Raw genomic sequence first — 57,671 nt, forward strand, 5'->3', positions numbered from 1 at the left:
CGTGAAACTTTCAATTAGAGATTGACTTCGTCGAACCGCTTCGCTGAGATTCTTCACTCCTCTCCTAAACTTCGTTCGCAGACCTTCAGTCTGTGTTCTGAAACCGAAGGTTCGGCGTAGCCAATGACAAAACTCCGTTATATTAGGAAGCATATGTGAACTAACAAAAATTCGGTTGTCAGCCCGACCAGGAAGGATATTTTGCTTGAGTGGCGGAGAGTTTGGGTGCGGCCTGGATTTGCCGATCAATGGATTTCAGCGTGTTCAATTATTAAACACGGCATTCTTTCCCTTTTTTATGCTGCGTATGAATACGGTCAGGGCCGCGCATGCCGTTACCCTGAGCAGTTTAAACATCGCCTGAAAATCCGTCCAATCCGCGAAAACAAATGAGAAACGGTCTAAAATGATTACCTTTGCAAAAATTTATTTCTACTCCCGATGAACAGACTCTTTCTTATTATATACGTCCTCTTTCTGCTCCTGGCCACTGCAGCCTGTAAACCCAAAGAGAACATGGTGTATATGGAATCCGACCGGTCGGCGGCGGAAGCAGAGGTAAAACAGGCTGTTTACGAAGGTACTCACCTGCAGCCCGGCGATTTTCTCGATATCAAAGTGACCGCCTATGATGAATTTGCCGTAAGGCCGTTTAACCTCCACTCAATGAACCAGCTCACCAACCCGGGCGAAGTTCAGGCGGGGCAGGCGGCGCAGACATCGCCTCAAGGCTATCTTGTCGATAATGAAGGTTATATCATTTTTCCGGTACTTGGGAAGATTTTCGTGAAAGGCATGACGATGGCTCAGCTGCGCGCTGACCTTGAAAGCAAACTGCTCGAATACCTGTCGGATCCGCTGGTCTCGATCCGTCAGCTCAATTTTAACATCACCGTCCTGGGTGAGGTGAAGGCACCGGGCCGGTACACCAGTACCTCGGATAAAATCACCCTGCTGCAGGCACTGGGTATGGCGGGGGATATGACCGACTATGGCGACAGGACCCGCGTAAAACTTGTGCGCAACGAGAACGGTATCGACCAGACGCATATTATCGATTTCACAGACCGGAATATCACCGCGTCACCTTATTACTACATGCAGCAGAACGATGTGCTGTACGTGGAGCCCGATATCATTAAAAGAAAGTCGGCCAATGTAGATCCGAACCGTAACCTGGCTTTCCAGATCGGCGGTGTGGTATTGGGACTTGCCGGAATATTGATTACCCTACTTAAATAATTCATGGAATTTACAGAGATTGCAACAGAGCAGCGAGACGGTGCCCAAATCAAAAGACAGATGCAGCGGTATCTGCGGTACTGGCCCCTGTTTGTGGGCGGACTGCTCCTCGGACTTACATGCGCCTATTTATATCTGCGTTACGCCACGCCACAGTACATGAGCAAAGCTTCACTGTATGTGAAGAGTGCCTCGGCCAAAAGCGGAGAGATCATGGGCCTGAAGGATTTTCAGAACATGGCACTGCCGTCCGGACTGATGTCCAATGAAGTGGACAATGAGATTTCCGTCGTACGGTCGAAGCCGTTGCTTTACAACGTGGTGAAGAGTCTGAACCTCGAGGTGAAAGTGATCAACGAAGGTAACGTCAAACAGGTTGAACTCTATGAAAACAGTCCGTTTACCGGAAGCCTGCTCAACTTAAAAAAGCCGCGCTCATTCAAGTCGGTGACCTACAGCATCGCACCGATCGGAGCCAACCATTTTAAGCTCAAAAATGATTCGAAAGAAATTTCGGGTACATTTGGGGTGCCTGTGGTTACCGACTATGGCAGTTTTGTCCTGCAACGGAAAAATGGGGTCATCTTCGACAAGCCGCTGACCTTAAGGATCGTCAATCCACGGATTGTGGCAGACCAGCTCGAAGCGTCGATCAGTGTGGTGATCCCGCAAAAGAAGTCGAGCATCATGGAACTGAGCCGCATCGGGACCGATCCGGTGCGTTCGGAGGACATCCTGAATGAACTCATCCGTCAGTACAATGTGGACGCCATTCATGATAAAAATGCTGAGGCCAAAAGCACCGCTGATTTTATCGACGAAAGGCTTGACCTGATTACGAAAGAACTGGGTGGCATTGAGTCGCAGAAGGAAAACTTCAAAGAAGCCAACAAAATCTCCGACCTGCAGACTCAGGCGCAACTCAATCTCGAGAATGCAAGCGAGAACACCAAAAAGATGATGGACATCGGCACCCAGCTTGAAATGGTGGATTCGGTGCTGCGCATTGCAAATACTTCTGCCAATGACCAACTCCTGCCAACCAATGTCGGCATGCCGGCAGGTCTGGAAACCGTCATTCAGGAATACAACCAGCTCGTGCTCACGCGCAACCGTACGCTGAAGCAGGCTACGCCTTCGAACCCGGCGGTGCAGCAGTTCAACCGCGATATCGCTTCAATGCGCGAACTCATCCGAGACAATTTGCGTAAATCGCGCTCCACCCTGCAGATCGCGATGGGCCAGATACAGAACGAGATCAATAAATCGGGGTCGAGCCTGAGCAAGTTTCCGCAGCAGGAAAGGGTTTTCCGCAGCATCGAAAGACAGCAGAACCTGAAAGAATCGCTATTCCTCTATCTACTTCAGAAGAGAGAAGAGACTTCAATTGCGCTTTCAGTGAATACACCAAAAGCCAAGATCGTGAACCCTGCCTATACGATGGCCGCGCCTGTAGCACCCAAGAAAAATATTGTGTACCTCGCGGCAGCACTTTTAGGACTGCTGTTGCCGGGAGCCTTTTTATACACGCGTTTTGCGCTTGATACGTATGTACACAGCCGCCGACAGATCCGCGAAGCTTTGCCGGAAGTAGCGGTAGTGGGTGAGATACCGAACGCGGGTGACGAAACAGCGCTGGTGAAGAAAAATGACTTCTCCTCTTTTGCCGAATCGTTCCGGATTATGCTGACGAATATGAATTTCGTACTCAAGGAAGCGCCGGAAGGAAAAGCCTCGGTCATTCTTATCTCCTCCTCAGTAAAAGGTGAGGGTAAGACCACGGTCAGCTTCAATACGGCACTTACCCTGGCGCAGAACCGGAAAGTACTACTTGTGGGAGCGGATATCCGTAATCCGCAGTTCAAACGCTTTATGAAGGTATCACCGCGCGGTCTGTCCGATTATCTGGCTTCTCCGGATATGCAGGTCTCGTCAATCATTGAAACCTCTGACCTGCATGCCAACCTCGATGTGATCCCAAGTGGAAGCATCGCGCCCAACCCTACCGAATTGCTGGCGAGTAAAAAGTTCAAAACGATGCTCGATGAACAGAAACCGTATTACGATTATATTGTGATCGATTCGGCACCGATGCTGATGGTGAGTGATACTTTCAATCTGCTCGGTTATATGGATATCCTGCTTTACGTGATGCGCGCCGAACATACGGACAAAGAAATGTTTGAATTTGCGCGGCAGCTGATGAATGAGAATGCCAAAGGAAAATTTGCGATCGTGCTGAATGACGTGCGCAACATGCATCTGAGTTACGGCAATAAGTATGGTTACGGGTATTATACGGAGGAAAGGAAGAAGAAATGGTATGAAATTTTTGGACGATGAAAAACATTTTAATTACAGGTGGGGCCGGCTTCATCGGCTCAAATCTATGTGACCATTTTATCAACAAAAACTATAAGGTTACCTGTCTCGATAACTTTGCGACCGGGCATCGGCACAATATCGAGCATTTACTGGATCGTCCCAATTTCCTTCTAATTGAAGGAGATATCAGGGATATTGAAGTATGTCACATGGCCTGTGCAGGTCAGGACGCGATATTGCATCAGGCCGCATTAGGTTCCGTTCCAAGGTCGATCAATGACCCCATCACCAGTAACGATGTGAACGTAGGCGGATTTCTCAATATGCTGGTGGCCGCGCGTGATGCCAAGGTAAAACGCTTTGTCTATGCGGCCAGTTCAAGTACCTACGGCGATTCAAAGAGCCTTCCCAAAGTGGAAGACGTGATTGGAAAACCATTGTCGCCCTATGCCATTACCAAATATGTAAACGAACTGTATGCCGATGTTTTTGCGAAAACTTACGGGATGGAATGTATCGGTCTGCGGTATTTCAATGTATTTGGCCGGCGCCAGGACCCTAAAGGCGCCTATGCGGCTGTAATTCCGAAATTTGTTATCCAGCTGATGAACCATGAATCGCCTACCATCAATGGGGAGGGCGACTATTCACGGGATTTTACGTATATCCACAATGTGATACAGATGAATGAACTCGCGATGCTGACCCGTAATCCGGAGGCCGTCAATACGGTCTATAATACCGCGGTGGGCGACCGTACGACGATCAAGGACATGGCAAACCAGCTGAAGGAATATCTCTCTGCGTATGATGCCGAAATAAAAGAAATTGAGATAGTGCACGGGCCTGTACGGGCAGGAGATGTGCCCCATTCCAAGGCAAGTATCGATAAAGCCACCGCATTATTAGGATACAAACCCAGCCATCAGTTTGCCGCCGGGCTGAAAGAAGCGGTGGACTGGTACTGGAAACACCTGGAACGCTAATAAAGTATATGTTTATATTTAAAAACACAATGTCATTCCGAGCGAAGTGAGGAATCTCTTTTGCGAGGCAAAAGTCTCAACCTCAACCTCAACCTCAATCTCAACCTCAACCTTAACCTTAACCTTAACCTTAACCTTAACCTTAACCTTAACCTTAACCTTAATCGTAACCTTAACCTCAACACATGAATCATAAAATCGCAGTTATCGGTCTCGGCTATGTAGGCCTTCCACTCGCACGACTTTTTGCTACCCAATTTCCGGTTGTGGGGTTTGATATCAATACAAAAAGGGTCGCAGAACTCAATGCCGGCCATGATGATACGCTGGAAGTTTCGGACGAGCTGCTGCAGTCTGCACTGGTGAAAGAAAACCCGTTTGTTATTGCGGGCGAGGCGAACTCATCTCAAACTGTAGGTTTGTACTGCTCCGACCAGCTGGAGGATATTGCCGATGCCAATATCTATATCATCACCGTACCTACGCCGGTGGACAAGAACAACCGGCCTGTACTTACGCCGCTTGTTAAGGCAAGTGAGACCGTAGGAAAGGTTTTGAAGAAAGGAGATATCGTCATTTACGAATCCACCGTATATCCCGGAGCGACAGAAGAAGACTGCATTCCGGTTGTAGAAAAGGTTTCCGGCATGAAATATAATGTGGACTTTTTCGCCGGATATTCGCCGGAGCGAATTAATCCGGGTGACAAGGAACATACGGTAGAGAAGATCCTCAAGGTGACGTCGGGCTCGACGCCTGAAATCGGTAAGACTGTGAATGAACTTTATGCAGCAGTGATTACGGCCGGTACCCATTTGGCACCGACAATCAAAGTCGCGGAAGCGGCGAAGGTAATTGAAAACTCACAGCGGGATATCAATATTGCTTTTGTTAACGAGCTCGCAAAAATATTCAACCTCATGGACATTGATACCCATGCCGTGCTGGAAGCCGCAGGCACGAAATGGAATTTCCTTCCCTTCAAGCCGGGCCTCGTAGGCGGTCACTGCATCGGCGTTGACCCTTATTACCTCGCGCAGAAGGCGCAGGAATATGGCTACCATCCGGAGATTATCCTGGCGGGAAGAAGGCTGAATGATTCGATGGGTGAATATGTGGCTTCGCAGGTTATTAAGACTATGATTAAGAATGACATTAAAGTTCACTGTTCGGAAGTATTGATGCTTGGAATCACTTTTAAAGAGAACTGTCCTGATGTGCGGAATACCAAGATAGTGGATGTAATAAAGGCGCTTGAAGATTATGGAATTAAGGTGACGGTTCATGATCCATGGGCAAACCCTGCAGAGGTTTTGATTGAATATGGTATAAAATGCAAGACAGAAGTTCCAGTGCAAAAATTTGATGGAGTAGTTCTCGGCGTAGCTCATGACAATTTCATGACTTTAAATTTAGAGAATTTGAAAAAAGAAAATGCAGTGGTGTATGATGTAAAAAGCATTCTGAAACAATCTGATAATAAATTATAGATGAATTAAGACTTCTTAAAGTAATCTATCTCATGGATTCCAAACAGTTTTTAGTAATAATTATTTCTTAATATACGAATGTGAAAATATCATTAATAGCAGGTGCCCGACCCAATTTCATGAAAATAGCGCCAATCATACATGCCGCTCAAAGGGCGCAGAAAGCAGGTAGTAATATTCTTTATCGGTTAATTCATACTGGTCAGCATTATGATAAATCAATGAGTGACACATTTTTTGAAGAACTCAATATTCCCGAACCAGATGTTAACCTGGGTTGTGGCGGAGGAACTCAGGCCGAACAAACAGCGGCTATTATGGTAGCTTTTGAAAAGGAACTTATTTTGAATCCTGCAGATCTGGTTGTAGTAGTAGGTGATGTAACTTCAACTATGGCTTGCAGCATCGTGGCTAAGAAACTGAATACAAGAGTGGCTCATGTTGAAGCAGGTATTCGAAGTGGAGATTTGACAATGCCAGAGGAAATTAACCGTATGGTAACGGATTCCATTACAGATTATTTTTTTACTACATCAGAAGTTGCGAATCAAAACTTACTAAGAGCAGGCGTGCAGCAAGACGACATATTTTTTGTTGGGAATGTGATGATTGATACATTATTAATCAATATTCCTAAATTTTCTAAGCCTTTAATATTTGACCAGCTACAACTTGAATCAAGAAAATATTTAGTGCTTACAATACACCGGCCTGCTAATGTTGACGCCGCTGAAAAGCTCACAAGAACTATGAAAGAAATAGTTAATAACGTACAGGGGTTACCTATAATTTTTCCAATTCATCCTCGTACGGCAAAAATCTTTTCAGAGTTAGGTATTGAAGCCGACAATTTACACATTGTTGACCCTATGGGTTATTTAGAATTTAATTATCTTGTTAAAAACAGCAAAGCGGTAATTACCGACTCTGGAGGCATTACAGAAGAAACTACCATAATGGGTATTCCTTGTATAACATTGCGTGATAATACCGAACGACCTGAAACAATTACTATCGGAACAAACGAATTGATTGGGACTAGTCCTGACGCTATAAAACCAGCATTAGAAAAGCTCTTTTCAGGTAATTGGAAGAAGGGAGGTATACCAGACTTGTGGGACGGCAAAGCTGCAGAAAGGATATTGAAAGTGATGATGAAAATTTAAATGAATAGCAAAGGTAATACAGTTCAAGCATTTTGGATTGCACTTGGCAGTTTATTCTCTTTTGGGTTTGCGATAGTTAGTTCCATGATATTGAGCCGCTATTTACCGAAAGAAGATTATGGTACATATAAACAGGTATTGTATGTTTACAGTACTTTGCTGACTGTATTTACATTAGGGTTGCCAAAAGCATTTTCTTTTTTTCTGCCAAGAGTCGAAATTGATCAATCGAAGGATCTGATTAAGAAGATAACAAATATATTTTTTATACTAGGGGGCTTCTTTTCTGTTTTTTTATTTCTATTTGCTCCTCAAATTGCTCTCCTCTTAAAAAACCCGGATTTAACACTGGCTTTAAGAATATTCTCACCAGTACCATTTTTAATGCTACCAACTATGGGCTTGGAAGGTATTTTGGCCACTTTCAGAAAGACAAAATTTCTCGCACTGTATGATGTAATTACTCGATTAATTATGCTTTTTTGTGTAGTTGTTCCTGTTGTTTTATTTGATGGCGGATATATAGAAGCAATAGTAGGGTTCGTTATTGCATCATTTGTTTCTTTTCTTTTAGCACTTTATTTCAAATATCACCCAGTAAAAAAATATGGAAACGAGAAATGTAATATTTCATATAAAGAAATATTCAAATTTTCAATTCCCTTGTTATATGCCAGTTTATGGGGTATTATTATCAGTTCTGCCGATCAATTTTTCATCAGTCGTTACTTTGGGAGCAAAGTATTTGCTGAGTTTTCAAACGGAGCGATGGAGCTACCATTTGTAGGGATGATCGTGGGGGCTTCTTCCAGCGTGCTGTCACCCATATTCTCGCGTATGAGTCATGAAAAATTAGACCCGCAAAAAGAAATATTCCCGATATGGAAGAGCGTTTTTGAAAAATCGGCACTTCTAATTTATCCTTTAGTTATCTATTCCTGGTTCTTTGCTGATGTCCTGATGGTTGTGCTTTACGGGCAAAAATATGAGGAATCATCGGTTTATTTTAAGATTAAAGTGATCATAAACTTCTTTAATATAATTATTTATGCGCCATTACTTATTAATATTGGAAAAGTAAAATATTATGCAAATGTTCATATTGCAGTTGCTTTATCATTAGTAATTCTTGAGTACGTCTCAATAAAAACTTTTAATTCACCTTATATGATTATTGTAATATCACTACTATGTCAAATAGGTAAGACGTATGCATTATTATGGATGGTAGCAAAGTACTTTAATCTCAAAACATATCAATTATTCCCGGTTAAAATTATAACTCAAATAACAATCCCTTCAATATTTATATTAAGTATTTTGTATTTCTTATTTGTAAAGTACTTAGAATGGAATAGTCTGACAGTTTTATTTGCGAGTTTTGCGTTATATACATCACTTTATTTTTTGATTAGCCTATGGCTTAAGTTGGATTATCTATCAATAATCAAACCTTTATTAAAAAAGAATTAACCGTATGGCACTTTGGCAAAAAGAAAATAGTACTGATAATGCAATAAAAGTAATTTTGTTTGTTTTTTTACCAGTCCTTTCCTTTGTTTATTCATTAAGGAGTCTAAATACTAAGACGTCTTTTATTGTCTTTTTCCTTTGTGCTGTTTTATTTGGGATGGCATATACAGTACCAAGCGGACCAACTGTTGAAATTGGAGTAGATGGAGCCTACTACAGATTGGAGTTTGATAATGCAAAGTTCCTTTCAGAAGTTGAATTTCTTGAGGGTTGGAACTCCTTTCTTAACTTTGATGAAGGAAAAAAGGATTATTATTTCGAGACCGTTAGTTATTATCTGAGCAGATTTACTGATAATTATCATGTAATGTTTATGGTGTTAGCCACTGTGTTTGCGTTTTTTTCACTTAAATCTTTTAAGTTTTTTACTGAAGAAATAGGACAACAGATCGGTTTGGGGGTGTTTATACTGGCATATATGTTTATGTATAATCAGATATTCAATATAAATGGTGTGCGATTTTGGACTGCAACTTGGATCGGCGTCTATGCTATTTTTCAGATTTTCAAAAATAATAAAAAGCAATATTGGCTGCTCGTATTGGTAACGCCCTATTTTCACGGCTCATTTTGGATTTTTATAGGAGTGCTTATTTTAGCTGAATTAACCAGAAGGTTTGAAAAAACATGGGTGATACTTTTTGGCTTTAGCTTTGTTTTCTCTAATATCGCGATTGAGTTTCTTCAGTCCTATCAGGATACTTTACCCGCTTTTATGTCTGGTATGGTAAATGATTATACTGATGCTGAGTATGTAAAATCAAGAAATGAAGTTGGTATTGGTTATGGTTTTATTCCCCACACCTTTGATATACTTATGCGTATTTATCAGGCACTGTTGATATTCCTCTTTATCAAGAACTCGAAACAGATACGTTCTAACAACAAAACGAACAATTTGTATCTTTTCCTGTTAGTTTGGGCTTCTGTTTTCAATTTTTTTGCTTTTGTACCTTCATTGGGGGTTCGGTTTAATACTTTTGTTTGGCCACTGATTGCATACATTTGGTTGGTCAATTTCAAACAGGTAAAATACAAAGAAGTGTTGTATGGTATGCCTTTAGTGTTTGCCTGGAATTTTTTCACCATGTTTGGGTATTATAATATGGTATTAACATGGGACTTCTACATTTCAAGTCCTGTTGTTTTAATTTTTAAATATTTAATAATAGGATGAAAAAACAATCGATTCTATTTTTACAGCCAACCTTTGACTCAAATGGACCAAGGAATATAAGGACAGCAAATCTACTGAGATATCTGAAAGATGATTTTAAAATAACTGTTTTATGTTTTGAAGTAAAAGACGAATATAGACAAATTGAAGGTGTCGAAGTTATAAGATTACCAATGAATTGGGTCAATAAATTTTTTCTTTTTAAAGATAGTATTGGATATAAACCTATGAAAATAATGCTACTTTTTAATAAAGCTATTAGCTTATTAATCAGGAAATTATTGGTGATCGATGGTTTTATATTAGAAAAATCAAAAATAATCAATGTACTTGCTAATAGAGATTTTGATTTTGTCGTTGCAAGCATGAAACCAGAAAGTATGGGTGAAATTGCTTTGAAGCTAAAGCGGAAGGGTACGAATGTAGATAAAGTGATATTTGATATTGGAGATCCTCTCAGTAATAATTCTGCAAATAATCTAAATAAGCTTTCAGAGTTAATATATAAGTTTATCGAAAGTAAAATGCTCAAAAAGGCAGATGCTATAATTGTAACAAACAGTTATACAAAAAAATATTACACCGATGAATTTTCTATAAATGAACAAAGAATTCATATTATTCCACAAGGTGTAGATTTAAATTTGATTCAAGATGATGAATCTCCTTGTTATAAAGAAGAAACATCAATGATATATGCAGGTGGTTTTTATCCCAGATTAAGAGATTCCGCACAATTTGTTAAAGCTGTAAATCATTTAGATAGAGAACGATTAACGATAAAGTTTTATGGTTCTTCAGATTTAAATTTTGAGGTTACCAATACTAAAATTATACAAAAGGGAAAGGTGGGGCAGGATTTTCTCTTCAAGGAATTTGCTAAAGCTAATGTAATTCTTTATTTTGATAATGCGTATGGTATTCAAACATCTGGTAAAATATTCGAAATTTTAGCTCTTAATAAGCCTATTTTATTTTTATATTCTAATGAAGAGTCTCCAGTTTACATGGAGCATAAAAGTAATAAATCGATTTTATTTGTAAAAAACGATTTCCGTGAAATTTGTGAATGTTTAAGTAACATAGAAAGTTTATTAGAAAGGATTCCAAGTAGTTTAAATGATGCAGAGCAGTATTCTTGGTCTTCAAGAGCTGAGGTTTTAAAAAAAGTAATTTATCAAATATCATAAAATCTAAGGTGAATTCATTAATAACCATCTTTACGCCCACATATAATAGAGCCCATACAATACATCGAGTATGGGAAAGTTTAAAAAAACAGACATACAAACATTTTGAATGGGTAATTGTAGACGATGGCTCATCTGATGATATTGATATTGTGATGAGTGCGTTTATTAACGATGCTGATTTCCCAATTATTTATCATAAATTTAATTCCAATAGAGGAAAGCATAGGGCTATAAATAAAGGATTAAGTTTATGTAGTGGAGAGTTTTTTATCATTGCTGATTCAGACGATGCTTTTACACATGATGCATTAGAGTTTTTTATAAATTCATGGAATAATATACCTAAAAATGAAAAAAATAGTTTTTCAGGTATTAGGGCATGCTGTAATGATCAGTTTGGTAATCGAGTAAGCGATTATTTATCTATTGAGCCGTTAGACGCAACGATGGCAGATGTTTTCTACATCCATAAATTTAGAAAAGAAAGCTGGTGCATGGTTCAGACATCGATGCACCGAAAATATTTATTTCCTGAAGATCACAATGATCATTTTTATCCTGAAGGAATAATTTGGGACAAAATATCTCGCGATAAAAAATTTAGATTCTACAATAAAGCTGTAAGAATTTATTATGTTGACGCCTCAGAAACATCTATTTCAAATGGAAATGTAAAGCGAAAGGAAAAAATTTCTCGTAACCTAGAGATGAGCAATTATATGCTTAATTACCAGATTGATTATTTTAAATTCAGTCCAATTTCATTTATAAAAGGAGCAAGTATTTATTCTTTTTATGCATTCATTGACAACAGTTATTTAACTCAATTTAGAAATTTGAATAATTTAAAAGCTAAATTGCTATTTTTATTATGTAGTCCCTTAGGACTTATTCTCTCGATCATAAAGAATTAATATAAAACAAAAAATTACAAACTGTCATATTTTTTTCTTTAATCATGCAAACAATCCTTCAAAATAACGAACACCAAAATTATAATGTGCGGAATTTATCTTACCAACATACCTTACCAACAGCAGGAAATAAAAGCTAAAATCAAAAAAATTGGATATAGAGGACCTGATAATTTAGGTATTACTCAAATAGAAAAGCTTACTTTAGGTCATCTACGACTTTCTATTTTAGATTTAGACCAAAGATCAAATCAACCATTTCAATTTGAGCAATTCTATATAACTTATAATGGCGAAATATACAACTTTCAATCTATTAAAGAAGATCTTATTAAATTAGGATATTCATTTAAAACTACGAGTGATACGGAAGTCTTGGTCATAGGTTATTCTGTTTGGGGTAAAGAATTATTGAGTAAACTCAATGGTATGTTTGCATTTGCAATATACGATAGTAAAAAGGAGGAGATATTTTGTGCCAGAGACCGGTTGGGTGTAAAACCATTTTTCTATTATTGGAAAGATGGGAACATTGAAATTTGTAGTCAACTTAGTCCATTGATGAATAAAAACTTGACCATCAATCAAGAGGCAATTTCTATCTATTTGGACTGTGGTTATATACCAAGTCCTTTTAGTATTTACAATGAAATACAAAAACTACAACCAGGTTACTGTATGTACATTCACCTAAAAGAGAAAAAATTATATCTTGAAAAATATTGGGATTTACAGTCTGCGAAAGTTGATGAAAGTATCAGTTACGAAACTGCTAAAGATAAGCTTCACGAACTTATTACTGATGCGGTAAAAATAAGAATGCAAGCGGATGTTCCTCTTGGTTCTTTTCTCTCGGGTGGGATAGATTCTGCTTTGGTCTCTGCCATTGCTGCGAAATACAGTAGTCAAAAATTAAAAACGTTTACGATTGCTTTTGAAGATCCAGACTTTGATGAAAGTAAAGTGGCGGAACAATATGCAGGAATAATAAACAGCGAACATACCACAACCTTATGCACTCCGAAGGAAGTTCTGGAAATGTTGCCACATTTAATCAATGCCTATGACGAACCTTTTGCGGATAGCTCTGCTTTACCCTCATTATTATTGAACAAAGTAACTAAACAACATGTTACTGTGGCACTGTCCGGAGATGGTGGTGATGAAAGTTTTATTGGGTATAAACACATGTTGTTAGTAGAACAATTTAAAAAACTTACTGTGCTCCATTATCACTTAAGAAAAGTATTGAGTTGGATTCCAGTAAACAAATTAATGAATAAGCAGGCCGAAGCTTATAAAGGAATTTTGGGCTGTAAAAATGAAAATGAACTCATTATAAAAGTATTTGCTCAATTTGATACATTAACCAAGAAACGTAATTTTAAATGGGTAGACAAATATTATCCACAATTTAAAATTTTGTCAAAAGTTTCGCTTCAAAAAATAGCAGATTTGAATATTAAGTTATGGTTAGAAAATGACAGTAATACCAAAGTTGATAGAGCTAGCATGGCTTTTTCAGTAGAATCCAGAAGCCCATTTCTAGATTACAGGATTGTGGAGTTTGCAAGAACTTTACCTATGGAATACAGATATAAAAATGGGGTAACCAAAAAAATTTTACGTGATATATTAAAAGAATACATTCCCGAGGAAGTATTTACCCAACCCAAAAAAGGATTTGCAATACCATTAAATCATTGGATAAAAAACGAATTAAAAGACGATGTTTATGATAAATTAAATCCTTTATTTCTGGAATCAATTCCAAATTTAGATGTTAAAAAGTTTGAAAAACAAATGAAACAGCATTTTGAAGGTAAAAGGGATTATTCTTTTAACATTTGGAAGCTATATGTTTTAGCTTTATGGTTTGAAAAGTATAGTGTAACTTAAGATGAAAATTCTATTACTCATAGACTCCCTAGGCTCTGGTGGCGCCCAACGCCAAATGGTAACGCTTGCTTCTTTGTTAAAAGAGCAAGGGCAGAATGTGTCATTTTTGCTTTATGCAGATGAACCTTTTTTCCAGAATGAAGTGGAAAACTTAAATATACCTATACACCTCATACTTACCAAAAGTTATATGTCGCGGATATGGCAGGTTAGGAAATATATCCGCAATGGGAAATTTGATGCAGTTATTTCTTTTATGGACACTCCTAATTTTCTCAATAATTTTGCAGCCATAGGTGGCAAGAGCTGGAAGGTCATTACAAGTGAACGAAGTTCTCAGGAAGATTTCCTGTTATCAAGACGAGGAAAAGCCTTCGGGTGGTTCCAGCGTTTTTCAGATGTAATCGTTTGTAATTCTTACAATGCCAAGGCAATATGGGAAAAACATTACCCCCAATACAAGCACAAACTGTCGGTGATTTACAATCCCGTATTGTTGCCTAAGATAACAGAAGAATATATCCCAAAAAGAAATGGAAAAGTTAATGTGGTCATTGCTGCCTCGTATCAATATCTGAAAAACCCTTTGGGACTGATCGAAGCCATCCGATTACTTTCTAATGAAGAAAAAGAAAAGTTAAGCGTGAATTGGTATGGTAGAATTGAGGTAACAAATGGAGATACAAGAGCTTACGATGAATCTGTTTTGAAAATAAAAGAATACAAGTTAGATAATATACTTACTTTAAATGCTCCCACCAAAGACGTTTCCGCTTTAATGCATAAGGCAGATGTGGTAGCGCTTCTAAGCGAGCTGGAAGGATTACCTAATGCTATATGTGAGGGTATGAGTATTGGTAAACCCATTTTAATGACCAAAGTTTCCGATTATCAGGAATTGGTAGATAGTTCCAATGGTGTACTCTGCGACTGGGATAACCCGGACTCAATTACGAGTTCTTTGCGTTATATGATGGAACGAACAGAAAATGAAATACTGTCCATGGGTCATGCTTCACAGAAAAAAGCAAATCGCCTTTTTTCAAAAGGTATTATTTCAGAGAAATGGATAAATCTTGTTAATCATACAAAACAAAAGTATTGAAATTACAATTTTTTAGCTCTCGGAAAAAATACCAACTAAAAATTATATGAAAAAAGATAAGAAGTACAAGGTATTATTATGTTCCTCCATGGGCCACAAAGTAGTTGGAGGGATCACAAGATGGACGGGTAACGTAATGAGCCATTATAATACGAACGTGAGTGAATCTGTTGAATTACATCTGTTCAGCACAGAAACAGGCAATACCGCCGGAATGACTAATCTAAAACGCTGGAGTAATGGTTTGGTAAAATATATAGGAATGTTAAGGGCTTTAAGGCACTCGATCGCAAAGAATGAAATTAACTTGGTCCATGTTGTGTCCAGTGGTTCGTTTAGCCTCCTTAAAGACTTGGCTTTTATTTCTGTTGCTGGTAGAAAAAAAGTAAAGACTGTTGTGCATTTTCATTTTGGCCGAATACCAGAGATTTTTGAAACCAAACACTGGGAGTATAAACTACTTCACCGAATAATTGGTAAGGCTGATACTGCAATTGTAATCGATAAAAAATCATATGATACGCTTATGCATGCGGGCTACAAAAACATACGTCTTTTACCTAATCCACTTACTCCGACAGTAACAGGACTGATAGAAAAAAATAAGCATATTTTAAGAAAAGAAAGAACGCTTTTGTTTGCTGGTCAAACCATAGTGACGAAAGGAGTATATGAGCTTATCAATGCGTGTAAAACGATTCCAGACATTCATCTGAAGATGATAGGTCATGTTTTTGAAGAAATGAAAACCAATTTGTTAGCGCAGGCCGGTGAGGGACATGAAAGGTGGTTGAGCATTGCTGGCGAGCAGGATTTTGAAACTACCATAAAGGAAATGTTATCCTGCGGTGTATTTGTACTGCCTACTTATACGGAAGGTTTTCCTAATGTGATAATCGAAAGTATGGCGTGCGGCTGTCCCATTGTTACCACTAATGTCGGAGCGATTCCGGAAATGCTTGATATTGATAATGGAGACAATTATGGTTTGTGGGTTGAACCTAAAAATGCAGAAAAACTACGTGGTGCAATTTTACGTATGCTAAACGATAAAGATTTTGCTGCGCGGTGCGGTGCAAATGCGCAGAACCGGGTGAACGAAAAATACGGGATGCCCAAAATATTACAGCAGATTGAAGAAATTTGGTTAAACTCATAAGTTGCTCCTGCGACATATAGATGTAGATAATTTATCTTTCTAGTAAGAGTAAAAGCGTTATAAATATAATTAAGCATTAAATAATATTATGCAAATCCATAATAAAACCCTCCTCATCACCGGCGGCACTGGCTCATTCGGTTCGGCGGTCCTTAACCGTTTTTTACACACAGACCATTTCAAGGAAATCCGCATTTTTTCGCGCGACGAAAAAAAACAGGACGATATGCGCGTGCTGTATAAAAACGATAAGATTAAATACTACATTGGCGATGTACGCGACTATGACAGTGTAGAACCGGCGACCAGAGGAGTAGATTACATTTTTCACGCGGCTGCCCTGAAGCAGGTTCCTTCCTGCGAATTCTTCCCGATGCAGGCCGTAAAAACCAATGTGGAGGGCACGCAGAACGTCATCCGCGCCGCGGCGTACAATAAAGTAAAGAAAGTGATTTGCCTCAGTACCGACAAAGCGGCCTATCCCATCAATGCCATGGGCATTTCCAAAGCCATGATGGAAAAAGTGGCGGTGGCTGAATCAAGAAGCCTTACCGAGACGGTGGTATGCCTCACCCGATATGGAAATGTCATGGCCTCCAGGGGTTCGGTTATTCCGTTGTTTTTGAACCAGATAAAAAAAGGGGAGAAAATCACCATTACCGATCCAAACATGTCACGGTTCTTTATGTCACTGGAGGATGCGGTGGATTTAGTACTATTCGCGTTTGAAAATGCCAATCCCGGTGACCTGTTTGTAAACAAAGCACCGGCAGGCAGCATCGGCGATCTTGCGAAAGCCCTTATGGAACTTGCAGGTAAAGAAGTGCCGGTGAAGATCATCGGAACCCGTCACGGCGAAAAGCTGTATGAAACCCTTTGTACGCGTGAAGAAATGCTGCATGCGGAAGACATGGGCGAATTTTACCGTATTCCGGCTGATAACCGGGATCTTAACTATGCGAAATATTTCTCCGAAGGGGAAAGGGACATTTCCAAAATTGAAGATTACCATTCTCATAATACTGAGCAGCAGGGGGTAGAGGGTTTGAAGAAGCTTATATCTACGCTTCCAATTATTAGAAAGGAAGTGTTTGGAGAAGATGTGCTGCAGTATCCTTAGGTTAGATGTTAGATGTGAGAGGTTAGATGCTAGATGTCAGACATGAGATGTGAGATATGAGATGTGAGATGTGAGATGTCATTTCTGAAAATAAAAAAATTCTGCTGAGGCAGGTATGCGTAGTATAATATGGTGATAAAAGGTAGCCGGCATGAAGACGAAAGGGGGATCCTGACTTTTAACAATGTATTTGATGCGTCTGAAGTAAAGCGCATCTATACCATTCAGAACCACTTCACGGATTTTATCCGGGGCTGGCAGGGCCATACGCCGAACAGCGGTGGTTTGCCGCGGTTCAGGGTAGTTTTGAGATCCGTGTCATTCTATTAAATAATGCGGAAACGCCCGATCCGGAATTGCCGGAAACCTGTCACAAACTCACTTCAGCCACACTGGATTTTCTCCATGTACCTGCCGGATGTGTCACCGCGCTCCGCGCGCTTGAGGAGCACAGTAAACTGCTCGTGATGTCGGATTATGCACTGGGTGAAATCCAGGATGAAATCCGTTTTCCGCTCAGCTATTTTAACGGCGGACCACAAAAAATTTAAAAACATAGATCATGGAAATTAATAAAAAAGGAATTTTAAAAGTCGGCATTACCGGTCAGGCAGGGTTTGTGGGGAGTCACCTTTACAATATTCTCGGGTTGTATCCCGAACAGTATGAGCGCATTCATTTCGAAAGGGCGTTTTTTGAATCGGATGAAAAGTTGGATGCATTTGTAAAACAGTGCGACGTTATCGTGCATCTGGCCGCCATGAACCGTCATCCTGATGCTGAATTTATATATACCACCAATGTTTCGCTGGCACAACGCCTGGCAGATTCGCTCCAGCGTACCGGCTCTAAAGCCCATGTACTCTTTTCATCATCTTCGCAGGAGGAGCGCGATAACCTGTACGGGAAATCGAAGAAAGAAGGCCGCAGGTTACTGGCAGACTGGGCAAATGAAAACGGCGGGACTTTCACGGGAATAATCATTCCCAATGTCTTCGGACCTTTCGGAAAGCCCAACTACAACTCCTTTGTGGCTACATTCTGTCACAAGTTAACGCATAACGAAACTCCAACCATTGATGTAGACGGTGAGGTAAAACTTATCTATGTAGGCGAACTTGTGCAGGAAATCATAGATCAGATCGCAGCAGGCACCACCACGCAAGAGTATATTGTCCCATCTACAAAAACAGTAAAGGTTTCGGAGGTGCTGGCTAAGCTTGAAGAATTTAAAAGGATTTATTTTGAGGGTGGCGAGATTCCAAAACTGGAAACAGCCTTTGATTATCAACTTTTCAATACCTACCGCTCTTATATTGACCACAAAAGCCATTATCCTGTAAAATTTACCCAGCACACTGATGCGCGTGGCGCGTTTGTAGAAGTGATCAGACTTGGAATTGGCGGACAGTGCTCGTTTTCAACCACTGTGCCGGGAATCACACGCGGTAACCATTTCCACACCAGGAAAATTGAAAGGTTTGCAGTTATAAAAGGCAAGGCGTTAATCCAACTGAGGAAAATAGACTCGGATGAAGTTTTGGATTTCTATCTGGACGGTACGGAATCGGCGTATGTAGATATGCCCATCTGGTATACCCACAATATAAAGAACATTGGTGAAGAGGAATTGTATACCATATTCTGGATTAATGAGCCATTTGATCCGGAAAATGCGGATACCTACTTCCTGGAAGTGTGATTGGTGATTGGTGATTGGTGATTGGTGGTTAGTGATTGGTCATTAGTGATAGGTAATTGGTAAATTTGTCAAATCCGATAAAATGGGAACACATAAAGATCTTGATGTCTGGAAAAGTAGTGTTGAATTAGTCACCACGGTTTATCTAGTAACCAGTGAATTCCCAAAAGAAGAAATTTTTGGGTTAACCAATCAGATAAGAAGAGCCAGTGTTTCCATACCAAGTAATATCGCGGAGGGAGCAGCAAGAAACTCAGATAGGGAATTTATCCGCTTTTTGTATATCTCCTTAGGTAGTAATCAGGAGTTGGACACTCAAATTTTTGATTGCAAGAAACCTAAATTATCTTTCTGCTGATAAATACAGTTTTATCGTAAATGAAGTAGAAACAATTGGCAGGCAATTAAATGCATTAATAAAATATTTAAAAAATAAATGAACCATAGTACAGACTCGTCATTCACCAATCACCCAGCATCAGTCCCCACGGACCAATCACCAATCACCAGTCACCAACCGACCAAACTAAAAGTAATGACCGTTGTCGGTACACGACCTGAAATTATCAGATTATCACGTGTGCTTACGGCCCTGGACAGTTCTGAAGCCATAGAACATATCATCGTCCATACAGGACAGAATTACGACTACGAACTCAATCAGATATTTTTTGAAGACTTAGGCTTAAGAAAACCGGACTATTTCCTGGAAGCTGCCGGTAAGACAGCCACTGAAACCATAGGCAATATACTTATCAAGATTGATCCTTTGCTGGAAGAACTGGCACCGGACGCATTTTTGGTTCTGGGTGATACCAATTCCTGTCTTTGCGCGATTCCGGCCAAGAAAAGACAAATCCCGATCTTCCATATGGAAGCCGGAAACCGCTGCTTCGACCAGCGCGTGCCGGAGGAAACCAACCGCAAAATAGTTGACCACACCGCCGATATCAACTTAACGTACAGCGATATCGCCAGAGAATATCTTCTGAGGGAAGGCCTGCCGGCCGACCGCATCATCAAGACCGGCTCTCCCATGTTTGAGGTGCTGAACCACTATCTGCCGCAGATTGAGGCTTCGAAAGTGCTGGAAAAACTTGAGCTGGAAGAAGGAAAGTATTTTGTAATATCCTCGCACCGTGAGGAGAATATCAATTCAGAAAAGAACTTCCGCGGACTGATGGACTCGCTGAATGCCATTGCTGAAACGTATGGTTATCCCGTAATCGTGTCCACCCACCCGCGGACCAAAAATATGATTGATAAGATGCAGCTCGAAATGCATCCGCTCATTCAATTGCTGAAGCCACTGGGTTTCCATGATTATAACGCCTTGCAGATGCGTTCTTATGCCGTGCTCTCAGACTCAGGAACCATTTCTGAAGAATCATCGATACTTAATTTCCGTGCACTCAATATCCGTCAGGCTCATGAGCGGCCCGAAGCCATGGAGGAAGCCAGCGTGATGATGGTAGGCCTAAGTCCGGAAAGGATATTACAGGGTCTGATACAGGTTCAGCAGCAGCAGACCGGTGCCGAAAGAAACTACAGGCCGGTAGCAGATTACTCCATGCCGAATGTGTCAGAGAAAGTGGTGCGGATTATTATTTCATATACAGATTATATCAGGCGAACAGTTTGGTCAAAGGAAATATGATATGAATATTCTTTTCCTGACTTTAGTTGAAATCGATTCGGTAGAAGAACGGGGAATTTACCAGGATCTTTTGCGCAAATTCCGTGATGAAGGCCATTCCGTGACCGTTGTTACGCCGGTTCAGCGAAGGCGTGGGATTGCAACCAATCTGAAGAGGACTGAAGGGGTAGCAATCTTGCAAGTACGAACCCTCAATATCCAGAAAACAAATATTATCGAAAAGGGAATTGGTACGTTGGCCATCGAGTATCAATATCTCAGGGCTGTCCGAAATTTCCTTCCTGATTCCAAGTTTGACCTTGTATTGTATTCTACACCACCGATCACTTTGGTAAAGGTAATCAGTTACATCAAGAGACGAGATAATGCATTTGCCTATCTTTTATTGAAAGATATCTTTCCACAGAACGCTGTGGATATGAAAATGATGAAGAGGAAAGGAATTCTGCACCGCCAGTTTGTAAAAAAAGAAAAGAAATTGTATCGCTTATCGGACGCCATTGGCTGTATGTCTCCAGCCAACAGGCAATTCATAATACAGAATAATCCAGAACTTAACCCGTTGAAGATTGAGGTGAATCCGAATACGATCGAGCCACGATACCCTAGTTTTTCGGCCTCGGAGAAGCAGCGTATACGTTCCAAATACGGATTACCCCAGGACAGGCGAATCTTTATTTATGGGGGGAATCTGGGACTTCCGCAGGGACTCGATTTCATGCTTGATACCATCCAGGCGCTGCAGCATTCGAGAGCCTTCTTTCTAGTAGTGGGAAGTGGTACAGAATATGAGCGGATTGCACAATGGTTTACCTCGGTACAGCCAACTAATGCAAAACTCCTGAGCGCGCTTCCTAAAGAAGACTATGATGTATTACTTGCCTCGTGTGATATAGGGCTCATATTTTTGGATAAGAAATTCAAGATCCCTAATTTTCCGTCGCGCCTGCTGTCTTACCTCGAAATGCAGATGCCGGTTATCGCCGCTACCGACCCCAATACAGATATCGGCGATATCATCCAGGCAAACAATTGCGGATATAAGGTATTAGCAGGCAATCTTACAGGTATGGCCAATGCAATAGAAAAATTGGTATCAGAAGACCTCGAAACCTATAAAGAGCCATGCCGCGAGCTGCTTGAGAAGGATTACCACGTCACCCGCTCTTACGAACTCATAATTAAGCGAATGAACCATGTATAGAATCTTTTTTAAACGCCTCATTGATTTTGCTGCAGCGGCTTTAGGTCTTGCGGTACTGAGTCCGGTCCTGCTCTTGGTGGCCCTGGGTCTGGTTGCCGTCAACGCCGGCAAGCCCTTCTTTTTCCAGACGCGGCCGGGAAAGGGCGGCAAACTGTTCCGGATTATCAAGTTTAGGACAATGAACGACCGAAAAGACGCAGATGGCCAACTGCTGCCGGATGCGGAGCGGCTGACGGCGGTCGGAAGTTTTGTACGGAAAACCTCGCTTGACGAGATCCCGCAGCTGATCAATGTGCTGAAAGGCGATATGTCGATGATCGGTCCTCGGCCACTGTTGCCAGAGTACTTGCCATTGTACAGTCCGGAACAGGCGAGACGGCATGAGGTAAGGCCCGGAATTACGGGCTGGGCGCAGGTCAACGGACGCAATGCGGTAAGCTGGGAAGATAAATTCAAAATGGATGTATGGTATGTGGACCACCTCAGCTTTATGCTGGATCTTAAAATTTTAATGATGACCGTACAGAAAGTGCTGAAATCAGAAGGCATTAATACGGCCGGTCAAGCCACTACAGAACGCTTTAAAGGTAATGTGATATGATTGTGATAGGTGGCAGCGGTCACGCCAAAGTGATTGTAGATATACTGATGCTTAATGGTGTGGAAGTGGAAAGGATTGTGGACGCCAACCCCAGGTACGAGGAGATATTCGGAATTCCGGTAGAACAGATGGCTGGTAAGACCGAATTTCCAGCGTCGGTGACGACAGTAATTGCGATCGGAAGTAACAGGGTGAGAAAAAGAATTGCACAAGAGCATGCCGCAAACTATGGCAGTGCAGTTCACCCCGCGGCCACCGTCTCGTGTTATTCCACGCTTGGAGCGGGTACAGTGGTGATGGCGAATGCAGTGGTTAATCCGGATGTTATCATCGGGCTTCACTGTATTATCAATACGGGGGCAGTGGTTGACCACGACTGTGTTTTGGAAGATTTTGTTCACATCTCGCCCAAGGCTGTGCTCCCGGGGAAGGTCACGGTGCGTGAAGGCGCGCATATCGGGGCGGGTGCGGCGCTGCTTCCCGGTATTTCAGTCGGAAAGTGGGCCACCGTGGGAGCCGGTGCGGTGGTGGTGCGCGATGTGCCTGATTATGCCGTGGTGGTAGGTAATCCCGCCAAACCCATCAAATTTCACGATCCCAGTGAATATCCGGACTGAGGCCATACGGAAACAGCGTCGTTCTCCGTTTTATAAAAGATAAGTGCGGCAGAACCTGCTGTTTGCGAAGGCCGGTTCCCAACGTTCCTGGGCGAATCCGGCTTATAAATGGAGACCAACTTTGGTCTCATTAAAAACCATTAGACACCTATTAGTGAAGCCAATGGTATTTTGCTATGTTAATCTTTGTTTTTATCTATCGTAAACTCAAATTTATCTAGTCCTACCTTGTTGATAATCCGAGACTTTTGCGTAAATTCGCCCCCGTAATTATTATAGCAGTTTTTGACTACCCGCGTAGGGTGTTTACGTCTTTTTTTAATGTCAGAGTTCACCAGGCGACCTTATGTCTAAATAATAATTCCACGCTGTAAAGTGTATAACCTTTATTAACCAAAACTTCATGAAACCAAAAATATGGCTCTCCTCGCCCCACATGGGTGGCGCTGAAATAAAATATATTCAGGAAGCTTTTGACCAGAACTGGATCGCGCCGCTGGGCCCGAATGTTAATAATTTCGAGCTTGACCTCGAAAACTATCTCAACCACAATTCGAAGGTAACTGCACTCAGTTCAGGTACGTCCGCGCTTCATCTCGCGCTGATGATGTGCAATGTGAAGCGTGGTGAAGAAGTTTTCTGCCAGAGCATGACGTTTTCGGCGTCGGCCAATCCTATCACCTACGTGGGTGCCCACCCCGTGTTTATCGACAGTGAGCCTGATACGTGGAACATGTGTCCGGAGGCGCTGCGCGAAGCACTGGAAGACCGGGCAGTGCGGGGAAAGCTTCCCAAAGCCGTGATCGTGGTGCATCTCTACGGAATGCCGGCCAAGATGGATGAGATCCTGCAGGTCTGCGAAGAATACGGCGTGACCCTGCTGGAGGATGCCGCTGAAGCCTTAGGCAGCACGTACAAGTCGCAGAAATGCGGTACTTTCGGACAGATGGCAATCCTGAGTTTTAACGGCAACAAGATCATCACCACTTCGGGTGGCGGTGCGCTGGTTTCCAAATCCTTTGCCCGCAAGAAGCGCGCGATATTTCTTTCCACGCAAGCACGCGAGGATGCGCCCCACTACGAACATGCAGAGATTGGATATAACTACCGTCTGAGTAATGTGTCGGCGGGAATCGGCCGTGGCCAAATGGAAGTTCTGGATGAACGCATCGAAGCACGCCGTGCCAACCACCGCTTCTATTCGGAGCTTTTCAGTGAAATCCACGGGGTAGAAGTGCTGACGGAGCCTAACAGCGATTATTTCTCGAACCACTGGTTAAGTGCAATCACCATTAATCCCGAGGTGGCGGGTTTCTCCCGTGAAGATTTACGCATGCGTTTTGAGCGTGAGAATATCGAAAGCCGCCCGCTCTGGAAACCCATGCACATGCAGCCTGTCTTTGAGGAAGCCCATTACTTCGGGACAGATCATGTAGCTGAAAAGCTTTTCGACAACGGACTGTGCCTGCCTTCGGGCTCCAACTTAACCGACGCAGAACGTTCGCGGATCGCGCAGGTCGTGAATAAGGTATTGGTTTAAGGGGACTTTTGTTTGAAGGTTTAAAAGTTTGAGAGTTTGGGGGTCTCAGGGCTTCGAGGATTTAAGAATGGGTGTAAGCGTGTATGAGTGGTCAGGTGCAATTTTGCTTTGCGAATAAAGTCTCTTCTCAGCCGTGGCGGATTCGTGTGACAAGCGGGCAGAGCCAGGTGAAAGAGCTTTTTTAAAATCGGGCCTGATCTTTAGTGCGGTTGTCATCCCCACTGTATCAGTTGTCATCCCGACGAAGGAGGGATCTCTCCTTGAGTTGATCAGTTATTGCGCTGCCCTTGCAATTGTATCGTTTGTCATCCCGACGAAGGAGGGATCTCTTACTGACCGATCTGCAGGTTTTATGAGATTGACTCCGTCGAACCGCTTCGTTGTTTACTTCGCACCGTTGAGATTCTTCATTCCGCTGCGCTCCATTCTGAATAACAAACGCTATTCCACCAGGAACTATCTAGATTTAACAAAAGTCTTGTTGTCATCCCGACGAAGGAGGGATCTCCACTGGGCACGTCCGTTTACCCCAACCTAAAAGATAATCCGGCTGTTTTAATTTTGCGCCAAGGCGCTACTCTACGCAGAAAATCAGCAGAATGTGAAATAATTTTAATTAATTTGCAAAGATTTTAAGCGAACTAAAAGTCAATCACAATATCTGATGAAGAACCTTATCCCCGCGCTGGCTCTCCTTTTCTCTGTTCTTGCGCACGCGCAAAACTTCAAATACGGCGTCACCGGCAACTTTCACCGCGGCTCTATCGCCGGCGTGCACGATTATTCGACCGGTAAATATGGCGGCGGACTGGGATTTTTCGCGCAGTGGTCACTCGTGGAAAACGACGTTTTCGATTCGGCCTGGCTCTACCTCACCCCGCAGATCGAGTACAACATGCAGGGTGAAAACGCCAAAGCGGACCGCGATATCTACGGTCTGCAGAAATACCACCACGATTATATCGCCATGCAGGTCTATCTCAAATGGTTCTTTCACCAGGGCAACATGAAGCGCGACGTTTTCCTTTTTGCGGGTCCGCGCATCGAGTATATGGTGAGACAGGACGTTAATGTAGATCCGGCGTACGATGCGGTGTATTACCAGTACAACCTCGACGATGAGGTGAAAAAATTCGGTTATGGCGTCTCGATGGGTGTCGGGCTTAAAATAAATCAGCATCTTGAAGGTTTCCTGCGATTTGACCGCGGTTTCAGCACGGTTTACACCAAGAATACCAACAACAACACGTACAACCGGATGCTCGCGGTAGGTCTCAACTATTTTATCGACGAAAACTGGTGGTAACCGGGCAAATCACATCAAACCTTGAGCCGGTGAAAAACATTTATCTTTGTAGTTATTAATGACATCAATGAAAATATATTTTCCGGTTTTCTTCGTCCTCGCGCTGCTGGTCACTTCATGTAAACCCAAACAGAATGTGGTTTATATGTCGAACAACAATTTCGAGCAGGAGGTTTCGCAGGCGCGTTTTAGCGGGCTTCATATCCAGGAGGGCGACAAACTTCAGATTACGGTATCGGCATTCGATGAACTGGCGGTGAGGCCGTTCAACCGAAGTTCGATGGCGGGTACCGGTAATGCCGCAGAAGGTTCTGCAGGCGCGGGTACGGCTGCCGGCAGCGAATATATCGTAGGTTCCGACGGAACCATTACTTTTCCAGTGCTCGGACCGGTTTTCTGTAAAGGCATGACGAAGCAGCAACTTGAGGATGACCTTGAAAGCCGCCTTAAGCGGTACATTACCGATCCGATGGTCACCATTACGCTGACTAATTTCAATATATTTGTGCTCGGTGAGGTGAACGGTCCCGGTCTGAAGACCAGTCCGACCGAAAAACTCAATATTTTCCAGGCCATCGCACTGGCGGGCGACCTTTCTTATGACGCCAACCGTACCAATGTGAAACTCATCCGGCCTTCCGAAACTTCCGGTAAGGATGAAGTTGTATCGCTCGATCTGTCTGAAGCCTCCATCGTGAATTCGCCGTACTATTATCTGCAGCAAAACGATATTCTGTATGTAGAACCCGACCGCAACAAACAGATCGCGGTCAATTCAGATTCAGCTACCGATAAGTGGATCCGCTACGGCGGCGTGGCACTCGGTCTCATCACCCTCATTATCACACTCACCCGGTAACCCTGCGCCATGGAACTATTAGAAAATCCGGTGCCGGCACCGCGCACGAATCCGGTCAACCTCAAGAAAGAAATTGCGAAATACCTGCGGAAGTGGCCGTGGTTCCTGCTGAGTATGGTGCTCTTCTACGCCGCGGCGAAGCTATACCTCCGTTATACCGAACCGCTGTATTACTCAAAGACCTCACTCAAACTTCAGGAGTCTAAAGGGAAAAGCACCGCACTCAGTGACCTGAAAAATCTGGGTATGGGCGTGAGCGGTGACAACGAATTGCAGGGCGAAACCACCGTCGTCGTTTCCAAACCCATTTTGGGCGCTGTGGCTGAAAACCTTAATCTGGCGGTCACCTTCTACAGTATGGGCGCGATCAAGGAGGTTGAGCTTTACCGCGATTCGCCGGTTACCGGCAAGATCATCAGCATCAATCAACCCGATGCTTTTTGGGGTCAGGAAATGGTGATGTCGCCGGTAGGGAATAATTCGTACCGGTTTTCCGGCTCGAAAGACATCTTCCGCTTTGGGTCGCCGGCCAAACTTTCTTTTGGTGTCGTACAGATCGATGCAAAACCGGGTGCGCGTCTGGGGACACCGGTGAAGGTGGTATTTAAAAATCCAAAAAACGTCGTCAGTTCACTCGAAAGCCAGATCAATGTTTCTCTGCCCGAAAACAAAGGTCTCCTGATGGAACTTTCCATGGTGGGTCCGGTTCCGAAAAAATCTGAGGACATCCTGAACGAACTTTCGAAACAGTATATCATCGACGGGATCAACGATAAAAACAAGGAAGCGCAAAACAGTCAGGATTTCATCGATGAGCGTTTGGCGATCATCAGTGAGGACCTTTCGGGCATCGAAGGGCAGAAAGAAAACTTCAAAAGATCCAACCAAATCGTGGACCTCGAATCCCAGGCCAGTCTGGCATTGAGTAAAGCCGATGAGAACACGAAATCTGTCGTTACCAACTCCATGCAGCTTGACCTGGTGAATTCTGTACTTTCGGCCACGTCCGGCGACCAGTTGCTGCCTTCAGGTCTGGGTCTGAATTCTGCGGCTGAGGCCGGTATAACCGAATACAACAGCCTGCTGCTTACGCGGAACCGGCTGCTCAAGCAGGCGACCTCCGAAAACCCGTCGGTTGTGGAAATGAACAAGCAGTTGGCGGCCTTAAAGAATCTGATCCGTAAAAACCTGGTTGAAACCCGCGAAACCCTGCAGCTTCAGATCGGTCAGGCGAACGCCCAGCTGAATGTGGCGAAAGGGAATATCAGCCGGTATCCGACGCAGGAAAAGATGTTCCGCAGTATTGACCGTCAGCAGACGCTCAAAGAACAGCTTTACCTTTATCTGTTACAGAAACGCGAAGAAAACGCGATCACCCTGGCTGTCACGGCACCCAAAGCCAAGATCGTGAATCCGGCATTTACTACCGGCATTGTAGAACCCAAATACTCACAAATCCTGTACGGGTCGGTGGCCGCAGGTTTTCTGCTGCCCCTGCTTCTGTTTGTGGGTTTAAATCTGCTCGATACCAAAGTACATACGAAGCAGCATATCCTTTCCTACCTGCCCGATGCCTCCGTAATCGCTGAGATTCCCGTCAATGCGGAGGAAAACGCCATCGTGCATCCGAACGATTTCTCGGTGTTCGCCGAGTCCTTCCGTATCCTGGGGTCCAACCTTAAATTCATGCTGAAAGCCAAAGAAAAAGGCAGCGGTGGCGTCATACTCGTGACTTCGTCGGTAAAAGGGGAGGGCAAGACCACCATTTCAATGAACGTCGCCCTTACGCTGGCCGGCAAAAGCCGTGTGATCATTGTGGGCGCGGATATCCGTAATCCACAGCTGCACCGTTTTGTGAACGGTAAGAATGTGGGTTTAACCGATTACCTCGTATCCGATGAGGAAAGCGCTGAAAGCTACATCATCCCTTCGGGCATCAATGACAATCTCGACGTGCTCTTCAGCGGTCAGATCGCGCCGAACCCGAATGACCTGCTCGACATGAAGAAGTTCAACGACCTCATCACCCACCTTAAAACGACTTACGATTATGTAGTGCTCGATTCCGCGCCAGTAATGCTCGTAAGCGACACACTTCACCTCGTGGAAAATGCCGATGTGGTTTTGTACGTAGTAAAATCTGATTTTACCGAGAAAGAGATGATCGACTTCGCGGGAGGCTTCCGCCGCGAGAACCTGATAGGCAACATGGCATTTGTTCTCAACAGTGTAAAACCCGAAGACACGCGTTACGGCAACCGGTACGGTTACGGATACTACTCGTACACCACCGACGTGAAGCGGAAGTGGTGGGATTTTAGGGGAAGGGTTTGAGAGTTTGAGGGTTTGAGGGTTTGAGGGTTTGCTTTTGCTGCGCAAAAGAGATCCCGTCTCCGCCGCGGCGGATCGGGATGACAGGCGGCCGGTGACGAATTTGAAAATTTGAGAGTGTGCGGAAGAGATCCCTCCTGACGTCGGGATGACAAGGGATTTGAAAATGTGGTAATTTGAGAATGTGTTCATTTGAGAATGTGTTCATTTGAGGATTTGAAAATGTGCGGAAGAGATCCCTCCTGAGGGCGGGGATGGACCCACTAAGGTCTTACCCCGACCTTTCAACATCATTCCCGACAAGTCAAAAAATATTAAAATACAGTTCCTAAAGGCATTTTTCAGGCTTTTGTAAGAGCCTTATTCTTGGGTCGCTGCGAAAATTATCGCTATCTTAGACTCATAAACCATTTTATTTATGAGAATACTTTTATTATTTCTTTCGTTTCTTACGTTTTCATCATTTTCCAACGCTCAGACTGCAGGCTGCCTTACGGCACCGAACGGACAGTATCCTTCAGGTGTGTTTACGCCCAACTGTACCGGTTCTACCGAACTTATCGTCGATTATGCCTTTACAGGTGAATATTCGGTGGTGAAACTTACCGCGGGCGTCACGTATGAGTTCATTGCCGATCCTATTGAGGGCGATGTCGTTTTCGTGACGGTAGCTGCAGCAGACGGAAGTACGGTACTGGCTGCTGGCGCGGGTAAAGCCACGTGGACCGCGACTGCTGACGGCAATGTGCGCTTTTACACCCACCGCAATGCCAGCTGCCTCAGCAGCGACTGGGAATTTACGGCCAGACGCATCAAGTGTACCCAAATTATCCGCGACTCCTATTGTGAGCCTTCACTCAACTGCAGCGACGGCGCCGTCATCCAAAGCGTGAAACTCGCAGACCTTGAAAGTCTGTCCGGTTGCAGCAGCAACGGTTTTTCAGATTACAGTGCGAAAGCAGCCACGGTATCCCGCGGCGGAACTTACACGCTCGAGGTTAATATCGGCTATGGCTGGTTTGAGCAGTCGGTTTCCGTTTGGATTGATTATAACAAGAACTTCCTGTTCGATGCGAACGAATTCATTTATGTCGGTTCTACAGACCAGGGAACGCTGACTAAAACCATCACCATGCCTGCCAATATCGCAGACGGTGACTACCGTATGCGGGTAAGGCTTTCAACAGTTGGACCAGCGGGCGCTACGGCGGGAAAAGCCTGTGATGTGTCCGATACGTATGGCGAAACCGAAGACTATACGATCAAAGTTCAGGGAACCATGGGTGTAGGCCACAGTTCTGTCCAGGCAGTTCAGATCTACCCAAATCCGGCTAAAGACGTGGTCAATATCAATGCACAAAGTACTGTCAGCGAAATTTTGCTGGCGGACAGTATGGGCCGTCAGATCGCGCGTTTTGGCGGTAACGAGAGAATTGATGTGCGTCATCTGAAAGCCGGCATGTATCTGATGACGGTCCGCCTCAAAGACGGCACGGCCATTACAAAAAAGCTTATCAAGCAATAATCATTTAATAATTTAAGTAAAAACCGCTCCGTTTACGGGCGGTTTTTTTGTGTTTTGCAGGCAACCTGCTGTACAATGCATTTATGCACAAATGTTCGTTATTTTTATTAATTCTAAATAAAATTTAATACTTTCGCAAACTCAATATCCTGACAAATGTTTTAACCGGATATCAGTCGCGTTGTGAAAAAGTATATTCTTTATCTGTTATTTTCGTTTTTTTCTTTGTCTGTCTTTGGGCAAAATACCCTCCGTCTGGAAGTAAATGTTCTTGACGGGAAAAAATCAGCAGTGGAGGAGGCCACGGTTTCTATCCATCAAAAAACTTACTTAACCAATTCTTCCGGGCTCAGTATTTTCAATTTAGCTCCGGGCACTTACACCCTGCAGATAACCCATCCCAATTACCAGGAAAAGCAAATCAGTGTACATCTTACTAAAAATATCCAATTAGACATACAGCTTCAGTCCGAAACAAAATTGGAAGAAGTGTTTATCACCGCAAAGGAAAAAAAAGGATTAACGAGTACCTCCGTCATTGACCGAAAAGCGATGGAACATCTGCAGCCATCGAGTTTTACGGATTTGCTGGAACTGCTGCCCGGTGGTTTATCACGGGATCCTAATTTCACCTCGGCGAACAGGATTGCTTTGCGCGAAAGTGCAGGTGCCCCGAGTGACTATATTACTTCTGCACTGGGCACACAGTTTATGATGGATGACAATATTCTCAATTCAAATGCGAATCTGTTAACCTCCTCTGATCCAAGACATTTGTCAGAAAGGCCTCTTAACTTAAATTCTACACGAACGGGCGTAGATATGCGCACGATTTCAACCAATGATATTGAAAGAGTAGAAGTAATAAGGGGAATCCCGACGGCAGCGTACGGAGATTTAACGTCCGGGTTAATCAAGATTGAAAGAAAGATGGGCTTAACTCCGTTTCAGGCCCGTTTTAAAACCGATGGTTTCAGTAAACAATATTATGTTGGAAAGGGTTTTTCGATGACTGAAAACTGGCAGCTGAATGCGAATCTCGATTTGCTCGACTCCAAAAATGATCCTACGGATTCGTACGATAATTACCGGCGTATGACAGGTTCTGTCCGTTCCCGGTTACTGACCGGCCTTTGGAGCAACCCTTTGGAATGGCGGAGTACAATCGACCTTGCATCCAATATTGATACAAAAGAAATTGATCCCGATACGGGCGTTACTGCGATTGATCAGTATAAAAATACCAGCCTCAGAATAAGTTTTACCAATAATTTTGTCTATACTTTAAATCAGAATAATTTTTTCAACCGAATTGTGCTCAATACGGCTATCCGCCAGGGCTTTGACCAACTGAAGCAGTCAAAACTCATTAATTTAAGCGGACCCCGTTCACTTCCGTTATCATTTGAGGCGGGTGAAAACACAGGATTTTATCCTGCTTTGCGTTACATCTCGGATTTCGGTACAGACAGCAACCCCATTGATCTGTCGGCGGCTTTACAGGCGACCGGAAATAAGAAATCGGGCGGTTTTCAGTTTCAGTACGAAGCCGGATTAGACTTCAGATATTCTAAAAACAGAGGAAACGGTATGCAGTGGGATTTGGCCACACCACCCAACTCAGTGATGGGTTCCCGCCCGCGGACTTTTGATGACATACCCGCCTGGCAAAATGCAGCTGCTTTTGTGGGAAATGAACTTAATTACTTATTGGGTAAACATCAGTTCAATTTATACACGGGTTTGCGGCTTTCGAAACTGTTGGGTCTTGATCCCTCCTACAAAATCAGCGGTGAATCTTACCTGGAGCCCAGAGTGAATTTCCGGTATCAACTTCCTGATATCATGCTTAATGAGAAGCCTCTGGCTATTGATCTTACAGTTGGATACGGAGAATTTTACAAAACCCCCACGATGGGAATGCTTTTTCCCAATCAGAAATACTGGGATTATGCGCAGCTCAATTATTTCCACAATGATGAAAACTACCGCTATGTAAACTTCATAACTTACATTGAAAATACGGAGAATAAAGATCTTACCGCAGCAAAAAACAGTAAAAAAGAAATCAGGCTTAATTTATCGTACAGAAGGCATAATCTGTTCTTCACCTACTTTAATGAAATCCTAAACAATGGTTTCAGATCCACTTTACAGACCAGGGTTCACGAGTTCAAGCAATATGACGCGGCTTATGTAAACCACGATGACTGGAATAACGGGCCCAATCTGGCGAACATTCCTTACACCCTAAAAAAAGAATTCGGAACGTATTCTACCACAGAGAACGGAAGTGCAACTTTGAAGAGCGGGGTAGAATTTGGGTATTCTTCACCAAGATTAAAAGTCATCAATACAAGATTTACACTTACCGGCGCGTGGTTCAGAACAGAATACAGAAATACGGTTCCGGTCATTGAAAGTCCGGCCATCTCTTTGGGAGGCCAAAATTTTCCCTACTACGGGATTTATAAGAATGATCAGGGCTATATCAACGAAAGTATGAATTACAATCTAATGATTGATACTTATCTTCCACAATTGGGTTTAACGGTCTCTGCTTCTGTGCAGGGAAATCTTTATGATTATAAAAAGAGTGACCAGCGGGTACCCGAACCTGAGCATTACTACGGTCTGGATAACGTGATCCATGATTTTCAACCCTCAGACGCGCATGACGCTTACCTGCAGTGGCTGGTACGGGGTGTGAGTTCAGATCATATTTCCAGAAGGTTAACGCATACCGTTCAGGCCAATTTAAAGGTGACCAAAGTAATTTACCGTGGGATACGCTCTTCCATGTTCGTCAACAGAATCTTCAATTACCAGCATCCCTATACTTTCCTAGGCAACAGAATCTACCGAAAGGTGGGCAATACTCCTTATTTCGGAATGGAGCTAACGTACAATTTTTAACTAATTATTTAAAAATATACTACTATGAAAAAAAGATTTTTAATCTTCGGATTGCTCGCAGCAATGGCAACTACAGTAACGGTTTCCTGTTCAAGAGATGATGACGGGTTCGGAAGCGGCGCGGTAGTGGCGCAGAAAAGCAACTTAACAGTGACCCTTTCCGGAAAAGATATTTCTTCTTACAAAAATGTGGCAGTCGAGATCCAGGAGGTGAATACAGGAGCCATCACCAAATATAATTTCGTCAACCAAAGTGCACATACTTTTGACCTTCCTTACGGCTCCTACAAGGTAGTTGCAAACGGCGAGGCCATTATGGTCAGTTTAGATGAGGTGCAGGTTGGCGGAACTGCAAATGTTGATATCAATACGGCCACATCCAATGTTTTGGTCAACCTTCAGATCAAACAGTTCAGCCAGGATTTCCTTATTGAAGAGGTTTTCTTTACCGGGGTAAAAACTCCGGATAATAAGAACTACAATAACTCGCGTTATTTCAAGCTTGTCAACAATACCGACAAGGTATTATATGCGGATAATTTAATTATTTCGGGATCTGAATTTTTCACCACGGTAAAAAGAGTTATTACGCCATATAATGTGGAAGAATATTTCCCAATTTCCAATATGATGGTTCTTACAGGTTCAGGAACACAATATCCGGTGCAGCCCGGAGATTTTATTGTGGTTGCAGATAATGCTATTGATCACACAGCATCAAACGGTTTCGATCTCCGTAACGCCGATTTTGAATTTCCAAGCAGCAATCCATCTTTGGGTCATGTGGATAATCCTGCTGTTCCCAATGCGGCAGTGGTGTATACCAAAATGTCCTTCAACATGATATTCCTCTACACTACAAGCCAGGAAGCTTACGTGATTGCCCGTTTTCCGGCCGGTGAAAATCCTGCTACCTTCATACAGAATTACAAATACACCTATTCTTACACCAATTCGGCAGGGAACACAACTACTGTAAATTCTTACAAAATTCCAAATTCCTGGATCGTAGATGCGGTAAATACGAGCAGAGATGCAGATTTCCAGCATATAATTACCGGTGCTTCATTGGATGCAGGCTATACCAGTGCATCGCCAGGCTACAGCGGGAAAACTGTGAGAAGAAAAGTTTTGGGCCAAACTGCAAACGGTAAAAATATTTACAAAGACACCAATAATTCTGCTTCCGATTTCACCAGAGATTCACAGTCCAGTTTAATCAACGGAATCATAAGATAAACCAGGCTATCACCATGTTCAGTATTAAGAAATTTTTATCTCCCTGTCTGGTTGCACTCGGCTCAGCAGCTCATTCTCAAGCGGTTGACAGCAGCCTTATTTTTAAAAAAAATGTACAGCAATACAGTGAGGAACGGTTTCTTACCCAGCAGTATTTCTATAATCCGGCCAACAGGTCGGATTATAGCACTGTGTCATTTTCAGAGCTCAGCATTTCCTATCAGAACGAAAATAAGAACATTTACCGTCAGCAGTCTGGTTCCGGATCAGAAGGTTTTTCCGTCAACGCCGCATCCTATCAAAAAACAAAAAAGAATAATTTCCTCTGGGGTAATGCCGGTTACAGCAACATCAATCTGAAAAACATCAAATGGAACGAAGATTTAGACTATGAACGGGTGGCTCCATATATTTTATCCGATTCGGTAGGCGGAAACAAAAATCTTGAAGTCTATCAGTTTGGCGGGGGATACAGCAGGCAGTTCAGCAGATTCAGTTATGGTATCGAAGCCCATTATACGGCGCAGATGGCTTTCCGGAACAGAGATCCACGCAGTAAAAACACGACATCGGACCTAGTTTTAAGAGCGGGTGCGAATTACGATATTTACAAAAATTTGCAGGTAGGTGGATTCGGAGAACTGAATTTATATACCCAAACCGGTTCTGTAAATTTTGTAAGTACCGTCAATAAACCCATAATTTACCAAATGGTAGGTTTCGGATTCAGCAATAATTTTTTTAGCAGCGAATATGCTTCCGTACTGTTTGAAGAAACAGGATACCAGGTTGGCGCTCATATATCAGGCAGCAAAGGAAAAGATTTTTATATCAGGGGAAGTTTAAAAAGATCGAATAATGTAAAGGGAATTAAACCTAAAAATGCCAATAATTTTCTGGATGCAAGTGATCTTGAAAATGATCTGTATGCTATCGAAGCGGCGAAGTTCTTCAGCTTCGGTAAGCACAGAACCGGCCTTATGGTTTCGTACACCTCCGATATTCACACAGGATATGAGTTCGGGTATACCCACAATACCGAAATGATTCAGCAGATCTACAAAAGGGCTGCGTACAAACGCGAAAATTACAATTCCACAGCGAAACTCTTTTATCAGTTCACGAATGATAATTTTGTAATGACTTTAGTTCCGTTTTTTAATTACAGCGAAATAACCGACCGCAGGATCTATTCGTTTTCGGGACAAAAATATGATGCTTTCACTTTCGGCATGCATACTGCCTTTCAACTGGAACTTTCAGATAATCAGGTGCTTTCTTTTAAACCCCGGTTTTCTTTCCGGAAAGTGAATAATGCCGTCAATGCTTTGGACCTCAGTCTCCGGCCGTCCATTGCAGATTGGGTGCTGCACGATTACCGCTTTCTCACAAGCAATACATCAACTTATGGCGCCAGCGTTCGGTATGACATTAAATCAGAAAAACTACCTGCATTTTTTGTAAGCGGAGAATGGTTTGCGCAAAACATTCAGCAAAAGCACAATAATTTTGCAGGCGCAAGTTTTGGCATCACCTTTTAGACGGCTTTATATCAACAGTTAATCAGTACATTTAAAAATGAAGAAATACATCATCGCATTTGCCGTATTATCAGTTTTTTTCCTGTGGAGTTTTACGCCGAAAGTGAGCATTAGGCTATCCAACATACAGGATCCAACCATTGATGATATCGTTAAAAGCTACAAAAAGGCAATTGCAGAGTGGCCAAAACCGAATATTGACAAGGGTGTGAAATGGTCAGAATTTTCTTCTGTTAAAAGAGATTCTCTGTATTTTGAGGCACAGGACAGACCCGAGGTCATTTTGGGAAAAATGCTGTTTTTTGACCCAAAGCTTTCAAAATCGAATCAGATTTCGTGCAGTACCTGCCATGACCCCGAAATGGGTTGGACGGACAGAAGACGCGTTTCCATCGGGAACAACCATCTTTCAGGGAACCGGAATACCATTTCGCTCTTCAACATCGCGGACCGGACCACATTTTTTTGGGACGGACGGGCAAAAACACTTGAAGAGCAGGTCGCCGGACCTTTGGGTGCGCATCATGAGATGGATATGGACGTGAAATCGCTGCCCGCAAAAATCAAGAAAATCAAAGGTTACCGGCCTTTATTCAAAGACGCTTTTGGAGATGACAAAATCACCTATCCGAAAATTGTGAAAGCCATCGCCGAATTCCAGAAAACAATTAAAAGTCAGCCCAGCCGTTTCGATCAGTTCATTGACGGGAATTACAGTGCGCTTTCCGACCGCGAAATTTACGGCATGCACATATTCCGCACCAAAGCAAGATGCATGAACTGCCATAACGGTAAAAACCTTACCGATGAATCATTTCATAATATCGGTTTAACGTATTATAAAAGAGAATACGAGGATTTGGGACTCTACAGTGTAACCGGAAAGCCAGAAGATGTCGGCAAATTTAAAACCCCGCAACTCCGCGATCTCCTGTTGACAAGACCATGGATGCACAATGGTTTATTTGATGATCTGGAAGGTATTGTCAATATGTACAACAGCGGAATGCACATGATCGATCCGAAACCTGATCAAAAACTTAAAGATCCCAATTATCCGGTTACAGATTCGCTGATGCAGCCTTTAAAGCTGACAAAAGATGAAAAAAGGGCGCTCGTTCTGTTTTTAGAATCGCTTACAGGAACCAAATTCAAAATGCGCCGGCCGGAATTTCCTGTGAAGTAGCGACGATAATACGCGGTTTTTACAAGACCTGATTACAAAACTCAAGGTGTAAGGTGTAACTGAGAAAGTTAGTAAAGTAGATTGCTGATGACAGAGCGGTAATGTCGGAGTCATTGAGTTTTTAATGATGTAAAACGGTCGCATTGAAGAGTGTCTTTGCGGGGATAGTTCCTTTACTCATTATTTATTAATTGTATTTTCTGGAATCGTGATATGCTGCGCATTTGCACTGCGCTTCGCTCCGTTCTGAAACCGTAGGTTCGGCGTAGCCAATGACAAACCGCGTTGATCTGACAGCGTGGTTGTCATCCCGACGAAGGAGGGACTGCGCTCCGTTCTGAATGACATAGCGCGGTTGTCATTCCGACGAAGGAGGAATCTCCACTGACTGGTGCTCAAAGTAAGAGGTTCAATTCGATTATGCTTCTGAACTTCGTTCGCAGACCTTCAGTCTGTGTTCTGAGACCGAAGGTTCGGCGCAGCTAATGACAAAGCGCGCTCATCTGACAACAGTTGTCATTCCGACGAAGGAGGGACCTCTGACAAAGAGATTCTTAACTACGCTGCGCTCCGTTCTGAATGACATAGCGCGGTTGTCATTCCGACGAAGGAGGAATCTCCACTGACTGGTGCTCAAAGTAAGAGGTTCAATTCGATTATGCTTCTGAACTTCGTTCGCAGACCTTCAGTCTGTGTTCTGAAACCGCAGGTTCGGCGCAGCCAATGACAAAGGCGCGGGCTCGGATTAAACGACCTAGGAGTTTTTTGCGTTAAGAAAAAATGAAATTTCTCCAGAAAGCATCTTGTTAGTTTTCTTGCATAAAAATTTTCAGTGTCCGAAGCGCGGCAATCAATTGATTCGAAGAAAGGTGCATGTATCCGCGCAAGTTTGAAAATTTTCTTAGAGAAATTTCACTTTTTTAGCAAAAAGATCCAGTCTTGATTTTTTTGGTTCTTTTTTCATCAAGGAAAAAAGAACTAAAGAAAATAAGGTTTTTTGCAGAGTTTTGAAGATTAATGACATTGACTACGTAGAATTACTTCGCTGAGATTTTTCACTCCGCTTCGCTGCGTTCTGAATGACAAACGCGGCTGTCATCCCGACGAAGGAGGGATCTCTTTTTCATAAAATAATACATTTCCACATTCTTCATCGTCAGCCCAGGCGATCGCCGCAAAGGACAGATTATGAATGCAGCGAGGACGAAAAACATAACGATCTGTTTTTTTGCTACTTTTGCATTTGCAAAACACTATAAAGTCTTGAACCCAAACACCGCCATCCGCGCCGTCAACATCTCCAAACAATACCGCCTCGGCGAAGTCGGTACCGGCACCCTTACGCACGACCTGAACCGGGCCTGGGCACGCCTACGCGGTAAAGAAGACCCCTTCCTCAAGATCGGCGAAAGCAACGACCGCGCTACCAAAGGCGAAAGCGACTATGTCTGGTCGCTCAAAGACATCAACTTCGAAATTGAGAAAGGAGACGCCGTGGGCATTATCGGGCGCAACGGAGCCGGGAAATCAACCCTTTTAAAACTTTTGAGCCGCGTTACCAAACCCACGACCGGACATTTCGAAGTGCAGGGCAGGATTGCTTCTTTGCTCGAAGTGGGGACCGGCTTTAACCCTGAAATGACGGGCCGTGAAAACATCTTTCTGAACGGTGCTATTTTAGGTATGAGGCGTAACGAAATCAAAAGGAAGTTTGACGAGATTGTGGATTTTGCGGGCGTGGAGCGGTATATCGACACGCCGGTGAAACGCTATTCTTCGGGGATGTATGTGAGGCTGGCTTTTGCGGTGGCCGCGCATCTGGAATCGGAGATCCTGATCGTGGATGAGGTATTGGCTGTAGGCGACGCCGAGTTCCAGAAAAAGTGTCTGGGCAAGATGGGCGATGTGAGTAAAGGCGAGGGCAGGACGGTGCTGTTTGTGAGTCATAATCTTACAGCAGTAAAAACTTTATGTACAAAAGGTATCGTTCTAAAGAATGGAAATCTCGCTTGCAGTGGAAGTGTGAATGAGGCGCTTATTCATTATAATGGTGATAATATTAGAGAGAATATGGGCGTTAAATTCGATCAGTCCTTACAACATTTTAATTCTCCGAAATTCGCTTTAGAAGAAATTAAAATAGTTTCTAAAGATAATACGGATTTAATCCTATTAGAACAAAATACAGAATTTTTTATTCAAACAAAGTGCGTTGTTAAAACCTCTGCGGAAAGAATTCATTTATCCTTTGTTTTTAAAAATTCAGAAAACATTACGATTTTTACAAGCACAAATAGTCATGAACCATTGAAGGTAGGTGCCAATCTGGTCCGGTTTAAAATTCCGGCTAATTTTTTAAATATAGACAAGTACAGTTTAGATCTGTATGTTATCTCAAATAAAAAGCAAAGCATTTTATTTGAAGAGGATGTTTTATCGTTTACCGTTTTGCAAAAGGAACGCGAAGCGGGAGATTGGATGGAAAGGGAGCCAGGATTCATTACTACTAATTTTGAATGGCAATGATTAATTTGCTTAAAAAACATATTTTAAGTGTCCTTTATTCAGATCGATATTTAGACAATTTTCTATATACTTATTTAAAAATTTTACTTTTAAACAAAATATCGCATGAAAAATTAGGTGTATTTAAGATTAAAAATTTTCGTGATCTTGCTCCAATTAAAAAAATTTTAAATGGATACATCTACAACAGTAAAACACAGAATAACAATAGCGTAGTGGTCCCAGACTTAAGGCTTTATATGCTACGAGAGGCGATCATTCATGCAAAATCCTCGGCAGTTGTAATTAATTCTACGATTTACTACGAACCTGTCAACGATAACGAAAGGTTCAATGGAGGTTTTGTACAAGTTCATAATTCTAAAAATGCCGTTGTAAATGTTGGAAACCCGGTAGTATTCAGCGATGGCTTCTTTTTAGCAGGCAACGGGAGTCACAACTGGTATCATTGGTTAATTGAGATTTTACCAAAAATGTTTTATTATGACAGCGAATATTCGCGAAACATTTTAGTAAATCAAAGTTGTAAAGAAATACCAAGTATGGCTGAAACTTTACAAGCACTTGTAGAAAGTTATGATGTTAATATTATATACCTGGATCCTTTGAAGACCTATAGAATTAAGAAATTATATTTTATAAACGAAGTCAACAAATTAATGTATAATGAGCTTGATTTTGGGAAAGCGACTCAGCCATTGTATTATTACAGAAAAGAATCACTGGAGAAATTGTCAGAAGTTTTAAAGAATAAATATGTAACAGACTCCAAGTCAAGCGTGGAAAAGATTTACCTGCAGCGACCAAACACCCACCGTATTCCTGGCAATGAGAAGGAAATTGCAGAATTACTTGGATCAAATCGATTTTCATTTATTGATTTATCAAAATGCAGTATACATCAACAGGTTGAAATCTTTGCCAGCGCTAAGCAAATTGTCGGTACTTCCGGCGCTGCCTTCACAAATCTTTTATTTTGCAGACCCAACACCAGAATTGTCATTTTTATGCCTGATAATTACTCCTCATATCAATTTTATAAGGAAATGGGCGAACTTCTTCAGTTAGATGTTGTTTATTTATATTATAAAAATGGTAGTAATACCCATGAACACAGCGGGTTTACTGTTGACAAGAATAAATTACACCGCTTAATTGAAATGTATGAATAAACCTACTATAATTAATTACGACAAAATCGGTTCACCCGTTCTAGGCTACATCACTATTGCCGAGAACCAACGGAATGTTCCATTTGATATAAAACGGGTCTATTGGACTTACTACACCCCACAGGATGTAACTCGAGGAGGTCATGCACACTATAATCTGGAACAGGTTATTATTGCTGTTTCAGGAAAAATTACTTTCACTACTGAAGATGTAGACGGAAACAAAGAAGAATTTATCTTAGATAGTCCGGACAAGGGCTTATATATCCCGAAATTGATCTGGCGCGATATCAAGTTTTCGCACAATGCGGTCTTGCTTTGTTTGGCTTCGGAAAAATATATAGAATCAGATTATATAAGAGATTATGAAACATTTTTAAAGATCACAAATAATGAAATTTAACAATCGAAATGTTTTCATAAGTTCCTCCGTAAAAATTGGGAATAATGTTAGAATAGGAGATAGTACGGTGATTTATGATAATGTAGTTCTTGAGGATAATGTTACAATCTGTAATGATTGTGTCATTGGAGAACCACGGAATGAATATTATAGTGATGTTAATTATCAAAATCCGCCAACAATCATTGGGAAAAATTCAATGATTAGAAGTCACTCCATTATTTATGCAAACAGCACTTTTGGCGAGGGGTTTTCAACAGGACACCGTGTTACAATCAGAGAAAATTCAAAATTTGGAAAGTTTTGTAGAATTGGAACTGCAAGTGATATTCAGGGCCATGTTGAATTTGGTGATTATTGTTGGCTACACAGCAATGTGCACATCGGTCAAAAATCTACTATCGGTAATTTTGTATTCATCTATCCTTACGTGGTGTTCACCAATGATCCGCATCCGCCTTCGAATATTTGTGTTGGTCCTAAAATCGGTGATTTTTCACAGGTTGCAGTAGGAACCGTAGTGTTGCCGGGTGTGCAAATTGGAAGGCACTGTCTTATTGGAGCGCAGTCATTAGTGGGAAAAGATGTTGAAGATTATCAACTTGTTGCCGGTAATCCTGCCAAAGTTCTGAAAGATGTTAGAGATTTAAGATCAAGAGAAACAGGCAAATCACATTATCCGTGGCCATATACATTTGATAGAGGAATGCCTTGGGATGATATTGGATTTGAAAAATGGAAAAATGATAATGGATACATCAATGATTAAATTCCTCGACCTTCAAAAAATCAATCTTCAATATCAGGAAGAAATTGAGGCGAAACTTCTAGAAACCTTCCGCAGCGGTTGGTATCTCTTGGGTAATCAGGTAAAATCGTTCGAACAGAATCTCTCTCAATATATAGGCAGTCCAAATGCAATCGGCGTCGCAAACGGTTTAGATGCGTTGCGGCTTACTTTCAAAGCCTGGCTGGAACTCGGGCAATTAAAAGTAGGTGATGAAGTTATTGTCCCTGCAAATACGTATATAGCTTCCCTTTTAGCCATTACCGATAACCAGCTGAAACCGGTTTTTGCAGAACCTGCTATTGGTAACTATAACCTGGATATTTCAAAAATCGAAGCACTCATCACGCCTAAAACTAAAGCCATCATGGTAGTTCACCTCTATGGGCAAGCCTGCTGGTCAGAAGAATTGGAAGCTTTGGCAAAAAAATACGATCTGAAAATCATTGAGGACAATGCACAGGCCATAGGTGCAGAATGGAACGGCATTAAGACCGGAAATTTGGGCGATGCCGCAGGTTTCAGTTTCTATCCTGGTAAAAACCTGGGTGCGTTAGGCGATGGTGGAGCAGTGATCTGTAAAGATGCCCTTTTAGCTAAAACCATTAGAACTTTGGCCAACTATGGCTCCATAGAGAAATACATTAATAAATACCAGGGACTTAACAGTCGGCTGGATGAGATGCAGGCAGCGGTACTGGACGTCAAGCTGAAATACATTGACGCTGACAATAAGAAACGGAGAATGATTGCGGAAAAGTATATTTCATCCATTACCAACTCAAAAATTACACTGCCCAACTTGCCCGAAGATCCTGAAGCTCATGTCTGGCATCTTTTCGTCATCAGAACAGCTCAGCGCGCAAAACTCCAGCAGTATCTGCAGCAACACGAAGTGCAGACACTGATACATTATCCTGTACCTCCGCACAAACAGAAAGCATACAAGTATTATAACCATTTAAATTTCCCAATTACCGAGAAAATTCATGACGAAATTTTAAGTTTGCCTATAAGCCCGGTGATGGAAAGAGAAGAGGTAGAGCGGGTGATTTCTGTATTAAATAAATTTTGAAATGAATGGAAAATAAAACATTAGTTTCAATTTGTGTAATCTCATATAATTCTTCAGAATTTGTTTTAGAAACGCTTGAAAGCGCAAAGAGACAGAGCTATGAATATATTGAGCTCATTATTTCAGATGATGGTTCGGAGGATCATACCGTAGAACTTTGCGATCAATGGCTGAAAAACAATGGGGCTTGTTTCCATAGCACAGAACTCATAACCGTTCCTAAAAACACAGGAATTCCTGCGAATTGTAATAGAGCGGTTAAATCCGCAAAAGGAAAATGGATTAAATTGATTGCCGCTGACGATATTCTTTTAGAAAACTGTGTTAGAGATAATCTGGAATATATGCAGAGAAATGCGGAAACTAAAATTCTGTTCTCGGCGATGCAACCGTTTGTGGATGAAAATGGAAAGAGGGAATTTTTAGAGCCCGTACAGTTATCCCAGAGTTTCCTCGATTTAGATGCTGGTCAGCAGTTTATCGAAATTATATTTGGCAAGATGGAGGGTGTTGCACCCACTTTATTCATTGACAAAAAAGTTTATTTAGATTTGAATTACTATGATGAAGCATTTAAACTCGCGGAAGACTATCCCTTTTGGTTGAAATGTACCGCTAATCAACTTAGGTTTGCTTCAATGATTAAATTAACGGTGCTTTACCGTCTTCACAGTAAAAGCACAGCAGTGGCTAAAACTGAAAATGGGGTCATGTTCCAGGACAGGATTAAAATTTTTAATCAGTATCTGGACCGTATCCTGGATAATGAAAATGGTAAAACCCAATTTTCAGATTATTACAAATCTAATAATCATTCATTCATTAAGTTCTGTACAGTCTCAGAGAATATGGAGCTGTTACGAAATGTAAAGAAAACTAATAAAATTTCTGGGTTATATTATTTTCTGGTAAGAAATTACTTGCTAACGTTCTCAAAAGGAGATTGGCTGTCCAGACTAGTACGAAGTATAAATTACCGAATTTTGCTACGTCTGGAATAAAATAATTATAACTTTTTTAAATATAATGACACAACCTCTTTTCTCCATTTTAATCGCCCAGTACAACAACGGGAAATACTTTAGGGATTGCTTTGACAGCATTATCGCACAAACCTACGATAACTGGGAGGTGGTCATTGTGGATGATGGCTCTACTGACGACTCTGTCGCGGTAATGAAAAACATGATTGGAGAGGATCCGCGTTTTAAACTCGAGTTTAACGAAAAGAACGAAGGTTGCGGGTTCACCAAACGGCGCTGCACCGAACTGGCTGCAGGTGAAATCTGTGCATTTTTAGATCCGGATGATGCGATTACGAAGGAAGCGCTGAACGTAATGGTTGACGAACATGCGAAATATCCGGAGGCCGCTGCTATCTACTCACGGCCTTATTTGTGTGATGAATTTCTCAATATCGAACATGAAGTAAAATCGGAACAGGTCACAAACGGTGACCCTTATTTTTTTGATCTGGAAGGGAAACTGTTTGCATTTCTATCGTATAAAAAAAGCGTTTATGACAAGACTTTCGGGATCAGTAGTGACTTGAAACGGGCTGTAGACCGGGATTTGGTTCTTAAACTCTATGAGGTAGGTCCCTGTTTATATGTAGACAAACCTTTATACAAATACAGGATTCATGACAGAGGTATTTCTACCACTCAGAATGAAGATAAAGCCTATTATTGGTTGTGGGTTACCATAATAGATGCTGCGCGCAGAAGAAATGTAAATATTGAAAATCTTTTTATAGATAAAGCTTTAACCGGCAGAAAACAAATGGCGCTACAAAAGGAAATAGATGGTTATAATACCTCTGTAATCTTTAAGATGCTTAGAAAATTAGGACTGTTTAAAACGCTAAAAAGGTGAGAGTAGAAATTTTTACACGTTCAATGAACTGGAAACTGTATCAGCTAAGCCAAGATACGATTAAGTTGCCATATAAACGAAATCGCTGCCGCTTTACTACGGCAGACGGCTATTTTTATGACAGGATTTTAAAGAGTAAAGCAGATTTTGTAGTAAATGTTGATGAGGACGCCTTTGTAACCGATAACTCAAGACTCCAAAATTTAATCAATCTATGTATTGAAAATAATTATGTGAATTGCGGTGTACCTGACGGAGGTGTGATGAAGATCAGAAAACATAATCCTATTGTAACAAATCCTTTTTTTAACATCATCAACGTTTCAGAACTTAAAAAAGAATTTGATTTAGAACATGTTATGAGGTTTTACAGCACACACCAACAAGATTTTGAGAGACATTGCCCATCGCACTTATTGCGGTCAAAGTATGAGTACGATTTTTATGAACCTTATGTACCTTTTTTCCTATGGTTGAATACAAATTATAAGACACTATTTTTGGATGCAAATGAACATCAAGATGGCCATTCGAATGTAGTGTTGGACCACGAGGGAAGTCCCTTTTTAGTTCACTCATGGTACAGCCGTCTTTATGGTATAGATGACTTTCATACCCAAAGAATTGATAGTCTTTATAAAGAAGCGACAGATAAGAAAATGCCGAAAGAGGATACTGTATTGGATAAACTTATTATGGCTTCAGATCGATTCGGAAAGCAGTATTATGAAATTAAAGGGCGGGTTGTTGCTAAGTTGCAAAGAACTTTTTAGAATGGCAGGAAATAATCTCATCAGCATCATCATTCCTGTTTATAATGTTGCACCATTCCTAGCTCGGTGTCTTGACAGCGTAGTCAATCAGACGTACAGTAAACTAGAAATAATTTTGGTTAATGATGGCTCTACGGATTCATGCCCACGAATTTGTGATGAATATGCTGCAAAAGACAATCGTATAAAAGTTATTCACAAAGAAAATGGAGGCTTGTCCGATGCACGGAATGCAGGAATAAATGCAGCCACAGGCGAACTGATATCGTTTGTGGATAGTGACGATGTACTTTCGCAGCAATTTTTTCAAAAACTATTAGAAGCACTTGTCACATACAATGCCGATATCGCAGAGTGTGAATTTAAGAAATTCATACATGAAACTGAACTCATCTCTTGTAGCGACGAATTAAAGAATAGCTTTCAAATATTGGAAGGGGAAATAATAATGGAAGCACTCTTCAAGGGACCTTTTCATGTCATGGTGTGGAATAAGCTTTACAAGACAGCATTACTCCGTGGAAGGCTCTTCCCTCTCAATCGAATCAATGAAGATGTGTTCTGGACATACAGGATTTTTGGCGAAGCAAGTAAAACAGTTAAAATAGATGAAGAATTATACTTTTATCGTCAGCGTGAACATAGTATTATGGCCAGCACATATTCCCTAAAGCGTCTGGATAGTTTGCATGCTTATGAAGAAAAAATTGAATATTTAGAAGAGAAGTTCCCAAATCTTGTAAAGGACGTCCGAAAGACTTACTGCTTTCTACTCATGGAGAATTACATTCAATTACAGCTGCATCCTAATGTTGATCCGGAGGGTTTCCATCAGAAAACTATATTATCTAAAATTAAAAAATATAATAATCGGGATGAAATTAAAAACTGGCATTGGAAAGATGTCGTATGGTTTTACCTCTTTTTATGGTCACCTACCAGATATAGGTCTCTGCGAAAATACATGGAGAGAAAGTCTGCGAGACTGCAAAATGTAACGGCATGACAAAAGAAAGTTCGACCACATTCCGTAAAGTCATAAATCAATATCCGCATTTTAAAAGAAAGTTATTGTGGCTTTATGATTTAGCGAATGCATATTTACCTTTTATTATAGGGACACTGACACGATTTCCTGCTTATATTCAGAATAAAATGAATTCCAAAGTACTCGCAAAACCTGGCACCCTGTCGTATGCCGGTGGAGTGTTTAATCCTGGAGCACTTGTGTTAGACAATAGGAGAATTTTTCTTCTCGCAAGATCACAGGTAGTTCCCTGGTTTAAGGCCCGCGGCAAATACAGGCAATATTACTTGCAGGGGGCTCCTGTCGGATTTATATTAGAGTGTCAATCATTAAAAATTACAGAAGAATTCGTTATAACGCGGACTACAGAATTTCCAAATGATGAGAGTTACGCGATAGAGGATTTCCGGTTATTTCGCTGGAAAGGCATGAGCATGGTTAATCATAGTCTTATAATTAAAGGGAAAACAGATGGTTTTATTTATCAGGAAGCGGTACAATCCGCCCTGTCCTGCTTCGATGAAACAGAAAAATCATTTCGCTTTTGTGCATTACCAAAAGTTGACTTCCCAACGGAGAAATTTGAAAAGAACTGGATGTACAGAGAACATGGCGAGGAACTTTTGTTATTCTATTCTGTTAACCCATATAAAGTGCTGGCTTTAGAAGTTGAAGGTCAATTTGTTTTTAAGACCATCATCAACCGCCAGTTTGGGGGTAAGCTAAAGGATCCGGGAGGATTCGGCACGATGGTTTCTTACAGTACGAATCCTATCGATTTCGATGATGCACACTGGTTAATGGTTATACACCAGATAAAATACACAAGCGTGGGAAGGTGTTATTATCATTGGGCTGTACTGATTGACAATACGACTTTTTTCCCCGTAAAGATAACCTCTATACCAATTTTTTCAGGGAAGGGAGCACGCGGCCGATTGCCCGGTTATCGGTATATTTCCTCCATATTGAACGTTGAAAACGAAATCCTATTTTTTGCCGGCGAAGGAGATGTGTATGTGACTGTAACTAAAAAACCGGTCACTGAACTGAGTGATCTGTTTGTGGATATATAATAATTAAAATGAATTATCCGATTAAAATTTCTGTTATTATACCGGTCTTTAACGTCGAAAGCTTTTTACCACAATGTCTCACGTCGGTTATTAATCAAACTTATAGCAACCTGGAAATTATCTTGGTTGATGATGGCTCAACAGACCTGTCAGGCCATATTTGTGACGAATTTGCTATGAGCGATGGCAGAATAAGGGTTATCCATCAAGAAAACAGTGGAGTGTCTTCCGCCAGAAATGCTGGTATTGAACTAGCAACAGGAGAATACCTAACTTTTGTGGATAGCGACGATTGGTTAGAAGCCGATATGTACCAATGCATGGCTCAAGTCTTACAGGAAACCGAGGGTCTGGACGTGGTGATGTGCGATTTCATACTAGAAAAGACTGGGGAAAGTGAAAATATCACTGCCAATATCAGAGGAGGTAAGTATAAAAAAAAGGATATTATAAAAGAACTTTATCCGAATTTATTGGTTACTGCGGATTTAGGCCGATTACCTATTGTTGCTACGTGGAACTGTCTGTTTAAAAAAGAGTTATTGTTATTTAATAAAATCACTTTCGATGTTAGTTTAAAGTATGCCGAAGATTATCTTTTTATGGCAGAGATAATTATCTCTGCTAATTCATTTTACTATCTTAAAGATAATTTTCACTATCATTACCGCCAGTATGATGCCTCAAGATCCAAAATATATCAGGCAGATTGGTGGAATAATTTATTGAATTTAAACAGTAAACTGAAATCATTGGTTCACGAAAATAAAGACTACGATTTCAGCAACCAAGTGCAGTGGCAGCTTATCCATTCTGCGCTTTTTGTAAGTGGTGCTATATCTCGGGACCGTAGAATAAAAAATAGAAATAAAGTTATATTTTTACGAAAAGTATTTAATGATGATGCTTTAGTTGCGGCCTTTCATAATTTAAGGTATGATAAACAGCCTTTTGCGTTAAAAATGGTTCTCTACTTATTTAAGCATAAAGCAGCAGTAGGATATATGGTATCTAGAAAGTTAATCGAGACTATCTCAAAACTTAAAGACAATAGCGCCCACTAATATGTAGATTCTTTATTGATTTGTAGTGCCGAATTTTAATATGAATTAATAATGATAATCACTGTTTTTACTCCAACTTACAACAGAGCTTACATATTACACTACCTCTATGATTCATTACTAAGACAAAATAGCTTTAACTTTGAATGGCTAATTATTGATGACGGTTCCACAGATAATACGGAAAAGTTGGTGAAAGAATGGTCTGAAAAAACCACACAGTTTACCATTAGGTATCATAAAACCCAAAATAGTGGTAAACCCCGGGCGATAAATAAGGCAATCGAATTAGTACAAAGTCCATATATTATTATTGTTGATAGCGACGATTTCTTAACAGATGATGCAATAGACTTCCTTTCCGCCAAAATAAAAGAGATTGATGCGTTAAAAGAATTCGTCGGGATTGGTATTATGAGAGGGCAAAAAATGGGTATTCCTTTGGGTATTCCTTTGTTTTTAAACCGCAGTTATATCGATGCCACCAATTTAGAACGGAAAAACTATGGATTAAATTTTGACTGCAATGAATTATACAAAGTTGAAATTTTAAGGAAATTTCCTTTTACCGTTTGGGAGGGAGAGTTATTTTCGCCTGAAGAAATTGTTTTAAATGAGATGGCTTTGCATGGATATAAGGTGAGGTGGTATAATAAAGTTGGGATAATATCCGAGTATCTGAATGATGGACTTACCGTAAACGCTTTTGATTTAATTAAAAATAATCCTATGGGTTATGCAATGCTGTTTAATCATAAATTAAAATACCTACAAGCATTTACAGACAGATATGTAAGTGCTTATCTAATGGTTTGTTACTGTATATTAGGGAAAAATATCTTTTACTTAACCAAGAGCAATGATAAATTACTCACTTTTTTTGCCTTTCCCACGGGAGTGGTAGTCGCACTGCGCAGGTTGGTACAGTTTAATAAAAAGTTGTAATAATTCCTAAACAAAGATTCATTGAGAATTCTCTACATCACGAACGGCATTACCGGCTCCGGCGGACTCGAAAGGGTGCTGTCGGTAAAAGCGTCGATGTTGGTGGAGGATTTTGGGTATGAAGTGCATATCATCAGTTTAAATGAAAAAGGTGAGGACACTTTTTTTGACTTCTCACCTAAGATTATCCGCCATGATTTCGAGGTTTCAGGAAACGCCTATGTCTATTTAAAGGCTTACGTGCACGGTTTGCGGCGCACCGTCGAGCAGATACAGCCGGACATCATATCGGTCTGTGATGACGGTTTGAAAGGTTTTTTCCTACCGCGTATTCTCAAAACTAAGGTTCCGGTCATTTATGAGCGTCATGTGTCGAAACAAATCGAAGCCGGTGCCGCGCAAGGTTTCTTCCAAAATATGGTCACCAGAAGTAAGTGGGTACTGATGGAGAAAATGGCCGCAGATTTTTCAAAATTCATTGTCTTAACAGAGGGCAACAAAAAAGAATGGAAGTCGCTCAACAATCTTGAAGTCATTCCCAATCCACTGCCTTTCAGCTCTGAACCGGCTTCATCGCGACAGTTGAAAACGGTAATCTGTGTGGGTAAAATCTCCTATCAGAAAGGACAGGATTTGTTGGTTGAGATATGGAATGAGATTTGGAAAAAGTATCCTGACTGGAAGCTCGAACTGTATGGCAAAAGCGACGGAAGTTTTCTTGACACGGTAAAACTTAAAGAAAAGAACATCTATCACTACCCGCCGGTGAAAAACATACATGACAAATACCTGGAAAGTTCAGTGTACGTACTGCCGTCACGATTTGAAGGTTTCGGCATGGTCCTCATCGAGGCGATGAGCTGCGGGTTGCCGGTCGTGAGTTTCGACTGTCCGCACGGTCCGGGCGACCTCATTTCCGATGGACATGACGGCTTTCTGATTGAGAACGGCCATATCGAGTCCTTTGCCGAAAAATTAAGCCAGCTGATGCAGAATGCGGATCTCCGACAAAAATTGGGTTCTGCTGCTAGAGAAAATTCTAAAAAGTATCTCCCGGAAAAAATTGCCAGCCAGTGGGATCGGCTTTTTAAATCCCTGCTTTCTTAACCTCAACCTCAACCTCAACCTCAACCTCAACCTTAACCTTAACCTCAACCTTAACCTCAACCTCAGCCTCAATATTTTGAAAATCCTCTACCTCACCGACCAGCTCTACCTGCACGGCGGCATTGAAAAAGTGCTGATGCAGAAGGTCAATTATCTGGCGGATACCGCTGGCGATGAAGTGACCGTGCTGACTTACCAACAGCAGGGCCGGGCACCGGTGTATGAACTCAGTGCTAAAGTCAGGATGAGGGATTTAAATATCAATTATGAGATTGGCAAAAGCTATTTCAATCTTACCAACCTGATGAAAATGCCCGCTCATATTTCGGCACTGCGGAATACCATCCGGCAGGTGCAGCCCGATGTGATCGTCAGCTGCAGCTTGGGACCGGACTTTTATTTCCTGCCTTTTGTGTGCGGCAAGAGCCCGGTGATCAAAGAGTTTCATTCGTCGCGCTACTTTGGATTTCAATCACCCTCGAGAGGAAAAGCAAAATTGCTGGATAAACTAAGCTCATGGGTTGAGAAAAAGTACACGCGCCTCGTGGTCCTGAACCCGGACGAGGTGCCGTTTTATCGTTCAGGCCACATTTCGGTGATTCCCAATCCGGCAGAAATCACAGAAGTCCGTGCAGGCCTTAAAAACAGGCGGATTCTTGCGGCAGGTCGGATCTCACCGGTAAAAAACTTCGCCAATCTTATCGAAGCTTTTTCCAGGCTGAATGCGCAGTTTCCCGACTGGGAACTTCATTTCTGGGGCGAAGATTATGTGGGGACGCAGGATAAGCTGCAGGCGCAAATCGAAAGTCTAGGACTCGGAAAGCAAGTCCATTTTATGGGTGTTACGTCTAACCTTCAACATGAAATGCAGAAGTACAGCATTTATGCCATGACCTCTGAAACCGAATGTTTTCCCATGGTGCTGCTCGAATCACTGTCCGCAGGTCTGCCGGTTGTTTCGTACGACGCACCCACCGGTCCGCGGCATATCATCACTGACGGTGAGGACGGCTATGTTGTGCCTTATAAAAATTTGGATATTTTTACACAGAAATTAGAAAAGTTGATGACCGACGAAAATTTAAGACGGAAAGTGGGGGACAAAGGCCGCGAAAACGTGCAGCGTTTTCATACCAATAAAGTCATGTCGCAATGGCGGACCCTTTTTGAACAGCTTGTCACCCAGCAGAAAAACAATTAACAAACGCCCAGCCTCAACCTTAGCCTCAACCTCAACCTCAACCTCAATCTCACCCATTTGTTCGACTGGATCCCCACAAGCAGCTATACAGGCATCTACTACCATGTGATGCTTTTCATGATGTTGATCACATTGCTTCATGGCTATAGCGCGGAGTTATTCAGTACGGGTACCAAAAACTTCGCACGGGGTATGGGTTTTTTCCTGCTGGTGTTTATTATCCTCTATATGGGTACGCGACCGGTAAGTTGGGTATTCGGCGATATGCTTACGTACTCTAAATCCTATAAACTGCTGACGGGCGGGGAGAAAGCAGACGTAAAAGGTGACTTCATCTTCAATTATTTCATGATTTTCTGTGCGAAGATCATGAACGACCGTTCCTTTTTCTTTCTCTGTACCTTGCTTTATACGGTGCCGTGTTATATTTTTTCGCGCAGATACAGTGGCTCTTACTGGTACTATGTCTTTTTTATCTTTATCGGTTCCTATATGTTCTGGCCCTTTGGCACGAACGGGATCCGCAACGGTATCGGGACTTCGCTATTCATCCTGGCCCTGTGCTTTTACGACAGGAAATACCTGATGTATACGCTAATGGCACTGTCTGTCGGAATTCACAACTCACTGATCATCCCGATTGCCGGCTTTGCAGTGGCCGGTGTGTATAAAAATCCGAAACTCTATTATTATATCTGGCTCGCGGCCATCCCGCTCTCACTGATCGGCGGCGGTTTCTGGGAAAACCTGTTTGGCGGCATCGGTTTTGGCGGCGATACCAGGGCAGAAACCTACCTCACCAAGGGCAATGTGAACAATGATGTATTCGCCTACAGCGGTTTCCGGTGGGACTTCCTGTTTTATTCCTCATTTGCCGTATTTGCGGGGTGGTATTTCATCTTTAAAAAGAATATTACCGACAAATTCTATATCCACCTTTGGGGAACATACATGATTGCGAACGCCTTTTGGATCCTGGTGATCCGTGCTAATTTTTCCAACCGTTTTGCGTATCTTTCGTGGTTCCTGATGGCGCCGGTAATTGCGTATCCGCTGTTGCGCTATAAGCTTTTTCCGAACCAGTACCGGGTTATTGCGGTGGTGATTGCGGTGTATTATCTGTTTACTTATTTAATGTTTTTAAAAAGCTGAGTATGAACAAAGCATTAATTATCATTCCCTATTTCGGTACAATACCAGTTTGGTTTCAAGTTTTCTTGGATTCATGTTCTTCAGCTTTTCTAGACTTTTTGCTCATTACAGATGATACTTCATACTACCAGTTTCCTGCGAATTTTCGCGTAATCTATCAAAGTTTTGATGAATTTACTTTTTTCTTCAGAAGCCGTTTAGGCGAGGAAGTGTATTTGGCACACCCGTATAAATTATGTGATTATAAACCTACTTACGGAAAAGTATTTAGCTCGGAAATAAAAGGCTATCAGTATTGGGGCTACTGTGATATTGATTTAGTATTTGGAGATATTGATCATTTTCTCGAAAAATTTTTTGAAACAGGATTTGATAAATTTTCCAGATTAGGACATTTTTCTTTGTATAAAAATACGGATGAGAATAATTCTTTATTCAGGATGAAAACACCGAGGTGGAACTTTGGTTTTGTAAAGTCAACTACAATTCCCTGCCTTTTCGATGAAATAGCGATAAACGATATTTTCATCGAAAAAAAAAAGAATTTGATTCACAGTCATATATTTCATAATGTTAATATGAACTATAAAAATTTTGCCGTTGGTGATGGCTTGCCTAATTTTCCGACATTAATAGTAAAGAGAGGTTTTAAATTATACCTTGCAGAACTGAGAGAAGGCTGTATTTATGAAAAGGAATTTTTTTATGTACATATCCATCGAAGACCTAATTTGCCAAAGCCAGATCGATTATTAAATTATGTAATTACTGTAGATGGGTTTCTTCCTTTTGCGGATGAGAAAGAATTACTACAGCTGTTTTCCCAGTTTGGCCTGCCAGCATCAGAAAAGGAGGAGTTGGCTTTTAGAAAGAAATGTAGGAAATCTGAGTGTAAAGAGAAATTAAAGAAATTAAGGCGCGAAATCAAATTTTTTAAATTTAGAGGGATGTATAACATTCTTTTTCATTACTACCTAAGCAGACAATGACAACGTTTTATTAAGTGCTTTATTTATTTGAGATTCTCTCATTTAAAAATCTGATGTGGAAAACAATCAAAGAAATTTAAACCTGATATCGATTATCATTCCCTGCTACAATGCTGAGGCTGTCATTTCGCAGTGCTTAGACAGTATACTCGCGCAAACCTATCAAGATTATAGGGTTTTCTGCATCGATGACGGTTCTACAGATAAAACACCTGAAATATTAGCGGATTTTGCAGTAAGAGACCAGCGTATTCAAATTATTACCCAAACGAACAAAGGGATTGCGGCCGCCCGGAATGCCGGTCTCGCTGTTGCCTCCGGCGAATACATTACCTTTGTGGATGCAGACGACTGGCTGGAGCCTGATGCCCTGGAGAAAGCGCTCGGCAGCCACACCGAGGACATCATCTGCTTTTCCTACTACCGGAACTTTCGCGAAGGGCAGACAGCAAAAAGTTTAGGAATCGAAGGCGTTTTCAGCGCCGCGCATATCCAGCGCCGCATCATTGGACTGGTAGGAAAAGAACTGAAAGACATCACTTCATTTGATGCGCTGATTACCTGCTGGGGAAAAATCTACCGAAGAAGCATTATTAAAGAAGTCCGGTTCAGGGATCTTAAAGATTTCGGTACCTGGGAGGATGGTATCTTCAATGTCGAAGTTTTTGAGAACGCATCCCAGGTGCGCATTATCAACAAGCCTTACTACCATTACCGTAAAATTCCGCATTCTACCTATACCACAAGCTATAAGCCTGACCTTTACGGAAAGTGGAAAAATAAATACCAATGGATCAGTTCGTACCTGTCTGCCCATCAGAAACCGGCGGTTTACAAAGAAGCCCTGGACAACAGGATCGCGGTAACCACTTTAAACCTCGCGTTTAATGAAATGAACAGCGGCCTGAACTTTAAGCTTAAAAAAGCGAATCTTCTGCTAATCCTCACTGACACCACGTATTCGGATGCCATTGCCCGCTTCAGTCTTCGCGAGGCGCCATTTCCTTGGCCGATTTTTTATTATTTTGCAAAAAACCGTAATGCATTCGCAGTCACGCTGATGGCGGATCTTATCTACCGTTTAATCAACCGAAAAAACAATTAAACAATGGCTCGCGTTCTTCAGGTCTTCACCATTCTCAACCGCGGCGGCGCGGAAACCAATATCATGAACTACTACCGGCACATGGACCGGTCTAAAGTCCATTTTGATTTCCTCGTGCACCGTGAAGAAGAAGCCGCTTATGAAGCGGAGATCCGTCAGCTCGGCGGGCAGGTCTTTCGCCTGCCGCCGATCAATCCGTTAAAACTCCACAGCTATAAAACAGCCGTAAAAAAGTTTTTTGATCAACATTCAGACTACGACATTATCCACGGACAGAATTCCGAACTCGGTGTTTATATTTATGAAGAGGCCAAAAGACGCGGCATCCCCGTCATCATTGCCCATGCCCATAATGCACCCGCCCTGCGCGATTACGACCTTAAATTTATTTTCCGCGAATACTGGAAACGACGCATGCGCTTAAGTATCACCCATGCATTTACCTGTGGGAAGGAATCAGCGCAGTGGCTGTTTGGAAGAAAACTCGCTTCACGTGCTTTTTTAATGCCCAATGCCGTAGATACTGCACAGTTCAAATACCAGCCTTCCCTTGCCGAGCGCGTGCTGAAGGATCTTGGGAAGTGGAACCAGCTGAAACTTATCCATGTAGGGAGGTTCAACAAACAGAAAAACCACCGGTTTCTGCTTGAAATTGTAGCGGCGTTGCGAATTATTCAGCCGGATTTCCACCTTTATCTTGTTGGGGAGGGTGAACTGCTGCCTGATATCACGGCGCAGATCAAAACGCTTGGACTCGAAAACCAGGTGACGCTTTTGGGAAGCCGAAACGATATCCCGAGTCTGATCCAGGCCATGGATGTGTTTTTGTTCCCATCGTTATATGAAGGTTTACCCGTTTCACTTGTTGAAGCCCAGGCATCCGGTATCCAGTGTGTGATCTCCGACGGTATTCCGGCCGAAGCGATTCTGGTACCGGAAAATGTCACCGTAGTTTCCCTTAAAAACAGCGCCTCCAGTTGGGCTGAAAAAATTGTTCAACTCGATTTGTCAAACCGCAATGATGTCTCCGAAATCATTAAAGCGAAAGGCTATGACATTAAAGAAAACGTCGTCCAACTTCAAAATAAATACCTTGAGCTGCTTGAAAAGAATACGTAGATCGCTGTAATTCTGGGTAAAGTAATTCCAAAACCATCAACCTTAACCTTAACCTTAACCTTAACCTGAACCTCACCCTCACCCTCAACCTCAACCTCAACCTTGCCAACGCTAACCATCTTTACCCCCACCTACAACCGCGCCCACCTGCTGCCGCGACTCTATGAAAGCCTGAAAAACCAGACTTCAAATGATTTTATGTGGCTGATTATCGATGACGGATCAATAGATAATACAGAAGAAGTGGTAGCGGGTTTTAAGGCTGAAAATCGGGTGGAGATAGAATACATCCGCCAGGAAAACCAGGGCATGCACGGCGCGCACAATACCGCCTACGCGAATATAACGACCGAACTCAACACCTGCATTGATTCTGATGACCTCATGCCTCATAATGCGGTGCAGCTTATCCTCGAAAAATGGTCCGCTGTCACGGACAAACATCTTTATGCCGGACTGGTAGGACTCGATGCAGATCTGCATGGCAATCTGCTGGGTACCGCCTTTACAACCCACACCACGACCCTTGAAAATTTCTATCTGCGCGGGGGACGGGGCGACAAAAAACTCGTCTACCGTACCGAAGTGATGCAGCAGTACCCGCCTTATCCGCTTTTCGAAGGTGAGAAATACGTAGGTCTGGGATATAAGTACCTGCTGGCCGATCAGGATTATGAACTGATTACGCTCAATGAAGTGCTTGTATGGGTTGATTACCAGCAGGGTGGTTCTTCGAACAATA

At 42.0% G+C, this 57,671-nt stretch carries 51 protein-coding genes (2 of these 51 only partly in view); 49 read left to right on the plus strand and 2 right to left on the minus strand.

Features of this window, described 5'->3' with window-relative positions; all coding sequences use genetic code 11:
* Nucleotides 1-153 carry the 5' end (the start) of a hypothetical protein gene (locus QEP06_RS08710; protein WP_285269904.1) on the minus strand. 213 nt of this gene lie to the left of the window's left edge, so the window shows 153 of its 366 coding nt (coding positions 1-153); the start codon lies at nt 151-153; its stop codon lies beyond the left edge, outside the window.
* A gap of 288 nt (nt 154-441) precedes the next feature.
* Here QEP06_RS08710 and QEP06_RS08715 point away from each other — a divergent pair, with 288 nt between their 5' ends.
* From QEP06_RS08715 to QEP06_RS08860, 30 genes are all read left to right on the plus strand, one after another.
* Nucleotides 442-1,242, plus strand: a complete 801-nt coding sequence (locus QEP06_RS08715; RefSeq protein ID WP_285269905.1) for a polysaccharide biosynthesis/export family protein — start codon at nt 442-444, stop codon at nt 1,240-1,242.
* 3 nt (nt 1,243-1,245) lie between these two features.
* Nucleotides 1,246-3,585, plus strand: coding sequence for a GumC family protein (locus QEP06_RS08720; protein ID WP_285269906.1), 2,340 nt, complete (start codon nt 1,246-1,248; stop codon nt 3,583-3,585).
* Nucleotides 3,582-4,553 carry an SDR family oxidoreductase gene (locus QEP06_RS08725; RefSeq protein WP_285269907.1) on the plus strand — a complete coding sequence of 324 codons (972 nt, stop codon included), beginning with the start codon at nt 3,582-3,584 and terminating at the stop codon, nt 4,551-4,553. The genes QEP06_RS08720 and QEP06_RS08725 overlap by 4 nt, the downstream gene beginning before the upstream one ends.
* 185 nt (nt 4,554-4,738) lie before the next feature.
* Nucleotides 4,739-6,043 carry a nucleotide sugar dehydrogenase gene (locus QEP06_RS08730; RefSeq protein ID WP_285269908.1) on the plus strand — a complete coding sequence of 435 codons (1,305 nt, stop codon included), beginning with the start codon at nt 4,739-4,741 and terminating at the stop codon, nt 6,041-6,043.
* A gap of 80 nt (nt 6,044-6,123) precedes the next feature.
* Complete coding sequence (wecB, locus tag QEP06_RS08735) at nt 6,124-7,209, plus strand: non-hydrolyzing UDP-N-acetylglucosamine 2-epimerase (protein WP_285269909.1); 1,086 nt, start codon at nt 6,124-6,126, stop codon at nt 7,207-7,209.
* Entirely contained in the window at nt 7,210-8,682 is a 1,473-nt protein-coding gene (locus tag QEP06_RS08740) for an oligosaccharide flippase family protein (RefSeq protein WP_285269910.1), read from the plus strand.
* Between the two features lie 4 nt (nt 8,683-8,686).
* Nucleotides 8,687-9,919, plus strand: coding sequence for an EpsG family protein (locus QEP06_RS08745; RefSeq protein ID WP_285269911.1), 1,233 nt, complete (start codon nt 8,687-8,689; stop codon nt 9,917-9,919).
* Entirely contained in the window at nt 9,916-11,109 is a 1,194-nt protein-coding gene (locus QEP06_RS08750) for a glycosyltransferase (RefSeq protein WP_285269912.1), read from the plus strand. The genes QEP06_RS08745 and QEP06_RS08750 overlap by 4 nt, the downstream gene beginning before the upstream one ends.
* 8 nt (nt 11,110-11,117) lie before the next feature.
* The gene (locus QEP06_RS08755; protein ID WP_285269913.1) at nt 11,118-12,026 is read left to right on the plus strand and encodes a glycosyltransferase family A protein; all 909 of its coding nucleotides are present in this window, start codon (nt 11,118-11,120) and stop codon (nt 12,024-12,026) included.
* 84 nt (nt 12,027-12,110) lie between these two features.
* Nucleotides 12,111-13,925 (plus strand): asparagine synthase (glutamine-hydrolyzing), encoded by a 1,815-nt coding sequence (asnB, locus tag QEP06_RS08760; RefSeq protein ID WP_285269914.1) that lies wholly within the window; start codon nt 12,111-12,113, stop codon nt 13,923-13,925.
* Nucleotide 13,926: 1 nt separating this feature from the next.
* Nucleotides 13,927-15,030, plus strand: coding sequence for a glycosyltransferase (locus QEP06_RS08765; RefSeq protein WP_285269915.1), 1,104 nt, complete (start codon nt 13,927-13,929; stop codon nt 15,028-15,030).
* Nucleotides 15,031-15,076: 46 nt separating this feature from the next.
* Nucleotides 15,077-16,189 carry a glycosyltransferase family 4 protein gene (locus tag QEP06_RS08770; protein ID WP_285269916.1) on the plus strand — a complete coding sequence of 371 codons (1,113 nt, stop codon included), beginning with the start codon at nt 15,077-15,079 and terminating at the stop codon, nt 16,187-16,189.
* An 88-nt stretch (nt 16,190-16,277) separates the two neighbouring features.
* On the plus strand, nt 16,278-17,309 hold the full coding sequence (locus tag QEP06_RS08775) for a polysaccharide biosynthesis protein (protein WP_285269917.1): 1,032 nt from the start codon (nt 16,278-16,280) through the stop codon (nt 17,307-17,309).
* A gap of 129 nt (nt 17,310-17,438) precedes the next feature.
* On the plus strand, nt 17,439-17,639 hold the full coding sequence (locus QEP06_RS08780; protein WP_285269918.1) for a hypothetical protein: 201 nt from the start codon (nt 17,439-17,441) through the stop codon (nt 17,637-17,639).
* A 26-nt stretch (nt 17,640-17,665) separates the two neighbouring features.
* A complete protein-coding gene (locus tag QEP06_RS08785; protein ID WP_285269919.1) occupies nt 17,666-17,860 on the plus strand; it encodes a hypothetical protein in 195 nt (64 codons plus the stop codon).
* Between the two features lie 32 nt (nt 17,861-17,892).
* The gene (locus QEP06_RS08790) at nt 17,893-19,011 is read left to right on the plus strand and encodes a polysaccharide biosynthesis C-terminal domain-containing protein (RefSeq protein ID WP_285270083.1); all 1,119 of its coding nucleotides are present in this window, start codon (nt 17,893-17,895) and stop codon (nt 19,009-19,011) included.
* An 82-nt stretch (nt 19,012-19,093) separates the two neighbouring features.
* On the plus strand, nt 19,094-19,369 hold the full coding sequence (locus tag QEP06_RS08795; RefSeq protein ID WP_341850012.1) for a four helix bundle protein: 276 nt from the start codon (nt 19,094-19,096) through the stop codon (nt 19,367-19,369).
* 177 nt (nt 19,370-19,546) lie between these two features.
* Nucleotides 19,547-20,668, plus strand: a complete 1,122-nt coding sequence (gene wecB, locus QEP06_RS08800; protein WP_285270084.1) for a non-hydrolyzing UDP-N-acetylglucosamine 2-epimerase — start codon at nt 19,547-19,549, stop codon at nt 20,666-20,668.
* Between the two features lies 1 nt (nt 20,669).
* The gene (locus QEP06_RS08805) at nt 20,670-21,872 is read left to right on the plus strand and encodes a glycosyltransferase family 4 protein (RefSeq protein ID WP_285269920.1); all 1,203 of its coding nucleotides are present in this window, start codon (nt 20,670-20,672) and stop codon (nt 21,870-21,872) included.
* Nucleotides 21,865-22,473, plus strand: a complete 609-nt coding sequence (locus QEP06_RS08810) for a sugar transferase (RefSeq protein WP_285269921.1) — start codon at nt 21,865-21,867, stop codon at nt 22,471-22,473. The genes QEP06_RS08805 and QEP06_RS08810 overlap by 8 nt, the downstream gene beginning before the upstream one ends.
* Complete coding sequence (locus QEP06_RS08815) at nt 22,470-23,090, plus strand: acetyltransferase (protein WP_285269922.1); 621 nt, start codon at nt 22,470-22,472, stop codon at nt 23,088-23,090. The genes QEP06_RS08810 and QEP06_RS08815 overlap by 4 nt, the downstream gene beginning before the upstream one ends.
* A gap of 403 nt (nt 23,091-23,493) precedes the next feature.
* Nucleotides 23,494-24,630, plus strand: a complete 1,137-nt coding sequence (locus QEP06_RS08820) for a DegT/DnrJ/EryC1/StrS family aminotransferase (RefSeq protein WP_285269923.1) — start codon at nt 23,494-23,496, stop codon at nt 24,628-24,630.
* 664 nt (nt 24,631-25,294) lie between these two features.
* Nucleotides 25,295-25,936, plus strand: a complete 642-nt coding sequence (locus tag QEP06_RS08825; protein WP_285269924.1) for an outer membrane beta-barrel protein — start codon at nt 25,295-25,297, stop codon at nt 25,934-25,936.
* A gap of 67 nt (nt 25,937-26,003) precedes the next feature.
* On the plus strand, nt 26,004-26,795 hold the full coding sequence (locus QEP06_RS08830; protein ID WP_285269925.1) for a polysaccharide biosynthesis/export family protein: 792 nt from the start codon (nt 26,004-26,006) through the stop codon (nt 26,793-26,795).
* A gap of 9 nt (nt 26,796-26,804) precedes the next feature.
* Nucleotides 26,805-29,129 (plus strand): GumC family protein, encoded by a 2,325-nt coding sequence (locus QEP06_RS08835; RefSeq protein WP_285269926.1) that lies wholly within the window; start codon nt 26,805-26,807, stop codon nt 29,127-29,129.
* 415 nt (nt 29,130-29,544) lie between these two features.
* Nucleotides 29,545-30,651 (plus strand): GEVED domain-containing protein, encoded by a 1,107-nt coding sequence (locus QEP06_RS08840; RefSeq protein WP_285269927.1) that lies wholly within the window; start codon nt 29,545-29,547, stop codon nt 30,649-30,651.
* Between the two features lie 183 nt (nt 30,652-30,834).
* Entirely contained in the window at nt 30,835-33,567 is a 2,733-nt protein-coding gene (locus tag QEP06_RS08845; protein ID WP_285269928.1) for a TonB-dependent receptor, read from the plus strand.
* Nucleotides 33,568-33,591: 24 nt separating this feature from the next.
* Nucleotides 33,592-34,806 (plus strand): DUF4876 domain-containing protein, encoded by a 1,215-nt coding sequence (locus tag QEP06_RS08850; protein WP_285269929.1) that lies wholly within the window; start codon nt 33,592-33,594, stop codon nt 34,804-34,806.
* A gap of 14 nt (nt 34,807-34,820) precedes the next feature.
* Nucleotides 34,821-36,347 carry a DUF6850 family outer membrane beta-barrel protein gene (locus QEP06_RS08855; RefSeq protein WP_285269930.1) on the plus strand — a complete coding sequence of 509 codons (1,527 nt, stop codon included), beginning with the start codon at nt 34,821-34,823 and terminating at the stop codon, nt 36,345-36,347.
* A gap of 37 nt (nt 36,348-36,384) precedes the next feature.
* The gene (locus tag QEP06_RS08860) at nt 36,385-37,533 is read left to right on the plus strand and encodes a cytochrome-c peroxidase (RefSeq protein ID WP_285269931.1); all 1,149 of its coding nucleotides are present in this window, start codon (nt 36,385-36,387) and stop codon (nt 37,531-37,533) included.
* Nucleotides 37,534-37,713: 180 nt separating this feature from the next.
* On the opposite strand, the gene QEP06_RS08865 is transcribed toward QEP06_RS08860, so the two are convergent.
* On the minus strand, nt 37,714-37,881 hold the full coding sequence (locus tag QEP06_RS08865) for a hypothetical protein (protein ID WP_285269932.1): 168 nt from the start codon (nt 37,879-37,881) through the stop codon (nt 37,714-37,716).
* A gap of 915 nt (nt 37,882-38,796) precedes the next feature.
* On the opposite strand from QEP06_RS08865, the gene QEP06_RS08870 reads away from it, so the two are divergent.
* The 19 genes from QEP06_RS08870 to QEP06_RS08960 form a co-directional block, all read left to right on the plus strand.
* The gene (locus QEP06_RS08870; RefSeq protein ID WP_285269933.1) at nt 38,797-40,059 is read left to right on the plus strand and encodes an ABC transporter ATP-binding protein; all 1,263 of its coding nucleotides are present in this window, start codon (nt 38,797-38,799) and stop codon (nt 40,057-40,059) included.
* Nucleotides 40,050-41,231 (plus strand): glycosyltransferase family 61 protein, encoded by a 1,182-nt coding sequence (locus tag QEP06_RS08875; RefSeq protein WP_285269934.1) that lies wholly within the window; start codon nt 40,050-40,052, stop codon nt 41,229-41,231. The genes QEP06_RS08870 and QEP06_RS08875 overlap by 10 nt, the downstream gene beginning before the upstream one ends.
* Complete coding sequence (locus tag QEP06_RS08880; protein WP_285270085.1) at nt 41,224-41,634, plus strand: sugar 3,4-ketoisomerase; 411 nt, start codon at nt 41,224-41,226, stop codon at nt 41,632-41,634. Before QEP06_RS08875 ends, QEP06_RS08880 begins: the two co-directional genes overlap by 8 nt.
* Entirely contained in the window at nt 41,624-42,403 is a 780-nt protein-coding gene (locus tag QEP06_RS08885; RefSeq protein ID WP_285269935.1) for an acyltransferase, read from the plus strand. Before QEP06_RS08880 ends, QEP06_RS08885 begins: the two co-directional genes overlap by 11 nt.
* Nucleotides 42,396-43,496 (plus strand): DegT/DnrJ/EryC1/StrS family aminotransferase, encoded by a 1,101-nt coding sequence (locus tag QEP06_RS08890; protein ID WP_285270086.1) that lies wholly within the window; start codon nt 42,396-42,398, stop codon nt 43,494-43,496. Before QEP06_RS08885 ends, QEP06_RS08890 begins: the two co-directional genes overlap by 8 nt.
* A gap of 5 nt (nt 43,497-43,501) precedes the next feature.
* Nucleotides 43,502-44,497 carry a glycosyltransferase gene (locus QEP06_RS08895; RefSeq protein ID WP_285269936.1) on the plus strand — a complete coding sequence of 332 codons (996 nt, stop codon included), beginning with the start codon at nt 43,502-43,504 and terminating at the stop codon, nt 44,495-44,497.
* 25 nt (nt 44,498-44,522) lie between these two features.
* A complete protein-coding gene (locus QEP06_RS08900; RefSeq protein ID WP_285269937.1) occupies nt 44,523-45,371 on the plus strand; it encodes a glycosyltransferase in 849 nt (282 codons plus the stop codon).
* Between the two features lie 23 nt (nt 45,372-45,394).
* Nucleotides 45,395-46,144 (plus strand): hypothetical protein, encoded by a 750-nt coding sequence (locus QEP06_RS08905; protein ID WP_285269938.1) that lies wholly within the window; start codon nt 45,395-45,397, stop codon nt 46,142-46,144.
* A 1-nt stretch (nt 46,145) separates the two neighbouring features.
* Nucleotides 46,146-47,150 (plus strand): glycosyltransferase family 2 protein, encoded by a 1,005-nt coding sequence (locus tag QEP06_RS08910; RefSeq protein ID WP_285269939.1) that lies wholly within the window; start codon nt 46,146-46,148, stop codon nt 47,148-47,150.
* Nucleotides 47,147-48,247 carry a hypothetical protein gene (locus QEP06_RS08915; protein WP_285269940.1) on the plus strand — a complete coding sequence of 367 codons (1,101 nt, stop codon included), beginning with the start codon at nt 47,147-47,149 and terminating at the stop codon, nt 48,245-48,247. Before QEP06_RS08910 ends, QEP06_RS08915 begins: the two co-directional genes overlap by 4 nt.
* Before the next feature lie 8 nt (nt 48,248-48,255).
* Nucleotides 48,256-49,311 carry a glycosyltransferase gene (locus QEP06_RS08920; protein ID WP_285269941.1) on the plus strand — a complete coding sequence of 352 codons (1,056 nt, stop codon included), beginning with the start codon at nt 48,256-48,258 and terminating at the stop codon, nt 49,309-49,311.
* A gap of 51 nt (nt 49,312-49,362) precedes the next feature.
* Nucleotides 49,363-50,256 carry a glycosyltransferase family 2 protein gene (locus QEP06_RS08925; protein ID WP_285269942.1) on the plus strand — a complete coding sequence of 298 codons (894 nt, stop codon included), beginning with the start codon at nt 49,363-49,365 and terminating at the stop codon, nt 50,254-50,256.
* Nucleotides 50,257-50,277: 21 nt separating this feature from the next.
* Nucleotides 50,278-51,363, plus strand: a complete 1,086-nt coding sequence (locus QEP06_RS08930) for a glycosyltransferase family 4 protein (protein WP_285269943.1) — start codon at nt 50,278-50,280, stop codon at nt 51,361-51,363.
* A complete protein-coding gene (locus tag QEP06_RS08935) occupies nt 51,320-52,564 on the plus strand; it encodes a glycosyltransferase family 4 protein (RefSeq protein WP_285269944.1) in 1,245 nt (414 codons plus the stop codon). The genes QEP06_RS08930 and QEP06_RS08935 overlap by 44 nt, the downstream gene beginning before the upstream one ends.
* Before the next feature lie 57 nt (nt 52,565-52,621).
* On the plus strand, nt 52,622-53,716 hold the full coding sequence (locus QEP06_RS08940; protein ID WP_285269945.1) for an EpsG family protein: 1,095 nt from the start codon (nt 52,622-52,624) through the stop codon (nt 53,714-53,716).
* Nucleotides 53,717-53,718: 2 nt separating this feature from the next.
* On the plus strand, nt 53,719-54,705 hold the full coding sequence (locus tag QEP06_RS08945; protein ID WP_285269946.1) for a DUF6625 family protein: 987 nt from the start codon (nt 53,719-53,721) through the stop codon (nt 54,703-54,705).
* 55 nt (nt 54,706-54,760) lie between these two features.
* Entirely contained in the window at nt 54,761-55,810 is a 1,050-nt protein-coding gene (locus tag QEP06_RS08950) for a glycosyltransferase family 2 protein (protein ID WP_285269947.1), read from the plus strand.
* A 3-nt stretch (nt 55,811-55,813) separates the two neighbouring features.
* On the plus strand, nt 55,814-56,929 hold the full coding sequence (locus QEP06_RS08955) for a glycosyltransferase family 1 protein (protein ID WP_285269948.1): 1,116 nt from the start codon (nt 55,814-55,816) through the stop codon (nt 56,927-56,929).
* A gap of 102 nt (nt 56,930-57,031) precedes the next feature.
* Nucleotides 57,032-57,671, plus strand: partial view of a glycosyltransferase family 2 protein gene (locus QEP06_RS08960; protein WP_285269949.1) — the 5' portion only. It continues 257 nt past the right edge of the window; 640 of the gene's 897 nt are visible here — the first part of the coding sequence; its start codon is at nt 57,032-57,034; its stop codon lies off the right edge, out of view.

The organism is Kaistella rhinocerotis, assembly GCF_030243905.1.
Classification (GTDB): domain Bacteria; phylum Bacteroidota; class Bacteroidia; order Flavobacteriales; family Weeksellaceae; genus Kaistella; species Kaistella rhinocerotis.

What these genes read in the sequence shown, in the direction of transcription:
- QEP06_RS08920 (WP_285269941.1), top strand. Translation starts at nt 48,256, where the DNA reads ATGAATTATCCGATTAAAATTTCTGTTATTATACCGGTCTTTAACGTC.
- wecB (WP_285270084.1), top strand. Translation starts at nt 19,547, where the DNA reads ATGACCGTTGTCGGTACACGACCTGAAATTATCAGATTATCACGTGTG.
- QEP06_RS08835 (WP_285269926.1), top strand. Translation starts at nt 26,805, where the DNA reads ATGGAACTATTAGAAAATCCGGTGCCGGCACCGCGCACGAATCCGGTC.
- QEP06_RS08850 (WP_285269929.1), top strand. Translation starts at nt 33,592, where the DNA reads ATGAAAAAAAGATTTTTAATCTTCGGATTGCTCGCAGCAATGGCAACT.
- QEP06_RS08815 (WP_285269922.1), top strand. Translation starts at nt 22,470, where the DNA reads ATGATTGTGATAGGTGGCAGCGGTCACGCCAAAGTGATTGTAGATATA.
- QEP06_RS08725 (WP_285269907.1), top strand. Translation starts at nt 3,582, where the DNA reads ATGAAAAACATTTTAATTACAGGTGGGGCCGGCTTCATCGGCTCAAAT.
- QEP06_RS08795 (WP_341850012.1), top strand. Translation starts at nt 19,094, where the DNA reads ATGGGAACACATAAAGATCTTGATGTCTGGAAAAGTAGTGTTGAATTA.
- QEP06_RS08855 (WP_285269930.1), top strand. Translation starts at nt 34,821, where the DNA reads ATGTTCAGTATTAAGAAATTTTTATCTCCCTGTCTGGTTGCACTCGGC.
- QEP06_RS08925 (WP_285269942.1), top strand. Translation starts at nt 49,363, where the DNA reads ATGATAATCACTGTTTTTACTCCAACTTACAACAGAGCTTACATATTA.
- QEP06_RS08885 (WP_285269935.1), top strand. Translation starts at nt 41,624, where the DNA reads ATGAAATTTAACAATCGAAATGTTTTCATAAGTTCCTCCGTAAAAATT.
- QEP06_RS08865 (WP_285269932.1), bottom strand. Translation starts at nt 37,881, where the DNA reads ATGTCATTCAGAACGGAGCGCAGTCCCTCCTTCGTCGGGATGACAACC.
- QEP06_RS08880 (WP_285270085.1), top strand. Translation starts at nt 41,224, where the DNA reads ATGAATAAACCTACTATAATTAATTACGACAAAATCGGTTCACCCGTT.
- QEP06_RS08805 (WP_285269920.1), top strand. Translation starts at nt 20,670, where the DNA reads ATGAATATTCTTTTCCTGACTTTAGTTGAAATCGATTCGGTAGAAGAA.
- QEP06_RS08945 (WP_285269946.1), top strand. Translation starts at nt 53,719, where the DNA reads ATGAACAAAGCATTAATTATCATTCCCTATTTCGGTACAATACCAGTT.
- QEP06_RS08840 (WP_285269927.1), top strand. Translation starts at nt 29,545, where the DNA reads ATGAGAATACTTTTATTATTTCTTTCGTTTCTTACGTTTTCATCATTT.
- QEP06_RS08750 (WP_285269912.1), top strand. Translation starts at nt 9,916, where the DNA reads ATGAAAAAACAATCGATTCTATTTTTACAGCCAACCTTTGACTCAAAT.
- QEP06_RS08910 (WP_285269939.1), top strand. Translation starts at nt 46,146, where the DNA reads ATGGCAGGAAATAATCTCATCAGCATCATCATTCCTGTTTATAATGTT.
- QEP06_RS08740 (WP_285269910.1), top strand. Translation starts at nt 7,210, where the DNA reads ATGAATAGCAAAGGTAATACAGTTCAAGCATTTTGGATTGCACTTGGC.
- QEP06_RS08895 (WP_285269936.1), top strand. Translation starts at nt 43,502, where the DNA reads ATGGAAAATAAAACATTAGTTTCAATTTGTGTAATCTCATATAATTCT.
- QEP06_RS08900 (WP_285269937.1), top strand. Translation starts at nt 44,523, where the DNA reads ATGACACAACCTCTTTTCTCCATTTTAATCGCCCAGTACAACAACGGG.
- QEP06_RS08915 (WP_285269940.1), top strand. Translation starts at nt 47,147, where the DNA reads ATGACAAAAGAAAGTTCGACCACATTCCGTAAAGTCATAAATCAATAT.
- QEP06_RS08830 (WP_285269925.1), top strand. Translation starts at nt 26,004, where the DNA reads ATGAAAATATATTTTCCGGTTTTCTTCGTCCTCGCGCTGCTGGTCACT.
- QEP06_RS08745 (WP_285269911.1), top strand. Translation starts at nt 8,687, where the DNA reads ATGGCACTTTGGCAAAAAGAAAATAGTACTGATAATGCAATAAAAGTA.
- QEP06_RS08720 (WP_285269906.1), top strand. Translation starts at nt 1,246, where the DNA reads ATGGAATTTACAGAGATTGCAACAGAGCAGCGAGACGGTGCCCAAATC.
- QEP06_RS08730 (WP_285269908.1), top strand. Translation starts at nt 4,739, where the DNA reads ATGAATCATAAAATCGCAGTTATCGGTCTCGGCTATGTAGGCCTTCCA.
- QEP06_RS08775 (WP_285269917.1), top strand. Translation starts at nt 16,278, where the DNA reads ATGCAAATCCATAATAAAACCCTCCTCATCACCGGCGGCACTGGCTCA.
- QEP06_RS08955 (WP_285269948.1), top strand. Translation starts at nt 55,814, where the DNA reads ATGGCTCGCGTTCTTCAGGTCTTCACCATTCTCAACCGCGGCGGCGCG.
- QEP06_RS08810 (WP_285269921.1), top strand. Translation starts at nt 21,865, where the DNA reads ATGTATAGAATCTTTTTTAAACGCCTCATTGATTTTGCTGCAGCGGCT.
- QEP06_RS08820 (WP_285269923.1), top strand. Translation starts at nt 23,494, where the DNA reads ATGAAACCAAAAATATGGCTCTCCTCGCCCCACATGGGTGGCGCTGAA.
- QEP06_RS08825 (WP_285269924.1), top strand. Translation starts at nt 25,295, where the DNA reads ATGAAGAACCTTATCCCCGCGCTGGCTCTCCTTTTCTCTGTTCTTGCG.
- asnB (WP_285269914.1), top strand. Translation starts at nt 12,111, where the DNA reads ATGTGCGGAATTTATCTTACCAACATACCTTACCAACAGCAGGAAATA.
- QEP06_RS08715 (WP_285269905.1), top strand. Translation starts at nt 442, where the DNA reads ATGAACAGACTCTTTCTTATTATATACGTCCTCTTTCTGCTCCTGGCC.
- QEP06_RS08875 (WP_285269934.1), top strand. Translation starts at nt 40,050, where the DNA reads ATGGCAATGATTAATTTGCTTAAAAAACATATTTTAAGTGTCCTTTAT.
- QEP06_RS08780 (WP_285269918.1), top strand. Translation starts at nt 17,439, where the DNA reads ATGGTGATAAAAGGTAGCCGGCATGAAGACGAAAGGGGGATCCTGACT.
- QEP06_RS08770 (WP_285269916.1), top strand. Translation starts at nt 15,077, where the DNA reads ATGAAAAAAGATAAGAAGTACAAGGTATTATTATGTTCCTCCATGGGC.
- QEP06_RS08860 (WP_285269931.1), top strand. Translation starts at nt 36,385, where the DNA reads ATGAAGAAATACATCATCGCATTTGCCGTATTATCAGTTTTTTTCCTG.
- QEP06_RS08765 (WP_285269915.1), top strand. Translation starts at nt 13,927, where the DNA reads ATGAAAATTCTATTACTCATAGACTCCCTAGGCTCTGGTGGCGCCCAA.
- QEP06_RS08890 (WP_285270086.1), top strand. Translation starts at nt 42,396, where the DNA reads ATGATTAAATTCCTCGACCTTCAAAAAATCAATCTTCAATATCAGGAA.
- QEP06_RS08905 (WP_285269938.1), top strand. Translation starts at nt 45,395, where the DNA reads ATGAACTGGAAACTGTATCAGCTAAGCCAAGATACGATTAAGTTGCCA.